The organism is Streptomyces sp. NBC_00878 (assembly GCF_026341515.1).
Taxonomy (GTDB): domain Bacteria; phylum Actinomycetota; class Actinomycetes; order Streptomycetales; family Streptomycetaceae; genus Streptomyces.
Genome location: NZ_JAPEOK010000001.1, coordinates 1147187 through 1203773 on the forward strand (window position 1 = coordinate 1147187; position 56587 = coordinate 1203773).

Consider the following 56587-nt stretch of genomic DNA (forward strand, 5'->3'; position numbering starts at 1 on the left):
GATCGCGGCGAACACGTACTTCGGCTGGAAGTGGATGTCCGCGATCACCGGGATCTGCGACTTGCGCGCGATGGTCGCCAGAGCGTCCGCGTCGTCCTGCGTGGGGCAGGCGACGCGCACGATCTGGCAGCCGGACGCGGTCAGTTCGGCGATCTGTTGCAGCGTGGCCCCGATGTCCGACGTACGGGTCGTCGTCATCGACTGCACCGACACGGGCGCCCCGCCGCCGACCGCCACCGGTCCGACCTGGATCTGCCGCGACGGGCGGCGCTCCGCGATCGGCCGGACCGGCACCTCGGGGAGGCCCAGGGAAACGGCGGTCACGACGTCACCCGCGGTTTCCGGCGACGGTGTCACGGGCGGCGCGCAGGGACTCCTTCAGGGAGCCCATGGTCGCCAGGACCGCCGTCGGCTCGTAGCCGCAGTGCGCCATGCAGTTGGCGCAGCGCGGGTCCTTGCCGCGGCCGTACGCGTCCCAGTCGGTGTCCTCGATGAGTTCCCGGTACGTCGTGACGTACCCGTCGCTCATCAGGTAGCAGGGCTTCTGCCAGCCGAAGAGCGAGTAGTTGGGGATCGCCCACGCCGTGCACGGGAAGTCGACCTTGCCCTCCAGGAAGTCCAGGAAGAGCGGGGAGTGGTTGAGCCGCCAGCGCCGCCGGTTGCCGCCCGCGAAGGCCTTCTTGAACAGTTCGCGGGTCTGCTCGACACCCAGGAAGTGCTCCTGGTCGGGCGCCTTCTCGTAGGCGTACGCGGGCGAGATCATCATCTCGTCCACCTTCAGGTCGTCATTGAGGAAGTTGAGAACCTCGATGATCGTCTGCGGGGTGTCGGTGTTGAAGAAGGTCGAGTTGGTGGTGACCCTGAAGCCCCGCTTCTTGGCCTCCTTGATGGCCTCCACGGCCTCGTCGAACACACCCTCCTTCGCCACGGACTCGTCGTGCCGCTCCCGCAGGCCGTCGATGTGCACGGCGAACGCGAAGTACGGCGAGGGCGTGAACTTGTCCATCTTCTTGCGCATCAGCATGGCGTTGGTGCACAGGAAGACGTACTTCTTCCGGGCCACCAGCTGCCGCACGATCTCGTCGATCTTCGGGTGCATCAGGGGCTCGCCGCCGGCGATGGACACCATCGGCGCGCCGGACTCCAGCACCGCGCCCACGGCCTGGGCCACCGGCATGCGCTGCTTGAGCACTCCGGCCGGGTGCTGGATCTTGCCGCAGCCCTCGCACGCCAGATTGCAGGCGAAGAGGGGTTCAAGCTCGACGATCAGCGGAAACTTGTCCCGCTTGCGCAGTTTCTGTTCAAAGAGATACGTCGCGACCTTGATGGACTGGCGGAGCGGCATGGCCATCTGGCTCACCTCCTGGGGAGCAGCAAAGAACGGTGCCATTCGAAGAAAGCTGGAAGAACGGCACGAAGAACGCGGAAGGCTGATATTCCACCGCGCACCGTGCCGATCCGGACGAGTTCATGTTCTGGAGCGTCCACGACCACCCGGACGGCCGCAACCGGGCGCGCGCCCGCGCGGACGGCGCTGTGGAGCGTGGCCGCCGATTCCATATCGACCGCGATCGCGCCGGTTGCGAGCAGTTCCGACCGTTCCTGACCGCGTACGACGTGATCGGAGCCGGTGAGCGGCCCCTGGTGGACGGTGCGCCCGGGCAGGGCACGCACCAGTTCCTTCACGAGCAGATCGGTGCCCACGCAGGGCGTGGTGCCGCGCGGGTCCCGGGTCTCGTCGGCGACGACCAGGTCCCCCGGGTGCATGCCGGGGGCGAGCCCGGCACAGAAGCCCGTGGCCAGGACGGCCGCCCCGCTCAGCGCGGGGCCGGCCAGGGCCCGGGTGACCGCCCGTTCGGCGGCACCCGGCCCCATGCCCGTACGGAGCACCGTGACCGGGCCGCTCGCGCCGCCCCGGTCGCCGCCGGTGCGCAGGGCGAACCGCTCGATGCCGAGCGCGCAGGCGATCAGCAGCGGAGCGGCGGCCGGCCTGGTGGTCATCAGCTCGCCCTGCCGAAGGCGGACTGCCGGTCGGCGAACGGTTCGCCGTTGACGTACCGGCCGAGCGCGGTGAGCGGAAAGACCTGACGGTAGAGGTGGTAGTTGATCGAGAAGTCCCACGGGAACCCCGTACCGGTGAAGTACGGCTCGTCCCAGGAGCCGTCCGCCAGCTGGGTCTCCGCGAGCCAGGCGACGGCGCGCTCCACCACCTTGGACTCCCGTTCGCCGGCCGCCAGCAGCGCGAGCAGCGCCCAGGCTGTCTGGGATGCGGTGGAGGCGCCGCGTCCGCTCCATTCGGCGACGTCGTGGTAGGAGCGCAGGTCCTCGCCCCAGCCGCCGTCGTCGTTCTGCACGGTCTCCAGCCAGGCCACGGCCCGGCGGATCGCCGGATGCGATCCAGGCAGTCCGGCGGCGACCAGCGCGGGCACCACCGACCCTGTTCCGTATACGTAGTTGACGCCCCAGCGGCCGAACCAGGAGCCGTTCGCCTCCTGTTCGGCGAGCAGCCACTCGATGCCGCGGCGGGTGCGCGGATCGTGGGACAGGCCCTCGATCGCGAGCATCTCCACGACATGCGCGGTGACATCGGCGGACGGCGGGTCGATGACCTCGCCGAAGTCGCAGAACGGCAGCTTGTTGGGGAACATGCTGGTGTTGTCGACGTCGAAGGCGCCCCAGGCACCGTTCTTCGACTGCATGCCGAGGTTCCAGCGCACCGCGCGGCCGATGGCCTTCTCGGCGCGCTCCGGGTCGTGGTGCTTGACGCGGCGCAGCGCGAGGACGACCTCGGCGGTGTCGTCGATGTCGGGGTAGTTGTCGTTGTGGAACTCGAACGCCCAGCCACCGGGCTGAAGTCGGGGCCGCTTGACCGCCCAGTCACCGGGGCGGACGATCTCCTCTCCGAGCATCCAGTCCGCGGCCTTCACCAGCTGCGGATGATCGGCGGGCACGCCCGCGTCGGCGAGCGCGATGGTCGCGAGGCAGGTGTCCCAGACCGGCGACTGGCAGGCCTCGATCATCCGGGCCCCGTCCTCCCGCCAGACGGTGAACCGGTCGAGGGACGCCAACCCCTCGCGCATCACCGGGTGTTCGAGGTCGTAGCCCAGCAGGTGCAGAGCGATGATCGAGTACACGGCGGGCGGCTGGATGCCTCCCCAACAGCCGTCGTTCTCCTGCCGCTCGATGATCCAGCGGGCGGCGGTGTTCATCGCGGCTCGTCGGAGACCGCGCGGCGCGACCTTGCGGTAGGTGTGCAGGGCCTTGTCGAGGCGCTGGAAGACCCCGTCCCAACTGGCCACCGGAGCAAGGGGCTTGACCGGATTCGGGTTGCTCGCGTCGGTGTGCAGCTCGTCGAGCGGGAAGGGCGCGGGCCGTACCGGACGCTTCGCCGAGACGACGGTGAGCGGCACGATGGTCTGCCGTGCCCAGCATCCGAAGTCGTAGATGTTGAGCGGCACCCACTTCGGGAAGAACATGAGCTCCGGCGGGAGTTCGGGCAGGTCGTCCCACTTCCACCAGCCGAACAGTGCGAGCCAGATCCGGGTGAAGACGCGGGCCGCCGCGATACCGCCCTGCTCACGGATCCACGCGGACGCCCGCGCCATGTGCGGCTCGTCCGGCGCGTCACCGGCCAGCCGCAGGGCGACGTATCCCTCGATGGTGGTGGAGAGTTCGCCCGGTCCGCCGTAGAAGGTGGCCCAGGTACCGTCCTCGCGCTGCTCGCCGCGGATGAAGAGTGCGGCCGCGTGCGTGGTCTTCTCGTCGCGGATGCCCAGGAACTGACGGAGCAGCAGATCTTCGGCGTCCATCGTGACGTTGGTCTCGAGGTCGCCCTTCCACCAGCCCTGGGCGTCCTGCGTGGAGAGCAGGAAGTCGGTGGCGCGGTGTATGGCGCGCTCGGCGGCGTCTCGGGTATCGGCACTCCCGGCCGCCGCGGGAGTCGTCGTGCGGGTTTCGCTGGCCGAGGCTGCGCGGGGCGGCAGGGCCCCGGTGCTTCCGTCGGTCGTCGCTGTCATGGCTTCCCCTTCGTGCAGTGGCGTGTCTCTGCTGTGGGTCCGCCGTCGGCCGGTGCGCGTTCTCCCGCGGCACCGGCCGGCGACTACGCGAGGCTTATTCGACCGATAGTGATCATCTCTTTCGTACGACGACGAAGTCGGCGAGCTCCGCGAACTGGGCCCGCACCTGGTCCGGCATGTGGATCGTGTCGAGCGCCTCGACCGCCACCGTGTGCTGGCGGCGCGCCTCCTGGGCGGTCCATTCGCGGCCGCCCGCCTGCTCGATGAGTGCGGCGCGCGCGGCGAACTCCGCCTCGGAGAAGTCCTCGAAGTCGCTGCGCTTGGCGTCCTCGGCGAGGAGTTCGCCGAGTTGCTCGGAGGCCGGGCCGCCCGCCGCAAGCGCGGCCACGACCGGCAGGGACTTCTTGCGCTGGCGCAGGTCGCTCCAGGCCTGCTTGCCGGTGGCGACCGGGTCGCCCCAGATACCGAGGAGGTCGTCCACGGCCTGGAAGGCCAGGCCGAGGTGGTGGCCGTACCTCTCCAGCGTGTCGGCGGTGCGATCGTCCGCGCCGCCGAGCACCGCGCCGACGGAGGAGGCGCAGGCGAGCAGGGCGCCGGTCTTGTTGCCCTCCATCTCCTGGCACTCCTCGACACTGACGCGGTCGCGGTGCTCGAAGGAGATGTCCTGCGCCTGACCGTCGATCAGGGCGCGGGTGGCGGTGGTGAGACGGCGCGTGGCGCGGCCCGCCTCGACCGTGCCGAGTTCCAGCAGGATCTCGTTGGCCAGTGCGAACAGGGCGTCGCCGACCAGGATCGCCTGGGCGGGACCGTGTACCTTCCACACGGTGTCACGGTGGCGGCGCTGCTCATCGCCGTCCATCAGGTCGTCGTGCAGCAGTGAGAAGTTGTGCACCAGTTCAACGGCGACCGCTCCCGGCACGCCCACCTCGGGGGCAGCACCGGCGGCCTGGGCGGACAGAACGGCGAGCGCGGGGCGTACGGCTTTGCCGCCGTCGCCCGCGGCGGGGTTGCCCTCGGCATCGATCCAGCCGAAGTGGTAGGCGGCGACAGTGTCCATGGGAGGGGCAAGGCGGTCGATGGCCGCCCTCAGTACCGGAGTGGCCAGGGTCCGGCCGCGCTCCAGGAGCGCGGTCACGTCCACCGCGTCGGCAGCCGTCGATGCCGGGGGCACAGTGGGCACAGTCTCTCCTCTTGTGGTGATACGAGAGGTGCGGGAGCCCGCCGCGCTCTGTTCGAGCGTCACGCCGCCTCCTCGAAGAGCTCGAAGAGGTGATCGCGGGGCCGGCCCAGTGCGCTCAGTGCGGCGTCCGCCGCACTCACGCCACTACGGACCGCACTCTCCATGGTCGCGGGCCACCCTGTGGCGGTCCACGCGCCGGCCAGGTAGAGGCCGGGTGCCTTGGTACGGGCGCCGGGCCGCAGCCGTCCGACGCCGGGTGTCGGAGCGAACGTCGCCGTACGCTCCCTGGTCACGAAGAAGTCGCGCACCTCGGCGCCGCGGGTGCGGGGCAACAGCCGCTCCAGCTCCGGCAGATACCGCTCGCGCAGCGCGGAGACGGGTTCGTCGATCTCGTCCTGGGCGGCCGACTGCGACAGCGCGAGGTACTGGCCCGTCGAGAGCCCGGACGCCTCGGTGCGGTCGAAGACCCACTGCACCGGAGAGCCGAGCGCCGCGAAGAACGGCCTGCTGAGCACCTTCCGGTCGTACACGACATGGATGTTGAGGATCGGCGCCGTACCGATGGCGAGCAGCCGCTCGGGGGCGTCGAGCGCGCCCTCGGGCAGCAGATCGTGGGCCTCGCGCTGCGGTACGGCGAGCACGACCGCGTCGACGTCGAGCGTCTCGCCGGGAACCTGAACCCTCCAAACACCGTTCTTGTTAGGTGAGATGGAGGTGACCCGTGTCCGGAGTTCGGTACGGACGCCCGCGGAGTCGAGCGCCTTGCGGGCCAGCCGGTCGTGCAGTTCCCCCAGCGGGACGTGTGCCCAGCCGATGTCGGCCGCGCCCGGGTCGGACAGCAGACCGGTCTTGAACACCATCGCGGCAAGCCCGAGCGACGCGTCGCCGGCCACCGCGTTGAGGGTGGCGACCCCGACCAGGTCCCACAGTGCCTCGACGGCACGCTCCGACTGACCGTGCGCGGTCAGCCAGCTGCCGAAGTTCTGCGCGTCGAGCGCCGGATCCGCGAGGTCGAGCCCCTTGAGCGCCAAGGCGGCACGTCCGACTTTGGCGCGCTCCGCGAGGGACAGATGGGGATACGTGGCGAGGCTGCGCGCCAGATGCAGAGGTACGGGCAGGGCCGTGCGCCCGATCCTGCCGAGTCTGCGTCCGGGTTTGCCGTCCGCGTCGAGAACGGGCACGTCGAGACGATCCTGCAGGGGCGCGAGCTCCGTTGCGTCGACGCGGTCGAGGAACCACCGGTAGGCGGTGCAGCAGCGCAGGTACACGTGCTGGCCGTTGTCCACGGTGAGCCCGTCGCGCTGGAAGGAGAAGGCGAGCCCGCCGAGGCGCGGCCTGCCTTCGAGCAGCGTCACGCGCACTCCGGCGTCGGCGAGCGCGAGCGCGGTGGTGATTCCGGCGAGCCCTCCGCCGACCACCACGGCCGTCGCGGGGCGGTTCCACGGATCCGCGTCGAGCCCCTCGTCCTGCGTCGTGTCGTTCATCGTGCACCTTCCCCCGAGGCCTTGCCGTGCTGATCGAGCTGTGCACGGTCGGCCGTTGAAGTCAGGGACGCGGTCCCCGACCGGAGGGTTGCGCGCCGTTTCCCTGGACCTGCGTCATCTTGGCCCAAAGTGTCCATCAAGTGCGCCTCCTGATGGTTCGACGCGAGACGTTCCGGGCGTCGAGACCGGAAAGTCCCCGCACGGCGACGTACGCCTTCTCCCGGCCGGGCAGTGAGACACGGCCGCGCAGGACGGCCTCCGGGTCGCGCTCGATACGGTCGAGGAGACGGCGGTAGATGCCGGCCATGGCGGCGACGCAGGCGCCGCTGCGGCGGTCCAGCATGGGCAGCAGCCGGTAGCCCTCCGCGAAAAGCGCGCGGGCCCGTCGCACTTCGAAGTGGACGAGGCCCGCGAAGTCGGAGCCGGCCGGTGGAGACGCTCCGTCGAAGCCGGCCGAGCAGCCGAATTTCGCCAGGTCGTCCGCGGGCAGATAGGTCCGCCCGTTCTCGGCGTCCTCGCGCACATCTCTGAGGATGTTGGTGAGTTGGAGCGCGAGCCCGAGCGTGTCGGCGTACTCGGGCGCCCGCTCGACTCCGCGCGCCTTCGGTTCCGTACCGAACACGCCGAGCGAGAGCCGGCCGATGGCTCCCGCCACACAGCGGCAGTAGATCTTGAGGTCGTCCCAGGTCTCGTAGGTCTCGCCGCGGACGTCCATGAGGACGCCGTCGATCAGTTCGTCGAGGCCGTCGAGCGGGACCGGGTAGTGGTCCGCCGTGTGACTGAGGGCGACCGCGACCGGGTCGGTGTCGTCCTCGTCCACGGCGTGGTCGCGGATCCGGGCGAGCAGCGCCCGGGTGTCCTCCAGCCGCGCCGCCTTGACGTCGGGAGCGAGCGCGCCGTCCCCGATGTCGTCGACGCGCCGTGAGAACGCGTACAGCGCCGACATGGCGCGGCGCTTGGGCGTCGGCAGCAGTCTGATGCCGTACGCGAAATTGCGAGCCTGCTGCCCGGTGATCGCCTCGCAGTAGCTGTATGCGGCGAGCACCGGTGCGGTCGTGTGCGGCGGAGTCTCCACGGTCCGGATCACCCCTCTCCTCGCAGAGTCACTCCCACCTCGCGCAGCAACTGGATCTTGCCGGGCTTGGGCGGGCCGGGAAGTACGTCGTATTCGGCGGCGGCGATCGCCCGGATCGCCGCCTTTCCTCCCGCCACGAACCCCGCGAGCAGCAGCTTCAGCCTGCCGTGGACGCTACCCACGAGGGGGGTGCCTTCATTCAGGAGGTTCCGGGCGCGTTCTGCTTCGTATGCAACCAGTGCGCGCACTGATGCGCCTGCCGTGGTCGTGGCGAGATCCGCCTCCTGGACATGAAAACTCTTCATGTCGTCGGCGGGCAGATAGATGCGGTCGCGGCCGAGGTCCTCGGCGACGTCCTGGAGGTGCTCGACGATCTGCAGTGCGGTGCAGACGGCGTCGGAGCGGCGGATCCGCTCGGGGGTCGAGGTGCCGGTGACGGAGAGGACCAGACGGCCGACCGGGTTGGCGGACAGTTCGCAGTAGTCGAGGAGGTCGTCGTAGGTCTCGTACCGCTTGACCAGTTGGTCCTGGCGGTTCGCGGCGATCAGGCCGAGGAAGGGCTCGGGGGTGAGGCCGACCTGGCGGACCGTCGGCTGGAGGCGGCGCAGCAGTGGGTGGTTCGGGGTCGCGTCGAAGACCCTGCGGAGGTCGGCCTCGAAGGCGTCCAGGAGAATCAGCCGGTCCTCGGCCTCCTCGGGGGACACGCCCAGGAGGCGGGCGTCGGCACCGCCGGGGGCGAGGTCGCCGTCGCCGATGTCGTCGACCAGGCGGGCGAAGCCGTACACGGCCATGAGGTCGGCACGCCATGCCCGGGGCAGGAAGAACGGCGCCACGGGGAAGTTCTCGTCCGCGGCCTTGTCGAGGGTGCTGCGCTCCGGGCCACCGGCGCGCGCCGTCCCGGCTGGCGTCATCGCTCGCTGCCCGGGCCGGGAACGGCATACGCACAGACGGCACACGCGCAGCGGAGCTGGAGAGTTTCCGTAGCCATTGCCGTCACATCTCCCGTTCTACACTGCTGACCCAATACAGACTATTTCGGACACGCCGCCCGGCCGTCCGCGCAGCAGACCCTATGCCGGGTGTCGCGCATTATCGCCCTACTTGCCGCGAATCAGCACCGGTACAGCTTACGTTGTACAACCTGGCATGACCCGTCAGGGTGTCCTGCACATCACAAGAACACACCGATTGGCGCCAAGATTCCTAAGGGCGCCCAGAGTTGGCGTTTCCTTTGCAGACGCAGGGCCCCGTCGAACCGTTCCGACGGAGCCCCGAGTGGTCTTGGGCGATTAAGGGCTACCTGCCCGTGAACTTCTCGTACTCCTTGAGGACCTCGTCGGTCGGGCCGTCCAGGCGCAGCTCGCCGCGCTCCAGCCACAGGACGCGGTCGCACGTGTCACGGATCGACTTGTTGTTGTGACTGACGAGGAAGACCGTGCCCGCACTCTTGCGCAACTCGCGGATGCGGGCCTCGGAGCGCTTCTGGAAGGAGCGGTCGCCGGTCGCCAGGGCCTCGTCGATCATCAGGACGTCGTGGTCCTTGGCCGCCGCGATGGAGAAGCGCAGCCGGGCGGCCATGCCGGAGGAGTAGGTGCGCATCGGGAGCGTGATGAAGTCGCCCTTCTCGTTGATGCCCGAGAAGTCGACGATGTCCTGGTATCGCTCCCGGACCTGCTCGCGGGACATGCCCATGGCGAGCCCGCCGAGGATGACGTTCCGCTCGCCCGTGAGGTCGTTCATCAGGGCCGCGTTGACGCCGAGGAGCGAGGGCTGGCCGTCGGTGTACACGTGCCCCTTCTCGGCGGGGAGCAGTCCCGCGATGGCCCGCAGCAGGGTGGACTTGCCGGAGCCGTTGGAGCCGATCAGGCCGATGGCCTCACCGCGGTAGGACATGAAGGAGACGCCGCGGACGGCGTGCACCTTGCGGACGCCGCGCTCCTCGCCGCGCTTGAGTATGCGACTGAGGGCCGCGGTGGCACTGCCCTTGCCGGTCTTGGCGCCGTTGACCCGGTAGACGATGTGCAGTTCGTCCGCGATGACGGTGGGGATCCGGTCCCCGGTGTTCTGCTCAGCCACGGCCGTACCGCTCCTCAGCCTTCCAGAAGTACACGAATCCGCCGACGACGACGAGGAGGGCCCAGCCGGTCGCGACCGCCCACACGTGCGGGGGCAGGTTCTCGGAGCCGTAGCCGTCGATGAGCGCGAAGCGCATCAGGTCCATGTAGATGGCGGCCGGGTTCCACTGGAGGATGTCGGCGATCCAGGCGGGGTGCTTTTCCAGCATCACGGGGATGGAGAACATCACGCCGGACGCGTACATCCACGTACGCATCACGAACGGCATGAGTTGCGCCAGGTCCGGGGTCTTGGCGCCCATCCGGGCCATGATCATCGCGAGGCCGGTGTTGAAGAGGAACTGCAGGACGAGGACCGGGAGGATCAGCAGCCAGGACAGGCCCGGGTAGCTGCCGAAGCCGACCGCCACGACGAACAGCACGATCATCGAGAAGAGCAGTTGCTGGAGTTGCTGCAGCGAGAACGAGATCGGCAGCGCGGCGCGCGGGAAGTGCAGCGCCCTGACCAGGCCGAGGTTCCCCGAGATCGCTCGGACGCCCGCCATCACCGAGCTCTGGGTGAAGGTGAAGACGAAGACACCTGTCACCAGGAACGGGATGTAGACCTCCTGAGGCATACCGCGGTCGGCGCCCAGGATCAGGCCGAAGATCAGGAAGTACACGAATGCGTTCAGCAGCGGTGTGGCCACCTGCCAGAGCTGGCCGAGCTTGGCCTGGCTGTACTGGGCGGTCAGCTTCGCCTGTGAGAAGGCGAGGATGAAGTGACGCCGTCCCCAGAGCTGGCGGACGTACTCGACGAGTCCGGGCCGGGCGCCGCTCACGGCGAGCCCGTACTTGGCGGCGAGGCCCGCCGCGGAGAGCCCTTCATCGGGGGACGGAGGGACGCTCACCGCGACACCGCCGTCATGCGTTGTCTCACTCACAAGTGGAAACTTTCGTCCTCAAGATACGCAGCCTGGTCGGGCGTAGGCCAAAGCCAGGGACCGGGGTACGGCCCGAATGCTCTCAGATTTCGAGCTTGTCAGATGACGGGTGGCCGGCCCAGTCTCGTCAGGCGCCATACCGTACGCCACTTCATGGGGCGCCGTGGGCCGCACGGACTGGTCCAGCCCTCCTTGAATCCACCGAACCAGGCTCTCAGCGCGGGCCGGGAGGGGCGGCGGGCGAGGGTCAGCAGCAGCCACACGCCGAGGTATACGGGAACCAGCGGCGCGGGCAGATTGCGACGGGCCAGCCAGACACGGTTGCGGGCGACCATCCGGTGGTAGATCGCGTGCCGCGAGGGGGCGGTCGTGGGGTGGTAAAGCACCATGTCCGAGCGGTAGTCGATCATCCAGCCCGCGTCGAGGGCACGCCAGGCGAGGTCGGTCTCCTCATGGGCGTAGAAGAACTCGTCGGGCAGTCCGCCGACTTCCGCGAGCACCTTCGTACGGACGGCGTTGGCCCCGCCGAGGAAGGTGGTCACGCGCGAGTTGCGCATCGGGTCGGACGCGCGTAGCCGGGGCACGTGGCGGCGCTGGGTGATCCCGGTCTCGGGGTCGGCGATGCGGAAGCTGATGATGCCGAGCTCCGGGTCGGCCCCGAAGGACTGTCGGCAGAGCTCCGCGGTGTCGTGGTGCGCGAGGAGGCCGTCGTCGTCGAGGAAGAGGAGGACGTCCACCTCGGTGCCGCCGGGGCCGAACGCCTCGATGCCGACGTTGCGACCGCCGGGGATACCGAGGTTCTCGGCCAGTTCGACCGTCCGTACCCCCTCGGGGACGTCCGGGACGGGCGAGCCGTTGCCGACCACGACCACCTCGACCGGGTCGCCGTCCTGCTTGGCGACCGAGTCGAGGAGGGCACGGAGTTCCTCGGGGCGGTTGCCCATGGTGATGATCACCGCGCCGACCTTCATGGCGGTGCTCACTTCAGCCTGCTCGACGCGAGGATCGACACCAGGTGCAGCAGGGTCTGCAGCAGCGCGATGCCGGCCAGGACCGCGACGCCGAGCCGCGAGAAGAACAGATCGTCGCGGACCGTGTCCAGGATCGCCAGGACCAGGATCAGCAGGGACGCCTCGACGCCGAGGACGAGCCGGTGGAACTTCAGCGCGGCGGCGGCCCTGCGGGCCAGGGCCATGCCGGAGGAGCGCGGCTCGGAGGCGGACTCCTGGACCGGCGGCTTCCCGCTCTGGTGCCGGGCCACGCCGACGAGGTCGGTCTCGGCCTTGATCATGATCGCGCCGAGGGCGGCCAGGGTGCCGAGGAAGGCCCACAGCCAGTCGATCCGCCCGGTGCCCCACAGATCGGCGGCGCGCAGCCCGAAGCCGACGAGTACGGCGGCGTCGCACAGGTAGGCGCCGACGCGGTCCACGTATATCCCGGCGAGCGAGTACTGCTTGCGCCAGCGGGCGAGCTCGCCGTCGACGCAGTCGAACAGCAGGTAGAGCTGGACCATCAGTACGCCGAGTACGGCGCCCGGGATGCCCGGCACCAGCAGCGCCGGGGCGGCGAGGACGCCGAAGACGGTCATCAGGTAGGTCAGCTGGTTGGGCGTGACCCGGGTGTTCACCAGGTGCCGGTCGATGCGCAGCGAGAGCTCGCGCATGTAGAGCCGGCCGGCCCAGTGCTCGCCGCTCCGCCGGTCCTTCACACCCGGAGGGTGGACGACCGGGCGGAGCTCAGCTACCGATGGCTTTTGCATAGTCGGCGTATGCGTCCCTGATCTGGTCGGTGGACAGGTCGAGGTGTTCGAGGATCGTGTAGCGGCCCGGACGGGTCGACGGAGCGAACTCCACGACCTGGACGAACTCGTCCACGCTGAAGCCGATCTCGTCCGGTAGCACGGGGAGGCCGTGGCGGCCCAGGACCTCGGTCATGTGCCCGGCCGTCTCGTGGTCACCCCGCAGGAACGTGGCGAACGCTCCACCGAGGCCGCACTGCTCGCCGTGGAGGGCGCTGCGCTTGGGGAACTTCAGGTCGAACGCGTGGCTGATCTCGTGGCAGGCGCCGGAGGCGGGACGGCTGTCACCGGCCACCGACATCGAGATGCCGCACAGCACCAGCGCCTCGGAGAGCGTCGTCAGGAAGTTGTCGTCGCCGACGCCTCCCGGGTGGCGCAGCACGGCCTCCGCGGCCTGGCGGGCCATGGCGGCGGCCAGGCCGTCGACCTGCTCGCCGTTCTCCCGGTGCGACAGCTCCCAGTCGGCCACGGCGGAGATCTTGCAGATCACATCGCCGATGCCGGCCCGGACGAACCGCACCGGAGCCTCGCGGATGACATCGAGGTCGATGACGATCGCGATCGGGTTGGGCACACCGTACGAGCCGCGGCCCGCGTCGTTGTCGAGCGTGGCGACCGGGGAGCAGAGCCCGTCGTTCGCCAGGTTCGTGGCCACCGCGACGAGCGGCAGGCCCACGCGCGCGGCGGCGTACTTCGCGCAGTCGATGACCTTGCCGCCGCCGAGGCCGACGACGGCGTCGTAACGGCCGGCCTTCTTGATCGAGTCGGCGAGCCGGACCGCCCCGTCGATGGTGCCGTCGGCGTCGTCGAACCAGTCGGCCTCGGGAAACGCCGGGGCGAACCGCTCGCGAAGGAGCCGACCGGAGCCGCCGCTGACGGCGAAGGCCAACTGGCCGGAGGGCGCGATGCGCTGGTCGGACAGGATCGTCGCCAGATCGTCGAGTGCCCCCGGACGGATGTCGACGACGACCGGCGAGGGGATGAGCCGCGTCAGTACTGGCACGCGATGCCCCGTCCCTTGGCAAGGTCGTCGTGGTTGTCGATCTCGACCCAGTTGACGTCGCCGATGGGGGCCACGTCGATCTGGAAGCCGCGGTTCACGAGCTCCTGGTAGCCGTGCTCGTAGAACTGCTGCGGGTCCGTCTCGAAGACGGTCTTCAGCGCGTCGGCGAGCTCGTCGGCGGCCTCGCCCTCGATGAGGGTGACGCCGATGTACTCACCGGTCGCCTCGGCCGGGTCCATCAGCTTGGTGATCTTCGTCATGCCGCCCTCGGGGCCGACGACGACCTTCATCTCCTCGTCGGCGAGGGACTTCACCGTGTCGAGGGCGAGGATGATCTTCTTGCCGTCGCCGCGGGCGGCGAGCAGGGTCTCCTCGACGGAGACCGGGTGCACGGTGTCGCCGTTGGCGAGGATCACCGAGTGCTTGATGGCGTCGCGGCCGCACCACAGGGAGTAGGCGTTGTTCCACTCCTCGGCCTTGTCGTTGTCGATCAGGGTGATCTTGACGCCGTACTTCCGCTCCAGCGCCTCGCGGCGCTCGTAGACGGCCTCCTTGCGGTACCCGACGATGATGGCGACCTCGGTCAGGCCGATCTCGGCGAAGTTGCCGAGGGTGAGGTCGAGCACGGTGATGCTGTCCTCGTTGCCCTCGGGTCCCACCGGCACCAGTGCCTTGGGCAGGGTGTCGGTGTAGGGGCGCAGACGCCGTCCGGCGCCGGCAGCCAGCACGAGGCCGATCATGCGGGTTCTCCTTCATCGTGTACGGCGGGTGCGCCGAGTTTGTGGGCGGTCACCCAGAAGCGGATGCTCTCGACGAGCACCACGAGCGCCACGGCCACGGCGAGAGCCGTGAGCGCGACCGTGAAATCTGTGGCGGTGAGCAGCGCGGCCAGGACGGTGACCAGCAGCGTCCTGCCTTCGTGCCCGCCGATCGCCCGCACCAGCCAGTGCGGCGGCGCGCCGGCGTCGCCGCGGATGCGGTACACCGTGTCGTAGTGATGGTAGGCGACAGCGGCCACCAGCCCGAAAGCCGCAGGAAGTGCCCCGTTCACATCGGCTTTGGCCGCCAGTACCAGAACGGTCCCGTATTCGGCCGCCCGGTAGAACGGCGGAACCAGCCAGTCCAGGGCACCCTTCAGGGGCCGCTGGAGGGCCACGGGCGACAGCAGGACGTACCCGCCGGCGCCCAGGACGGGCCACCAACTGCCGTACGGGGAAAGCCAGGAGGCCCCCACGACGAGCGCACCGGCGACCAGGGCGACTGCGGCCGGGCCGCCGAGGCGCACACCGGGCGTCAGGCGGGCCAGGAACTCGGCGAGCGGACCGGAGTCGGTGAGGTCCGCCAGTGCCTGCGCGGCCCGGTCTGTGCGCTGCGCCTTGCGGGTCAGCGACCGGAGCACCCGGCCCGCCGTCGTGTACGTCGCCGCGAAGGCGCAGCCGATGAGCAGCGCGTAGAAGGTGATACGAGGAGTCGTGAACGCCGTGAGGACGGCGATCATCGCCCAGCGCTCGCCGATGGGCAGCACGATCATCCGGCGCAGCCAGACCGTCCAGCCGACGCTGTCGAGCCTGCCGGAAAGTGCCGCGGTGGGGCTGGTGTTGGCGGTGGCGTCGTGATTCGCCTCGTTGAAGGAGAAGTCGACGACGTGCCGGCAGGTCTGCAGGACCATCGCGCCGAGTGCGAGTGCCCATACGTCGTCACCGCCGCGGGCCGCGCCGAGGGCCAGGCCCGCGTAGTAGGCGTACTCCTTGGCGCGGTCGAAGGTCGCATCGAGCCAGGCGCCGAGCGTGGAGTACTGCAGGGAGTAGCGGGCGAGTTGGCCGTCCGTGCAGTCGAGGACGAAGGAGAAGAGGAGCAGCAGCCCGGCGGCGACGAAGCCGGCGCGGGTCCCGGTCGCCGCGCAACCCGCCGCGATCAGCGCGGTGACCAGCGAGGCCGTGGTGACCTGGTTCGGCGTGAAGCCGCGGCGGGCACACCAGCGGGCGAGGTAGCGGGAGTACGGACTGATGCAGTACGTCGTGAAGAAGCCGTCGCGGGACTTCACGGCCGTGCGCAGCCGGATCGCCTCGTCGTCGACCGAGGTGACGGCCTGCCGGGCCTCGTTGCGGGCCTGCGGATCCCTCGGGACCTCGGCGACGAGGTCGCCGAGCTCGGGGCGGTGCAGATCGGTGTCGAGCACCTCGGCGACGTGGTCGGCGACGATGCCGACCACCACCGAGCCGTTCGAGGCGTCACCCGAGGCCGTGCGCAGGGCCCGGGCCAGCGCCGGACGGGCCGTGGGCCGGGCGGTGACGGCGCCGGGAATCGCGGCGGCGTCGAAGCGCGGGTCGGTCAGGCCGAGCCGCAGCGCGTGCACGTGCCCCACGAAGCGGGCGTCGACGACGGCGACCCGCTGGTGTACGGGGACGGCGGCGAGGAGTGTCTCCGCGTCGGCCGCGTCAGCGGCGACCCGCACGTCGAAGCCGAGCGACCGCAGGTCGCTCTCCAGCGACGACCCGGGCACCGGCTGACCGGTGAGGATGGCGGTCGACAGACGAACTCACTCCTCTGTGATCCGGCGTACGCCGACGCCGGGCATGTGCGTGGTGGGGGGACGCCCCAGGCCATGGGCGGCCGGGCGGCATGTCGGCAGAGGCTATCGGATGATGGGAAGGGCCCGTTCACCGCCCGTTCACCACCCGATCAACACGGTCTGCTGCACCGCGTCTCCGCGATCATCATCGTGGATCCGGACCCCGGCCCACAAACCACGGCTCATTCCGCGGCAATCCATGACGTAGCTCGTGCGTCGACCTCGTGGCGGCGTGCCGCTCCTCATGACCCGCGCGCCGCTCCGGGGCGAGCCGACCGGCATAGGGTGAGCGTCCATGACATGGCTGATCACAGGCGGAGCTGGATACATCGGGGCACACGTGGCGCGCGCCATGGCCGAGGCCGGGGAACGCGTGGTCGCCCTGGACGACCTCTCGGCAGGCGTCCCCGCACGGCTGCCCGAGGGCATCCCCCTTGTCCAAGGCTCGTCGCTGGACGGCGAGTTGCTGAAGCGGGTCCTCGCCGAGCACGCGGTGACGGGTGTGGTGCACCTGGCCGCGCGCAAGCAGGTCGGCGAGTCCGTGGCGCAGCCCACGCGCTACTACCAGGAGAACGTCGGAGGGCTCGCCACCCTCCTGGAGGCGGTCGCCGGGGCGGGCGTCGAACGCTTCCTCTTCTCCTCCTCCGCCGCCGTCTACGGCAACCCGGATGTGGATCTCATCACGGAGGACACGCCCGGCGCCCCCATGAGCCCCTACGGCGAGACGAAGCTCGCCGGTGAATGGCTGGTGCGGGCCGCGGGCCGCGCGCACGGCATCGCGACCGTGTGCCTGCGCTACTTCAACGTGGCGGGCGCGGCAGCGCCCGAGCTGGCGGACACGGGGGTCTTCAACGTGGTCCCGATGGTCTTCGACCGGCTCACCCGCGACGAGGCCCCGCGGATCTTCGGCGACGACTATCCGACGCCGGACGGCACCTGCGTACGCGACTACATCCATGTCGCCGACCTCGCCGAGGCACATCTCGCGGCGGCCCGGCGACTGATCTCGGCGGGCGACTCCGGTGACTCTGGTGACTCGGGCGACTTGGGCGACTTGGGCGATCTGACCGTCAACATCGGCCGCGGCGAGGGGGTTTCGGTACGTGAACTCGTGACGCTCATCGGCGAGGTCACCGGCGACACCCGTCCCGCGCTCGTCGAGCCGCGTCGGCCGGGCGACGCCCCGCGCGCGGTCGCCTCGGCCGCGCTGGCCGCCGAGAAGCTGGGCTGGACCGCGCGCCGCGGGGTGCGCGAGATGGTCGAGTCGGCCTGGGAGGGCTGGCGGCTGCACCACTCCGGATGACCTTCCGGACAACGTCCCGGTGACCTCCGGACGATCCGGTCCGCGCTCTGACCTGCGAGGCGTTTCCGCAGGTCAGAGCATATGACAACGGTGTTCAGTACCGCGTTGCGTATACCCCCCACCCGTAGTTCACTGGAGATCGCCGACAGGGCGTCGGGGCGATTTCGGAGGGTGGGTTCTCATGGAGGCCGGTCACAGTCACGGGCATGCGCACCGCGCGGCCGACGGGGGCACGGCGGCGGGCGCGTACCGCGGGAGACTGCGCGTCGCGCTGTCGATCACGCTCACCGTCATGATGGTCGAGATAGTCGGCGGGATCGTCGCGGATTCGCTCGCGCTCGTCGCGGACGCGGCGCACATGGCGACGGACGCGCTCGGCCTCGCCATGGCGCTGCTCGCCATCCACTTCGCGAGTCACCCGCCGAGCGGGAGCCGTACGTTCGGCTACGCGCGCGCCGAGATCCTCGCCGCGCTCGCGAACTGTCTGCTGCTGCTCGGGGTGGGCGGGTACGTGCTGTACGAGGCGATCCAGCGCTTCGTGGCCCCGGCGGAGACCGAAGGCGGGCTGACGGCTCTGTTCGGCCTGATCGGCCTGGTCGCGAACGTGGTCTCGCTGTCGCTGCTGATGCGGGGGCAGAAGGACAGCCTGAACGTGCGCGGCGCGTTCCTGGAGGTCGCCGCGGACGCGCTGGGCTCGCTGGCGGTGCTGCTCTCCGCGCTCCTCGTCCTGACCACGGGTTGGCAGGCCGCCGACCCGGTCGCCTCGATCGTCATCGCCCTGATGATCGTTCCTCGTACGTGGAAGCTGCTGCGGGAGACGTTGAACGTGCTCCTGGAGGCGGCACCCGAGGACGTCGACATGGCGGAGCTGAGGTCCCACATCCGTGCGCTGCCAGGTGTCGAGGGCGTCCACGATCTGCACGCCTGGACGATCACTTCGGGGCTGCCGGTGCTCTCCGCGCACGTGGTCGTCGGGTCCGAGGCGCTCGACGCCATCGGTCACGAGAAGATGCTGCACGAGCTGCGGTCCTGCCTCGGCGACCACTTCGATGTGGAGCACTGCACCTTCCAGCTGGAGCCCGGCGGGCACGCGGCGCACGAGATGCGGTTGTGTCATTGAGCTTCCGGGAGGGGCGGGCGTACGCTCGGTGACGGAGTCGACACGCGCGCGTGAGGGGGGTCGGGGAACACGGGATACCGACTTCGGGTTACGGCATCCGGCCAGTTCTCCCGGTACCGGAGGCAGCGGTGACGGCCGCCGTCGGGAACGGTTCCGCCCTGGTGGGAGCGGGCACGATGAGGTGTCCGGCCGCTTTCGGCGTCCGACCGGTACCGGCCGTGATGTCCGGTTCGACCGAGGGACGGAACCGGACATGCGGGACCTCGCGTGATGCCGGGAGTCCCGGTTTCGTGCGGCAGACTTGGGGCTCGAAGACCGATGTGAAGGATGGGTATGCCGATCACACCTGCCACCGCGACGCACAGTTCGTCGAACGGCACCGCCGAAGCCATCTTGCTCGAACTGGTCGACGAGGACGGCACCACGATCGGCACGGCGGAGAAGCTCGCGGCCCATCAGCCGCCGGGGCAGCTGCACCGGGCGTTCTCCGTCTTCCTCTTCGATGAGCGGGGTCGGCTGCTGCTCCAGCAGCGGGCTCTCGGCAAGTACCACTCCCCCGGCGTCTGGTCCAACACGTGCTGCGGTCACCCGTATCCCGGCGAGGCGCCCTTCGCGGCGGCCGCGCGGCGGACGTACGAGGAGCTGGGGGTCTCGCCGTCGCTGCTCGCCGAAGCGGGGACGGTGCGGTACAACCACCCCGATCCCAAGTCGGGGCTGGTGGAGCAGGAGTTCAACCACTTCTTCGTCGGGATGGTGCAGGCCACTCTGCGGCCCGACCCGGCGGAGGTCGGTTCCACGGCCTTCGTGACCGCGGCCGAGCTGGCGGAGCGGCACGCGAAGGACTCGTTCTCGGCGTGGTTCATGACCGTGCTGGATTCGGCCCGGCCGGCGATCAGGGAGTTGACCGGAGACGCCGCGGGTTGGTGACCGCGGGTTCGTGACTTCGTGACCGGGGTCGGCGACTGCCTGTTCGTCGTCTGCGGGTCCCCGCGCCCCTTTGAGGGGCGCGGCACACCTCAGCGCGGCCCCTCAGATCACTCGCGCGGGTGTGAGAGGCAGCGCCGACCAGATCACCTTGCCCCCGGTCGTCGTGTGCTCCACGTCGCAGACTCCGCCCGCCTCCCTCGTGACCTCGCGGACCAGGAGGAGGCCGCGGCCGCCGGTCTGGCCGTGGTCGGCCTCCAGGGCGGTCGGGCGGTAGGGGTGGTTGTCCTCGACGGAGACCCGCACCCACTCGGCGCCGACAGCGATCTCCACGGCGAGCATCGGGGAGAGCAGTGCCGCGTGCCGCACCGCGTTGGTGACCAGCTCCGAGACGATCAGCAGGAGCCCCTGGATCAGATCGTCCGAGGCGGGTACGCCCTGGCGGACCAGCAGGTCACGGACGGCGTGCCGCGCCTGCGGTACGGAGGCGTCGACGGCCGGAGCGGTGAACCGCCAGACTCCCTCGTACGGCAGCGGGCCCGGCGGTCTCACTTCGGGAGGCATCTCCCCGCCGCCTTCAGGGCGTGGGCCGGACCCCCGCCCCTGGTCGTCCATCGTCCGGTCGCCACCCTTGCGCTCGATTGTCACCACACGTCGAGTGTTGGTAACACGCTGGTCCGTACCGGATGACTGAACAGAAGTCAGCGAGTATCGGCGATTCCTGATCGTCGACGCATGACACCGTCAGCCGCACGACTGATCCTGTCCATCTTGTGCCGAATTCGGAACTCTTCGGGTTGTACGGGTTTGATCCGGGACGAGTGTTCGAAGCCTGCGGATAGCATCCGGTTCATGGAGCCGCAACTGCTGCACAGTGTCGCCGACGGGGTCGCCACCGTCGTCATCCACCATCCGGCCAAGCGCAACGCCATGACGGCGGCGATGTGGCGGGCGCTGCCGCCGCTGCTCGACACGCTGGCCGCGGACCCCGTCGTACGAGTGCTCGTGCTCACCGGCGAAGGCGGGACGTTCTGTGCCGGGGCCGACATCTCCTCGCTGCGGAGTTCGTCGGGCGAGGCACAGGGGTTGGCGGTGCGGGCCGAGGAAGCGCTCGCCGCGTTTCCGAAGCCGACGCTCGCCGCCGTACGCGGCTACTGCGTGGGCGGCGGGTGTCAGCTCGCGGCGGCGTGCGATCTGCGGTTCGCGGACGAGGCGGCCTCGTTCGGGATCACTCCGGCGAAGCTGGGAATCGTCTACGCGGCCTCCTCCACCCGCCGGTTGGTGTCCCTGGTGGGGCCCGCCACCGCCAAGTACCTGTTGTTCTCGGGTGAGTTGATCGACGCGGAGCGTGCGCTGCGCACCGGTCTGGTGGACGAGGTGCTGCCCGGCGGCCAACTCGGCAAGCGAGTCGCGGAGTTCAGCCGGATCCTCGTCTCGCGTTCGCAGTTGACGCAGGCCGCGGCGAAGGAGTTCGCCGACGGACGTACGGACCGGGACGACTACTGGGCGCGGCAGGCGCGCGACGGCGGCGACACCGCGGAGGGGGTGGCCGCCTTCCTGGAGCGCCGGCAGCCCGACTTCACCTGGACCACGCCAACTTCCAGGTCCAACTCTCAATCTCCCTCGACGTCTACGTCACGTTGAAACGGCTGCTCGCGCGGAACCGCTCGACGAGGTGGGCCGGTGCCTTCTGCGGTGAGCCCGCGTCGTAGGGCGGTTGCGGGTCGTACTCCGTCAACAGTTGTACCGCCTGGGCCTGTTCGTCGCCCGCGATCCTGCCGAGCAGCGTGAGCCCCATGTCGATGCCGGACGAGACGCCGGCCGCCGTGACGTACTTGCCGTCGGTCACGACCCGCTCTCCGGTCGGCTCGACGCCGAAGTTCGTCAGGTGGTCGAGGGCCAGCCAGTGGGAGGTCGCGCGGCGGCCCTTCAGCAGCCCGGCCGCCGCGAGCAGCAGCGAACCGGTGCACACGGATGTCGTCCAGGTGCTCGTGGCGTCCGCCGCGCGCAGCCAGTCGAGGAGCGCCTCGTTCTCCATCTGCGGGGTCTGGCCGGGGCCGCCGGGGACCACGACGATGTCGGGGTTCGGGACCTCGGAGAGGGTCTTGTCGGCGATGAGGGCGAGATTGCCGGTGTCGGTGCGGACGGGTCCCCGGTGCTCGGCGACGAAGACCGTTTCGGAGTCCGGGAGGCGGCCCAGTGTCTCGTAGGGGCCTACCGCGTCCAGGGCTGTGAAGCGGTCGAAGAGGACGATGGCGATGTGCATGGGTGCCTTTCGGTCGAGGGCGGGCGCCAGTGGGTGATCTGCGGGTTGTCGTGGGCTGGTCGCGCAGCTCCCCGCGCCCCCAAGGGGCGCGCCTGGGACCGGCATCCACATCACCGAGCCGGTGACGGTCGAAAGCGGCGGCGGTATTCCGCCGGAGCTGAGCCCAGGGTCCTGACGAACGCTCGGCGCATTGCCTCCGTCGTGCCGTAGCCGCTGGCCCGGGCTATCTGTTCGACGCCTTCCGTCGTGTCCTCCAGGAGGCGGCGGGCGTGTTCGAGGCGGACCGCGTCGACGTAGCGGCCCGGGGTCATGCCCGTCTCGGCCTGGAAGGCGCGGGCGAATTGGCGGGGCGAGAGGCGGGCGCGGGCCGCGAGCGACTCGACGCACAGATCGTCACCGGGGTGCTCGGTGATCCAGTGCTGGACGTCGCGCAGTGGTGCGCGGCGGGCTGTCTGTGCGGAGAGCTGGGCGCTGAACTGGGCCTGGTTCCCCGGGCGCCGGAGGAAGACGACGAGGTAGCGGGCTACGGCGAGCGCGGCGTCCCGGCCGAGGTCCTCCTCGACGAGCGCGAGGGCGAGGTCGATGCCCGCGGTGACACCGGCGGAGGTCGCCACGTGGCCGTCGCGTACGTAGATGGGGTCCGGGTCGACCTCGATGGCCGGGTGGTCGCGGGCGAGCCGGTCGCAGTACGCCCAGTGGGTCGTCACGCGGCGGCCGTCCAGGAGGCCCGCCTCGGCGAGCAGGATCGCCCCGGTGCAGACGGACACCAGGCGGTCGGCGCGCGGGCCGTGCTCGCGCAGCCAGTCGATCACCCGCTGATCGGGACCACGCGTGCCCCTGCCTCCCGGGACGAGCAGGGTGTGCGGGGCCGGGGCCTCGGCCAGGGCGTGGTCCGGGACGAGGGTCAGACCGCTGGAGCTGCGTACGGGAGCGCCGTTCAAGGAGGCGGTGTGGAGGCGGTACGTCTCCCCAGGCTCGCCGGCGTAGGTGTCGGCGCCGGCGAAGACCTCCACGGGGCCCGTGACGTCGAGGCTCTGGACGCCGTCGAAGAGGACGACGAGGACGGTTCGGTACGCCATGGCCTCGATTCTTCGCGGGAGACGGTATGGCCGCAATGACGAATAACCCACCTTTCCTGCCATCGGCGTCAGGTGGCGGACCAGCTGGGCCGGGCGGCGGAGCCGGAAGGCCGGGTCGATCGTCGCCCCGCCATTCCATGCGTACCAACCAGTCGGTAACGTGCGCGGCATGACCACTGCCCTGCCGGAGCGCGCCGGACGCCGATGTCACAACGCCCTCAATCCCCTGCACTCGACGCACTACTTCTCGCCCGATCTCGCGGAGGAGCTGGCCGGGGTGGGTGTCACGGACCGCAACGCCGCGTACTTCGCGGTGCGTGCCGCTGCCATGGGGCCGGTGGGCGCGGGCACGGTGACGGCGACGTTCTACAACTTCCGCCATGAACTGGTGGCGCGGCATGTGCCCGAGGTGTGGCGGACCGCCTCTCCGGAGGCGGTGCTCGCGGCACGCGCGCGTGCCGTGGACGCGACACTGCGGCGGCTGCTCGGGGACGAGGTGATCGCGTCCAAGGAGGTCGCGGAGGCGGCGGAGCTCGCGCTGCGCGCGGCGGAGGCGTGCACGCGTACCGCCCGCCCGCTGTACGCCGCGCACGCGGATCTGCCGGTGCCCGACGAGCCGCACCTCGCGCTGTGGCATGCGGCCACGCTGCTGCGCGAGCACCGCGGCGACGGGCATCTCGCGGTGCTGCTCGACGCGGCACTCGACCCCCTGGAGGCGCTGGTGAGCCACACCGCGACCGGCAAGGGAATGGCGCCCAAGTGGGTTCTCGCCACGCGCGGCTGGACCCGCGCGGACTGGGACGCGGCGAGCGGGCGGCTCAGGGAGCGCGGACTGCTGAACACCGAAGGCGAGTTGACGGAGGCCGGGCTCTCCCTGCGCAAGGAGATCGAAGCGCGGACGGACCGCCTCGACGCTGCTCCGTACACGCACCTGGGCGCCCCGGGCGTCGAACGCCTCACCGAACTGGCCACGGGGGTGCTCATGGCGGCGATGGCCGCGGGGGCGTTCCCGGACGGCATGGTCGGCAAGGACTGAGCGTGGCGGGACCGCGGCGGACCGGCCGTGTCGTCCGCCACGCGCGCGTGGAACCGTGCCGGACCGACCTGCCGTCCGGCACGCGCGCGTAGGACCTCGGTGGACCGGCCGTAGGACCTCGGTGGACCCGCCGTGTTTCGTCCGGGCACGCGCGCGTAGGGCCGGGGCGGACGGGCCCGTCGTCCGGCACGTGCGCGTGGCTTGCGGATGATGCTTGCCCGGCGGGCCGGGATTCGGGACCCCGGTTCGAGGTACTCGTGCGTCTCCCGGCCGGGCCGGTCGGGAGACGAAAGGGGAAACACGTGTTCCGTGCCATCGCAGACGTGGTGCGCCAGATCGGCGGGGCCGTCGCCACGGTCGTGACGCTGCCGTTCCGGGCCCTGGCCCGGCTGTTCGGCGGCGCCGCCGGGTCGACGCGGCGCGGCGGACGGGCTCGCAGGGCCTGACCCGCGACCCACGCCCCGCGACCTGTCACCGGAGCCGGAGACGCCATGGGCGTGTCCGGCTCCCCGCGTGTTCCGCCGCTGATCCGGCGCTGATCCGGCGCCGTATCGATGACCTGTTCGCCGCCCTGATCCCCCGTTGTCGGTGCCACCTGCCACAATTGCCGCGCAACCTCAGTGAAGAAGGCGGTACGGGATCGTGACGACACCCCTCGTAGGGTCCATCGAAGGCAGGATCGCCGAGGAACTCGGCGTACGGGAGCGGCAGGTCAAGGCCGCCGTCGACTTGCTCGACGGCGGATCGACGGTGCCCTTCATCGCCCGCTACCGCAAGGAAGCGACCGAGATGCTCGACGACGCGCAGCTGCGCACGCTCGAGGAGCGGCTGCGCTATCTGCGGGAGCTGGAGGAGCGGCGCACGGCGATCCTCGACTCGGTGCGTGAGCAGGGCAAGCTCACCGACGAGTTGGCGGCGCAGATCCGTGGCGCCGAGACCAAAGCGCGGCTGGAGGACATCTACCTGCCGTTCAAACCGAAGCGGCGCACGAAGGCGCAGATCGCCCGCGAGGCGGGCCTGGAGCCGCTGGCCGAGGGGCTGCTCGGCGACCCGTCGGTCGACCCGATCGCCGCGGCCACGGCCTTCGTGGACGCCGACAAGGGCGTCGCCGATCCGCAGGCCGCTCTGGACGGCGCCCGCGCGATCCTCACCGAGCGCTTCTCGGAGGACGCCGACCTGATCGGCGAGCTGCGCGAGCGCATGTGGGTGCGGGGCCGGCTGGCCGCCAAGGTGAAGGACGGCAAGGAGGAGGCGGGCGCCAAGTTCGCCGACTACTTCGACTTCGCCGAGCCCTTCAAGGAGCTGCCCTCGCACCGCATCCTCGCGATGCTGCGCGGCGAGAAGGAGGACGTCCTCGACCTCGTACTGGAGCCCGAGGAGCCCTCCGAGCAGCCCGGCCCGTCGTCGTACGAGGGAATCGTCGCCCATCGCTTCGGGATCGCCGACCGTGGCCGTCCGGCCGACAAGTGGCTGACGGACACGGTCCGTTGGGCCTGGCGGACCCGCCTGCTCGTGCACCTCGGCATCGACCTGCGGCTGCGGCTGCGCACGGCCGCCGAGGACGAGGCGGTCAACGTCTTCGCGGCGAACCTGCGCGACCTGCTGCTCGCCGCCCCGGCGGGCACGCGCGCGACGCTGGGCCTCGACCCCGGCTTCCGTACGGGCGTGAAGGTGGCCGTGGTCGACGCGACCGGCAAGGTCGTCGCCACGGACGTCATCTACCCGCACGTCCCGGCGAACAAGTGGGACGAGGCTGTCGCCAAGCTCGCCCGCCTCGCCAAGGAGCACACGGTCGAGCTGATCTCCGTCGGCAACGGCACGGCGTCCCGCGAGACGGACAAGCTCGCCGGTGAACTCATCACCAAGCACCCGGAGTTGAAGCTCACAAAGGTGATGGTGTCCGAGGCGGGCGCGTCCGTGTACTCGGCGTCGGCGTTCGCCTCGGCTGAGCTGCCCGGCATGGACGTGTCGCTGCGCGGCGCCGTCTCGATCGCCCGTCGTCTCCAGGACCCGCTCGCCGAGCTGGTGAAGATCGACCCGAAGTCGATCGGCGTCGGCCAGTACCAGCACGACCTGTCCGAGGTGAAGCTCTCCCGCTCCCTCGACGCGGTCGTGGAGGACTGTGTGAACGGCGTGGGCGTGGACGTGAACACGGCCTCGGCCCCGCTGCTCTCCCGGGTCTCGGGCATCACCTCCGGACTCGCCGAGAACATCGTGGCGCACCGCGACGCGAACGGACCCTTCACGTCGCGTACGGCACTGAAGGACGTGGCCCGGCTCGGCCCCAAGGCGTACGAGCAGTGCGCGGGCTTCCTGCGGATCCGTGGCGGTGACGACCCGCTGGACGCGTCGAGCGTGCACCCCGAGGCGTATCCGGTGGTGCGGCGGATGGTGAAGACGGCGGGGAACGAGGTCGCCTCGCTGATCGGGAACACGGGCGTGCTGCGGTCGCTGAAGCCGAACGACTTCGTCGACGAGACGTTCGGTCTGCCGACCGTGACCGACATCCTGAAGGAGCTGGAGAAGCCGGGGCGCGACCCGCGGCCCGCCTTCAAGACGGCCACCTTCAAGGACGGCGTGGAGAAGATCTCCGACCTGGCCTCCGGGATGGTCCTCGAAGGGGTCGTCACGAATGTGGCCGCCTTCGGTGCCTTCGTGGACGTCGGCGTGCATCAGGACGGTCTGGTGCACGTCTCGGCGATGTCCAAGACGTTCGTCAAGGATCCGCGGGACGTGGTGAAGTCCGGTGACATCGTCAAGGTGAAGGTGCTGGACATCGACATTCCGCGCAAGCGGATCTCGCTGACGCTGCGGCTGGACGACGAGGCGGTGGCCTCCGGCGAGGGGCGGCCGGATCGGCCTCAGCGGGGTGGGCGGCCGCCTCAGCAGCGGGGGCAGCAACGGCAGGGACAGGGGCAGGGACGCTCGGGCGGGGGTTCTCGGCAGGCCCCACCGCCTGCCAACAGCGCGATGGCGGATGCTTTGCGGCGGGCCGGGCTTGGTGATTCCAAGAAGGGGAAGCGTTGAGTTCTGTCTGCGGGTGAGTGGGGGCTGGTCGCGCCCACGATGGGGGTCCCCCCGCTCATGGGGGTCCCCCCGCTCGAGCGAAGCCGAGAGTGGGGGAGAAGCCGAGAGTGGGGGAGGAGCCGCATATCGATACGGCCCGCGCCCCTAACGGGGCGCTCCAGCGCGGCCCCCGATTCTCTCGCTAGCGCTCCGTCACCTTGCCCGCCGCCACCTCCAGGCGACGGGTCGTCCGGACCGCGTTCAGCATTCTGCGGTCATGGGTCACCAGGAGCAGCGTGCCCTCGTACGAGTCGAGGGCCGACTCCAGTTGCTCGATGGCCGGCAGGTCGAGGTGGTTCGTCGGCTCGTCGAGGACGAGGAGGTTGACGCCTCGGCCCTGGAGGAGCGCCAGGGCCGAGCGGGTGCGCTCGCCCGGGGACAGCGTGGCGGCCGGGCGCAGGACGTGCTCCGCCTTGAGGCCGAACTTGGCCAGCAGGGTACGGAGTTCGGCGGGCTCGGTGTCGGGGACGGCCGCGGAGAACGCGTCGATCAGGGCCTCCGGGCCGTGGAACAGCTGGCGGGCCTGGTCGACCTCGCCGACGATCACGCCGGAGCCGAGGGTGGCGTGGCCGGAGTCCAGCGGCACCCGGCCGAGCAGCGCCCCGAGCAGGGTCGACTTGCCCGCGCCGTTCGCGCCGGTGACGGCGACCCGGTCCGCCCAGTCGATCTGGAGTGTGGCCGGGCCGAAGTTGAAGTCGCCCCGCCGGACCTCGGCGTCCCGCAGGGTGGCGACCACCGAGCCGGACCGCGGGGCGGCCGCGATCTCCATCCGCAGTTCCCATTCCTTGCGCGGCTCGTCCACCACGTCGAGCCGCTCGATCATGCGCTGGGTCTGCCGGGCCTTCGCGGCCTGCTTCTCACTGGCCTCGCTGCGGAACTTGCGGCCGATCTTGTCGTTGTCGTTGTTCGCCTTGCGCCGGGCGTTCTTGACGCCCTTGTCCATCCAGGAGCGCTGCATCTGGGCCCGCCCTTCGAGCGCGGTCCGCTTGTCGGCGTACTCCTCGTAGTCCTCGCGGGCGTGCCGCCGCGCCACGTCCCGCTCCTCCAGATAGGCCTCGTAGCCGCCGCCGTACAGGGTGATCTGCTGCTGGACGAGGTCGAGTTCGAGGACCTTGGTGACCGTACGGGTGAGGAACTCGCGGTCGTGGCTGACGACGACCGTGCCCGCGCGCAGGCCGGAGACGAAGCGTTCGAGGCGCTCCAGGCCGTCCAGGTCGAGGTCGTTGGTCGGCTCGTCGAGCAGGAACACGTCGTAGCGGGAGAGGAGGAGCGAGGCGAGTCCGGCACGGGCGGCCTGGCCGCCGGAGAGGGAGGTCATCGGCTGGTCCAGGCCGACGGCGAGGCCGAGCGAGTCGGAGACCTCCTCGGCCCGCTCGTCGAGGTCGGCGCCGCCGAGGTCGAGCCAGCGCTCCAGGCTGGTCGCGTACGCGTCGTCCGAGCCGGGCGCCCCGTCGACGAGCGCCTGCGTGGCCTCGTCCATCAGGCGCTGGGCCTCGGCGACGCCCGTGCGGCGGGCCAAGAAGTCCCGTACGGTCTCGCCGGTCCTGCGCTCCGGCTCCTGCGGCAGATGGCCGACGGTCGCGGCCGGCGGGGAGAGCCGCAGCTCGCCCTCCTCGGGTGTGAGCAGCCCGGCGAGCATCCGCAGGAGGGTGGACTTGCCCGCGCCGTTGGCACCGACGAGACCGATCACGTCGCCGGGCGCGACGACGAGGTCGAGCCCGGAGAAGAGCGAGCGGTCGCCGTGGCCGGCGGCGAGGTTCTTGGCGACGAGGGTGGCAGTCATCAGGGAGCGATCCTAAATCGCCCGGCCAGGCGCGTCGAACCCGGTTTTCGCGCACGCGGACGCCCCCGGTTCCGGCCCGCCGTCGCAACGGCTCCCCACACGCCATGGCCGCGGTTCCTCGCCTGCTGGTGCCACAGCACCCCGCCTGCTGCTGCCACACCTCACCGCCCACTGTCGCCGCGACTCCCCGCGCCGGCGCCGCGGCTTCCGGTGCGGACCGAGGTCTCAGCGCGCCATCGCCTCCACCAGCACGCCCTCTGATGTCCGCGCGACGATGAACGACTCCCCCTTCGTGGCCTTCGCGTCCAGGGCGAGTTGGTGGCGGCCCGCTTCCAGGACGCCGTCGAACACCTCGTACATGTGCGTGCGGTAGAGGCGGTCGAGGCGGTACGCGGTCAGCTGGACCCGACAGGTGGAGGTGACCTCGACGCCCGCCTCGCCGCCGGCGGCGACCAGCCGGGCCAGGCGGCGCTGTTCCCGGGGGCTGCGGTCCAGGGCGTTCTCTATCTGGGCGACCAGGAGCGGGACGATCGGGGCGAGGCCGTCTACGTACGCGACGTCGATGTCGGCGCTTTCGAACGACTGCCGTACGGCGGCACGTTCCTGCTCGGTGACCGCGCGGCCGAAGGCGACGGCGCCGTACGTACGCAGCTCGTCGACGGAGACGTCGGTGGCGTCCCGGGCGATCTCCGCGCCGATGCCGATGATGCGCAGGGCGGCGGCGAGTTTGGCCAGGACGGCGGCCCTGGCGCCGATGAGCAGGACCCGGCGGCGCTCGCCCGCGGTGCCGGTGAGCAGCGAGCCCAGCGCGGCGCGGTACTCCTCGCCGTGGAAGAGGAACGGGCCGATGCCGTGATAGCCGTTCCGCTCCAGGTCCGCGTGTTCGTCGGTCTGCCAGGCGAAGTCGCGCCATACGTAGTCGTCACCCTGCCGTTCGATCACGGCGGTCACGGCACCGCACCCGAGGTCCTCGCACTCGGGACAGCCGTAGATGACGTACCGGCTGCCCTCCAGCGGGGCGCCGACTTCCAGGAGGAGACTGCGTACCTGTGCGGTGAAGATCGCGGGCGGTACGTCGGAGGCGAGAGGGGACACGGCGTCGAGGTCGGAGAGCTGGTACAGCAGCGGGCGTCCCTCGACGATGAAGTCGAGGAAATCCCGGTGCGCTTGGTAGTCACCGTTGGCAAGGACTCCACCGGCACGCATCGCCGGTGCCAGGCCGAAGGTCGCGTACTCGGCAGACATGCTGTGAGTATCCCCAGAGTCGGCGGGATCTGAGCACGGCATGACACATTTCGCTAACGTCCCCTCGTGACGAGTGCGCGAAACGGTGACGTGATCGTGGTCGGCAGCGGTGTCATCGGGCTGACGACGGCCGTCGTCCTGGCCGAGAACGGCGGGCGCGTACGGATCTGGACGCGGGAGCCCGCCGAGGGGACCACCTCGGCCGTAGCGGGCGCGCTGTGGTGGCCGTACAGCGTCGCGCCGCAGGAACTCGCCCGTGCGTGGGCCCTGCGGTCACTTTCCGTGTACGAGGAGTTGGCGGCGCGGTCCGACGAGACGGGCGTACGCATGGTCGAGGGCGTACTGGGTGAGGCGCGGCTGGACGAGCATGCCCCGTGGGCCGCGGCCCGGCTGCCGGGGCTTCGGGCGTCCACGCCCGAGGAGTACGCGGGTTCCGGGCTGTGGGCCCGGCTGCCGCTGATCGACATGCCGGTGCATCTGCGGTGGCTGCGCGAGCGGTTCCTGCGGGCGGGCGGGACCGTCGAGGTGCGTGCCGTGACGGACCTCGCCGAGGCGGAGGCCCATGCTCCGGTCGTCGTCAACTGCGCGGGGCTGGGCGCCCGCGAACTCGTACCGGATCCTGCGGTGCGGCCGGTACGGGGGCAGCTCGTGATCGTGGAGAACCCGGGTGTACGTACCTGGCTCGTCTCGACCGACGCGGGTGCCGGGACGACCACCTATCTCTTTCCGCAGCCGGACCGGCTGGTCCTGGGTGGGACGACCGACGAGGGCAAGTGGTCGTTGACGCCTGATCCGGAGGTGGCCGCGCGGATAGTGGAGCGGTGTGCGGTGTTGCGACCCGAGGTCGCGGGGGTGCGGGTGCTGCAGCACCGGGTCGGGTTGCGGCCCGCCCGGCCGGTGGTGCGGCTGGAGCGGGAAGTCCGGGCCGGGGGTGGGGTGTTGGTGCACAACTATGGGCATGGTGGGGCGGGGGTGACGGTGGCTTGGGGGTGTGCGCTTGCCGTGGCCGGGCTTGCCTCCGGCTGAACGCCCGGCGGGGCGCCCTCGTAGGGCGCCCCGCCGAAAGGGTCGTATGTTGACTGCGGGTTCGCCGTGGCTGGTCGCGCAGTTCCCCGCGCCCCTAAAAACCTGCCCGCTCAGCTGTGGTCGTGGCCCAGTGGGTCGCCCTCCGTTTCTGTGCCCGCGCCCGGGCCGACCCTGATCTCGAATTCGCCGTCGTACTTCTTGTGGCCCTCGATCACGGCCAGTTCGACGGCCTCGGAGCCCATTTCGCCGCGCACGATGACCGGGTCTCTGCGCAGGTCGCGCATGAGGGCGATACACATGCCGATCATCACGAGGACGAAGGGCGCGGCGGCCAGGATCGTGAGGTTCTGCAGGCCTTGGAGCGCGTCGCCCTCGGTGCCGACGAGCAGCATGATGGCGGCGACGGCGCCGGTCACCACGCCCCAGAACACCACGACGAAGCGGCCGGGTTCGAGGGCGCCCTTCTGGGAGAGCGTGCCCATCACGATGGACGCGGCGTCGGCTCCGGAGACGAAGAAGATGCCGACGAGGATCATCACGAGCAGGCTGGTCACGGTCGCGATGGGGAACTCCTGCAGGACGCCGAAGAGTTGGCCCTCTGGGGTCGACTCGCCACCGAGCGCGCCGCCCTCCTTCAGCTTCATCGCCGTACCGCCGAAGATCGCGAACCAGACGAGGCTGACCGTGCTGGGCACGAGGATGACGCCGCCGACGAACTGCCGGATGGTGCGACCGCGGCTGATGCGGGCGATGAACATGCCGACGAAGGGCGTCCAGGAGATCCACCACGCCCAGTAGAAGACGGTCCAGCTGCCCAGCCAGTCCGCGACGCCCTCGCCGCCGCTGGCCTCGGTGCGGCCGGCGAGCTGGGGCAGGTCACCCAGGTAGGAGAAGATCGAGGTGGGCAGCAGGTCGAGGACGATGATCGTGGGGCCCGCGATGAACACGAACACGGCCAGCACCAGCGCGAGCACCATGTTGATGTTGGACAGCCACTGGATGCCCTTCTCGATGCCGGAGACGGCCGAGGCGACGAAGGCCACCGTCAGGACGGCGATGATCGCGACGAGCAGACCGTCGCTCACCTTGTCCAGCCAGTCCAGCTCGGTGAATCCGGAGCCGATCTGGAGGGCGCCGAGGCCCAGTGATGCCGCCGAGCCGAAGACGGTGGCGATGATCGCGAGGATGTCGATCGCCCGGCCGATGTTGCCGTTCGCGTGCTTCTCCCCGATGAGCGGGGTGAAGACCGCGCTGATCGTCTGGCGGCGGCGCTTGCGGAAGGTGCTGTAGGCGATGGCGAGGCCGACCACCGCGTAGATCGCCCACGGGTGCAGCGTCCAGTGGAAGAGGGTGGTGGCCATCGCCGTCTCCATGCGCTCGGCGGAGTCGGCGGGGCTGGTGCCCGGTGGTGGGGTCGTGTAGTGCGAGAGGGGCTCGCTCACGCCGTAGAACATCAGGCCGATGCCCATGCCGGCGCTGAACATCATCGCGATCCAGGACACCGTGCGGAACTCGGGCTCCTCGCCCTCGGCGCCGAGGTGGATCCTGCCGTAGCGGCTGATCGCCAGCCACAGCGCGAAAACCACGAAGCACGAGGCGGCCAGCATGAACGCCCAGCCGCCGTTGTGGATCAGGCCTTTGAGCATCTTGCTGGAGGCGCTCTGCAAGGAGTCGGTGCCGGCCGACCCCCAGATCACGAAGGCGACGGTGATGGCGGCGGTGACGCCGAACACCACCCGGTCGGTGTCGCGTGCGGGGGTTCCGGGAATGCCGGGAATGCCCGAAGGGTCTTCCCGGCCTCCCCTTTTCTTCAGGTCTTCAGTCATCCGCGGCACCTTCCCCTGGAAGCCATGGGTACGCCTCTTCCTCGCATGCCCTACGGCCTACCACAGGTGCCGCCGGTCTTAACCGCCTCAGCAGTCGGTATCGGGCTCCCCGACTGTGAGGTGGTAGGGCGCGTGTTCGTCGAGGAGCAGCGGGACCAGGGCACGCAGGGGCTGGCGCAGCGGGACCTGGACACCCTCGGCGTCCTGCCGCGCCCTGACCCCGTGGAGGGCCAGTTCGTCCTTGAGGTCCGCGTACTGACCGGCCGTCAGCCGGTAGGCGCAGGGCGGGTCCTGGAGGATCTCGGACGGCTCGGCCGGATCGTTGTCGGCGCCGCCGACGTAGACCGGTCCGCTGTCCCGGTAACCGGCCAGCCGGGCCGCCGAAGTGGCCGTCCCGATCCGGGCGCGCCGCTCGTCCGTGAAGGTGAACAACCCGTCCAGGGCAGCGAGTTGGGAGTGGACGCGGCGGCGGTTGTTGAGTGCGTCGTCGGCCTTCTCGGCGTCCGTGAGGGGGTCGACGCGGCTCTCGATGAGCAGCCCGACACCGTGTTTGACGCCGGTCATGTTCCGCAGGATCCGCTCCTGTCCGTCGCCCGCGACCTGCTGGATCGGGTCACCGGTCACGGGGTCGGTCCAGATGCCGTACGTACCGGTCGAGTACCCCTCCGCCTGGGCCGCGGGCCGTACGTACGCCTGTGACAGGGTCTGTGCCTCGTCGTGCACGGCGGCGTCGGTGTTGAGGTTGCGCGGCCAGAGGTCGAAGAGGTCCTTGTCGTAGTACGGGGGTGTGGCTCCGTATTCGTGCAGGTCGTAGGCCACGTCGGGCTCGCGGTCGCGGACGACGGCGGCCATGGCGCGGGCCTCGGCCGTCTGCAGCGCGAGGTGGTCGCGGTTGATGTCGAAGCCGTCGCTGTTGCCGCGGGTGTCGGCGGCCCGGCCGTCCGGGTTGGCGGTGGGCACGACGAGCACCGTGGTGCGGTCGAGGAACCTCCGCGTGGCGGCGTCCTGCGCGTACGCGAGGTCGCGGACCGTGGTGAGACAGGCCTCGCGCCCGGACGGTTCGTCGCCGTGCTGGCTGCACACGAGAAGTACCGTGTTGGCCGCGTGCCCGCTGTCGGCGTCATCGGCGCTGCCTGCACTGCCTGCGGCGCCGCCTGCGCCGCCGATGCGTACGAGCTGGAGCGGGCGGTCCTGTTTCGTCGTGCCGATCCGGGTGATCGACACGCGGTCGCTCGCCCCGTCGACGGCGGCGAGGAAGTCCTGCTCCTCCGGCTGGGTGGTCCAGCGTGCGCCGTCGGTCCGCTCGAATCCGGTACGGGGCGGAGTCTCGGCCGCGTGGGCCGGCACGGTCAGCAGGGGCGCGGTGAGTAACGCCGCCGTCAGCGCGACGGCGGCGGTCCGGCGGGGCGTCATCAGTGGGTGCCTCCGGGTACGCGGTGTGTGGCGCGCGGCTCGCCGACGCCTTCGAGGGTGGCGTCGGGGGTGACGTACGTCGATCCCTCGGTGGCACGGGTGAAGGCGGCGGCCCCGCCGACGAGCGGCACACTGGCCTTCGTGCGCGCGAGGTCGAGAGCGAGGGTCGGCGTGCTCGACTGGGGGTCCCCCCAGCTCGAGCGAAGCCGAGAGCCTGGGGGAGGGTCGATGAGGCCCTGGTCGGTACCGGCGACGATCAGCGCGAGGCGGTGACCGGCCGGGACGACGTGGTCGCTCGCGTGCAGGTCGAGGGTGATGGTGTAGCGCTTGCCCGGGGTGAGCGGTTCGCCCTTGGCGTCGGAGGCGTGGTTGCCGAGGTCGGCCCAACCGCGGCTGAACACCGTGTAGTCGACGTCCGCGGTCTTGGCCCGCGTCTCCTTGAAGCAGGAGCTGTCGCCGGTGGTGCTCGGGCCCCAGCAGGTGCGGTCGGTGAGGGTGGTGATGCCCTCGCCCGTGGTGGCGTAGTCGCGGATCGTGTCCGGGCCGAGGTCGACCAGGACCGCGGTGAGATGGGCGGTCGACGTGCTCGGGGTGGCGGTGACGGTCACCTTGGAGGAACCGGACAGACGGACGTCGCGCGTCAGCGGCTTGGTGGTGAATCCGGCCTTGGCGGACGTGGACTGGTCGATCTGGGCGGCCCAGGCGGTCTCGTCCTGCCGCGGGTCGTCGGTGAAGGTCTCGGTGCCCGAGCCGGTACGCAGTCCGAGGGTGCCGACGCCCGCCTGCTCGCCCTTGCCCGGGCGCAGGTTCACGGTGCCGGTGGCGCCCGGCGGCCAGACGTTCGAGGTGACCCACTGGTCGGGGGCGCGCTCGATGTCGGCCATCGGTTCGTCGTCGATGCCGTTGTCGTAGCCGAGGAGTTCGTGGTCGAACCAGCGGTGCAGGGTGTCGGCCCAGGCGGCGCGGCGGAAGTCGAAGGGGTCGACGTGACCGGTCTGGGACAACCAGATCTTTCGGTCGACACCGTTCTCGGCGAGGCCGTCCCACCACTGGCCGAAGTGCTTCGGGCGGACGTTGAGGTCCTGCATGCCGTGGATGACGAAGACGCTGGCGTCGACCTTGCGGACGTCCTTCACGTAGTCGCGCTCGGTCCACAGCTTCGTCCAGTCGCCGGTGCGCGGGGCCCCGTCGACGAGTTTCTGCTGGACGGCGGCGCACCTGGCGCGGGCGTCGGGGCTCTCGACGTAGTCGGACAGCCACTCGGGGCCCGAGTCGTAGAGGGGGGCGCCCTTGGCGAAGTAGTAGTCGTACCAGGAGGAGATGGCGGCTATGGGGACGATCGTCTCCAGGCCCTCGACTCCGGTGGCGGCCACGCCGTTGGCGATCGTGCCGTCGTAGCTCTTGCCGATCATGCCGGTCTTGCCGTTGGTCCAGCCGGCCTTGGCCTTCGCGGTCCCCGTACGGGAGGTGTAGCCCTTGGCACGGCCGTTCAGCCAGTCGACGACGGCCTTCGCGGACTGGACGTCGGAGCGTCCGCCTACGTCCACACAGCCGTCGGAGCGGTTGGTCCCGGCGAGGTCGACGGCGACGAAGGCGTAGCCGCGCGGCACGAAGTAGTTGTCGTAGTAGAGCGGCATCTGGACGACGTTGCCGTTCGCGTCGTACGTCTTCTTCTGGCTCTCGTTGCCGCGCCCGCAGCAGGAGTAGTACGGGCTGGCATCCATGATCACGGGGATCTCGCGGCCCTGCTGGGCGGGTTCGCGCGGGCGGACGATGTCGACGGCGACCCGGTCGGACTTCCCGTCGCTGTCGCCGTCCAGCCCGGTGTCCACCCAGACGGACTCGCGGATCGCGTTCTCGTACGAGTAGACGGGGGCACTCGCCCGCGGGGCGCTGTCGGCGGTCGCAGTGTGGGCGGTGACCGGAGTGAGGAGCGTGGCCATCAGGGCGGCGGTGGCCGCCGTGGCGAGCGATCTCCAGATGGTGAAGCGCTTGTAGCGCGCAGGTGTCCGCATGCGCGGAAGGTACTCCGGTCAACTCCTGTGCAAAAGAGGGCCGATTGGGGTGCGGGGACGTTCGGCCGCGGGGTGGCTTGAAACGTGCGTGGGGCGAGGTCTCTCATGTCGGCCGAATGGCGATCGTGTGACACGAGCGGCCATGGACAGGGGTGGGAGCACAGGGAATGAATAGGCTCCGAACAGACTTCGTGCCCCAACGACTTGGAGCTTGACGTGCACCGCAGACTCATCGCCCCGGGCGCGCTCGCGGCCTCCCTGCTGCTGGCGATCCCGGCATCGGCGGCTGACTTCTCGCCCGGGGCACCGGGCATCGGCGACCCGTACTACCCGGCCTACGGCAACGGCGGATACGACGTCTCCCACTACGATCTCCGGCTCACGTACCAGCCGACGACGGACCGGCTGGAGGGCACGGCGACCCTTCTGGCCAAAACCACGCAGGACCTCTCGCGCTTCAATCTGGACTTTCTGCTCGACGTGAGCGAGGTGCGGGTGAACGGCACGAAGGCGTCGTTCACCGCCTCGGGCGAGCACGAGTTGGAGATCACGCCTAAGAACCCGCTGCCCAAGGGCACGGCCGTCACGGTCGTGGTGCGCTACAGCGGGGTGCCGTCCACGAAGAAGGCGTACGGGTTCACCAGCTGGCACCGCACGCCGGACGGCGGGGTCGGGGCGAACGAGCCCGAGGCGGCCTGGTGGTGGTTTCCCAGCAACGACCATCCGCTGGACAAGGCCACGTATGACGTCTCGGTCGCCGTGCCCGACGGCTCGCAGGCGATCTCCAACGGCACGCTGCAGTCGGTGAGTTCGCGGGCGGGCTGGACGCGTTACAGCTGGCGGTCCAACAAGCCGCAGGCCACGTATCTCGCCACGCTGGCGGTCGGGAAGTTCGACCTCACGACCGGGACGTCGGAGAGCGGCATCCCGATCGTCAACGCGTACAGCAAGGATCTGGGCGACAACTACGGGGCGGCGCGAGCGAGCCTGGAGCGGACCGGGGAGGTCGCGGACTGGCTCTCCGAGTACTTCGGGCCTTATCCGTTCAATGCGCTGGGTGGGTACGTGCCGAACACGAACACCGGGTACGCGCTGGAGACGCAGACCCGGCCGTTCTACAGCCCGCGGCAGTTCGCGAGCGGTACGAACGTGTCTGTGGTTGTGCACGAACTGGCCCACCAGTGGTACGGCGACTACGTGTCCGTCACCGGGTGGAAGGACATCTGGATCAACGAGGGCTTCGCCCGGTACGCGCAGTGGCTGTGGTCGGAGCACGAGGGTGAGGGGACGGCGCAGGAGATCGCGGACTATGTGTACGCGTCGCGGGCTGCCGACGATCCCTTCTGGACCGTCAAGCCGGGCGATCCCGGGCCGGAGAACCAGTTCCACATCGCCGTGTACGACCGTGGGGCGCTGGCGTTGCAGGCGCTGCGGAACGAGATCGGGGACGAGGCGTTCTTCGCCACCCTGAAGGGGTGGCCGCAGCGGTACGGGCATGGGAACGCGACGGTGGGTGACTTCGTGAAGTACGCGGAGGAGGTGTCGGGGCAGCCGCTCGCGTCGTTGTTCGACACGTGGCTGTACCAGGCGTCGAAGCCGGGGGCGCCGGCCGCGCGGGCTGTGTCGATCGCGCCTGGGTCGAAGGGGGTTCCTGTGCGGCCGAAGTCGTGGAAGAAGATCGCGGCGACGAACTCCGTTCACGAGGGGTAGCGCTCCGCGGGGGGCGGGGAATGGCGCGAGTGGGCTTGTGCGGGTGCGGGTGGGCTTGTGCCGGTGGGCTGGTGCGGGTTGATTTGGGCTGGTCGCGCAGTTCCCCGCGCCCCTTTAGCGGCGCGTTTGTTGGGGCCCGCCACCCTGCAGGGGCGGTCACCCTGCGGGGGCAGCCGCCTTGCAGGGGCGGCCCCGACAAAGGCCTAAGCGCGACCTGGTCTCGGCTCCACCGGGGTGGTGATGCGTTCTCCCACCACTCGGCTTGCCAGGTTCGAGGCCAGCTCCGAGACGGACATGCGGAGTTCGGTCTCGGCCGCGGCGAAGTCGGCCTCGATGCGGGCGCGGCCCTCGGCCACGAGGGCGTCGCGTTCGCGTTGGGCTTCGGCGCGCGTGGCCGTTATGACGGCGGTGCCCTGCTCGAAGGCCTGCTGCCGGATCCTGGCCGCGTCATGCCGGGCAGCGGCCAGCTCTGCCTCCGCCTCGGCTCTTTTCTCCGCGGCACGGGCTCGAATCGCCTCGGCCCGTTCGGTAACACCTCTGGTGGCCTCGTCCCGCGCGTCGAGTGCCCGTTGCATCCGGGGCAGCACGCGGACGAAGAAGAGGAAGACGGATGCGAACACCAGCAACGCGTAGCAGAGGTCCTGGACCTTCGGATTGAGGGGGCCAATGGGGTAAGGAATGAGATCCATGGCCATGACTTACCCGCTCATGCGTGCGCATCAACGCACATCTGCGCCAGTGTTGACCGAAAGTCACCGGTTGGGCGAAAGCCATTGTCGGTGCGACAGGCGCCGGTTGAACGAACTCCGCTCAGTCCCCGTGGTCGTACACCGTCACCGCGATCCCCCTCCCGATGAGCCGCTCGGTTATCAGCGGCTCCACGCGTGACCATTTCCCGCCCGCGAGCCCGCATCCGATGCGCGGCATGTGCACGGACGCGCCGAGCTCGACCGCCCGGTCCGCCAGGGGGACGAGCGCCGCGTCGATCGCCTCGTACCGGACGGGCACACCCTTGCTCCCGGTCTTCGTTCCCCGCTGGCCGATCATGTTGGCCACCCATACGTACCGGTCGACCTTCACGAACTGGGTCGCGCCCAGGCCGAAGTCATTGCCCGCGCGCTCGCGGTGCCAGCGGCGGTAGGCCGTCTCCGGCTCGGGCCACCGGTTCGACAGAGCGAGCACGAAGCCCTTGCCCCAGCCCCCGATGTCGTTGCAGACATGGGCGATCACCTTGACGCCCTTGCCCAGCGGGACCGTGGCGTCGCCCCGGACGTACGTGATCTCCGACATGACGCCACCGTACGGACCGCCACTGACAATCGGGGGTGGCAGTCGGCCTCGCGGGCTCCCCAGGGGGCGCTCAGGGGGTCCGGTTTCCGGACTGCTTCTACCGTGCAGGTGAGACAGCAATACTGTTGCACCGCAGTGGTGTGGCAGATGCGGTAACCGAAGGAGCGGTCATGGCGACGGACATCGAGGAGCCGACGCTCACGGTTGACGAGCTGGCCGCGCGGGCGGGGGTCACGGTACGGACCGTGCGGTTCTACGGCACCAAGGGGTTGCTGCCCCCACCCGTGATCGGGCCTCGGCGGGTGGGGCACTACAGCCAGGAACATCTGTCGCGGCTCGCCCTCATCGAGGAGTTGCAGCACCAGGGGATGACGCTGGCCGCGATCGAGCGCTATGTGCAGCAGCTGCCGGAGGGGCTCAGCGCCCATGACCTGGCCATCCACCGGGCCGTGGTCGCCTCCTGGGCGCCGGACTCGGCGGAGGACATGAACCGGGCGGAGCTCGAACGACGGGCGGGGCGGCCGCTGAGCGAGGGGGACGTGGACCGGCTCGTGGCGATGAGCGTCGTCAGGGTGGCCCGGGCGGACAGGGCGTACAGGGCGGACGGGGGCGTCAAGGAGGCGGGCGTCCCGGACTCGTACCGCGTCGATCTGGGGTTGCTGCGGCTCGGCGTCCAGCTCCTCGACGTACCGATCGCGCACGAGACGATCCTCGCCGCGCGCACGGTCCTGCTGGAGCACACGCGCGCCGCGGCCCACGAGCTGTCCCTGCTGTTCCGGGACGAGGTGTCCGAGCGTACGTCCGTCGCTGCGGTGAAGGACCTGTCCGCGGACATGCAACCGCTCGTGGTGCAGGCGCTGTTGACGACCTTTCAGCGGTCCCTGAAGGAGGAGCTGCGGGAGTGGCTCACCGAGGAGTCCTGAGTCACCGGGCTTCCATACCCCTTCTGTCCCTGCCACTTGCGCCGCTGGCCCTCACAAGTACGCCGACCCGCCTGCCACGTTGAGCGTCTGGCCCGTCAGGAAAGCACTGCCCTCGTCCACGACGTACAGCAGCGTGGAGACGAGGTCGGACGGCTCCTGGGTGCGGGGCACGGCCTGTTGGGCACGGACGTGCTCGAAGCCGCCGTCCGAGCCGACCGTGCGCTCGGCGGTCGCGGTGCGGACCATGCTCGGCGCGATCGCGTTGACCGTGATGTCGTACGGGCCGAGCGCCGAGGCGAGCGCCCGGGTGAAGCCGATCAGGCCTGCCTTCGAGGCGGTGTACGCCACCATCGTGGGCGGCGCGGTGAGGACGGCGGCCGAGGCGATGTTCACGATGCGCCCCCAGCCCGCCGCCTTCAGGTACGGCAGAACCGCTCGGGTCATCAGGAACGGCGCCTCCAGATTGACGCGCATGACACGCCGCCACTCCTCGGGCGTGGTGTCCTCGAAGGGCGACTCCGGGTATACGCCCGCGTTGTTGACCAGGACGTGCAGTGTGCCGAACTGTGCCAGCGCCCGTTCCAGGGCCCCTTGGACCTGTGCCTCGTCGGTGACGTCGGCGACCAACTCCACGTAGTCCAGGATGCGTTCGGCCGTCCGGGTCTGCGGGACGAGGTCGAGTCCGGCGACCCGGTAACCGCGTCCGGCGAGCGCGATGGCGAACTCCTGACCGAGGCCCTGTGCCGCGCCGGTCACCAGGGCGGTACGCGTCTCCATGGGGCGAGTGTGATGACCCGTCAGGCGCCGGGGCAAGGGGGCGTATCCGGTCTTCGGCCCTGTTTCCTTCGCTGGAACGGCCGTGTTGCCGCGCGCCCTGCGGGCCGACGCTGCGGGGCGACCCCCAGCCGCCGGCGCCCGGGAGCCGTGTCCGATGACCGAGACCGACCGTGCCGTGGACGACGCCGAGCGCGCCCGCGAACAGGGCGGCGGCGGACGGTGGTTCAGGCTGTCGCCCGGTCGGCTGCCGGCAGGCCGCCTCGGGAACCGGCGGCGGCTGCTGCCCGACGAACTCGGCGTACTGGTCGTCCTCGCACTGCTCGTCGCCGGCATCGGCATCCCGTACCCGGACTTCCTCGACAGCGACAATCTGCTCTCCACCGCGCACAACTCCGTCTGCATCTCGCTGATGGCGTGCGGCCGTCGGCCATGGAGACGACCGCGCCCTCGTGGACACCGAGGACGGGAATGGGTTGGGGCGGCGGGGGCGATAGAACCCCCGCCGCCGACCCCTCACACGTCCGCGAACCGCTCCCCCTTCTCCGCCTTCTCCACAAGCAGCGCGGGCGGCGTGAACCGCTCTCCGTAACGCTCGGCGAGTTCACGCGCGCGTGCCACGAATCCCGGGAGGCCGGCACCTGCCCCGGCGCCGCCCTCGTACCCGTTGATGTACTGCAGAACGCCACCCGTCCAGCCAGGGAAGCCGATCCCAAAAATGGAACCGATGTTGGCGTCCGCGACGGACGTCAGGACGCCCTCCTCCAGGAGCCGGACCGTGTCCAACGCCTCCGAGAACAGCATCCGTTCCTGCATGTCCCGGAACGGAATCTCGGCGCCCGCGCGCGTGAAGTGCTCCCGCAGCCCGGGCCACAGCCCGGCCCGCTTACCGTCCTCCCCGTACTCGTAGAAGCCCGCGCCGCCACCCCGCCCGGTTCGGCCGAACTCGTCGACCATGCGGTCGATGACCGCGTCCGCGGGGTGCGCCGTCCAGGTGCCGCCCGCCTCCTCGACGGCCCGCTTCGACTCGGCGCGGATCTTGCGCGGCAGGGTGAGCGTCAGCTCGTCCATCAGGGAGAGGACCTTGGCGGGGTAGCCCGCCTGGGCGGCGGCCTGCTCGACGGAGGCGGGCTCGATGCCCTCGCCGACCATCGCCACGCCCTCGTTGATGAAGTGCCCGATGACGCGGGAGGTGAAGAAGCCGCGCGAGTCGTTGACGACGATCGGGGTCTTCCTGATCTGCCGTACGAGGTCGAAGGCGCGGGCGAGTGCCTCGTCACCGGTGCGCTCGCCCTTGATGATCTCGACGAGCGGCATCTTGTCGACGGGCGAGAAGAAGTGCAGCCCGATGAAGTCGGTCTGCCGCTCGACACCTTCGGCGAGGACCGTGATGGGCAGGGTCGAGGTGTTGGAGCACAGCAGCGCGTCCGGCTCGACGATGTGCTCGATCTCCTGGAACACCTTGTGCTTGAGCGCGGAGTCCTCGAAGACGGCCTCGATGACGGCGTCGCAGCCCGCCACGTCCTGCGGGTCGGCGGTCGGAGTGATGCGGGCGAGCAGCGCGTCCGCCTTCTCCTGGGTCGTACGGCCCCGGGAGACGGCCTTGGCGCAGAGCTTCTCGGAGTAGCCCTTGCCCTTCGCCGCGGCCTCGGCCGACACGTCCTTGAGGACGACGTCGATGCCCGCGCGGGCGCAGGAGTACGCGATGCCCGCGCCCATCATCCCGGCACCCAGGACGGCGACCTTGCGGACCGGGCGCGGTTCGATGCCCTTGGGCCGGTTGGCTCCCGAGTTGACGGCCTGGAGGTCGAAGAAGAAGGCCTGGATCATGTTCTTGGAGGTCTGGCCCGCGGCCAGCTCCACGAAGTAGCGCGCCTCGATGACCTGCGCGGTCTCGAAGTCGACCTGCGAGCCCTCGACGGCGGCGGCCAGGATGTTGCGCGGCGCCGGGTAGGGCGCGCCGTTCGTCTGCTTGCGCAGGTTGGCCGGGAAGGCGGGCAGGTTCGCCGCGAACTTCGGGTGGGACGGGGTGCCGCCCGGGATGCGGTAGCCGGGCTTGTCCCAGGGCTGGCTCGACTCGGGGTTGGCGTCGATGAAGACGCGGGCCTTGGCGAGCATCTCCTCGCGGGTGGCCGCCACTTCGTGGACGAGGCCGTTCTCCAGCGCGCGCTGCGGGCTGTACTGGGTGCCCTGGAGGAGCACCTTCAGGAGCGCGTCGGCGATGCCCAGGAGGCGTACGGTCCTGACGACGCCGCCGCCTCCGGGCAGCAGGCCGAGTGTGACCTCGGGGCAGCCGATCTTGGAGCCGGGCGCGTCGAGGGCGACGCGGTGGTGGCAGGCGAGTGCGATCTCGAAGCCGCCGCCCAGGGCCGCGCCGTTCATGGCGGCGACGACGGGCTTGCCGAGCGTCTCGATGCGGCGCAGGTCGCGCTTGATGGCGAGGCCGCCGTCGAGGAGCTGCTGGGCGGTCTCGGGGGTGACGCGGATGAGGTCGCGCAGGTCGCCGCCCGCGAAGAAGGTCTTCTTGGCGGAGGTGAAGACGATGCCGCGGATGGAGGCGGGGTCGGCCTGGACCTCCGCCTCCAGGCGTTCGGTGATCGCGGCGAGCGAGTCGCGGAACGCCTGGTTCATGGTGTTCGCGGACTGGTCGGGGTCGTCGAGGACCAGGGTGACGATGCCGGTCTCGTCCTGTTCCCAGCGGATGGTGGTGCTCTCGGTCATGAGGGGGTTCTCCGTAGAAGTCCGTTGGTCCACTGGGGAGTCAGACGCGCTCGACGATGGTGGCGATGCCCATCCCGCCGCCCACGCACAGGGTGGCGAGGCCGAACCGCTTGTCCTGGCGCTCCAGTTCGTCGACGAGCGTGCCGAGGATCATCGCGCCGGTGGCGCCCAGCGGGTGGCCGAGGGCGATCGCGCCGCCGTTGACGTTGACCTTGTCCAGGGACAGGTCCATGTCCTTGGCGAAGCGCAGGACGACCGCGGCGAAGGCCTCGTTGATCTCGACGAGGTCGATGTCGTCGATGGTCAGCCCGGCCTTGGCGAGTGCCTTGCGGGTGGCGGGCGCGGGCCCGGTCAGCATGATGGTGGGCTCGGAGCCGGAGACGGCCGCGGAGACGATCCGCGCGCGCGGGGTGATCCCGTACCGCTCGCCGACCTCCTTCGAGCCGACGGCGACGAGCGAGGCGCCGTCCACGATGCCGGACGAGTTGCCCGCGTGGTGGACGTGGTCGATCTTCTCCACCCAGTGGTACTTCTGCAGCGCCACGGCGTCGAAGCCGCCCAGGTCTCCGATGTCCGCGAACGACGCCTTGAGCTTGGCGAGCGAGTCGGCGGTGGTGCCGGGGCGCAGGTGCTCGTCGTGGTCGAGGACGACGAGTCCGTTGCGGTCCTTCACGGGGACGACGGACCGCTCGAAGCGACCGTCCTTCCAGGCCGCGGCGGCGCGCTCCTGGGACAGCGCGGCGTACTCGTCGACGTCCCGGCGCGAGAAGCCCTCGATGGTCGCGATGAGGTCGGCGCTGATGCCCTGCGGTACGAAGTTGGTGGCGATGTTGGTCATCGGGTCGGCGAACCAGGCGCCGCCGTCGGAAGCCATCGGCACCCGGGACATCGACTCGACGCCGCCCGCGAGGACGAGGTCCTCCCAGCCCGAACGGACCTTCATCGCGGCGAGGTTGACGGCTTCCAGGCCCGACGCACAGAAGCGGTTCTCCTGGACTCCGGCCACCGTGTCGGGCAGTCCGGCGGCGATGGCCGAGATCCGGGCGATGTCGGAGCCCTGGTCGCCGACGGGTCCGACGACACCGAGCACGATGTCGTCGATGGCGGCCGGGTCGAGCCCCGGGAAGCGGGCCCGGATCTCGTGGATGAGCCCGACGACCAGGTCGACGGGCTTGGTACCGTGCAGGGCGCCGTTCGCCTTGCCGCGGCCGCGCGGGGTGCGGATCGCGTCGTACACATACGCTTCGGTGCTCACTGGTAAGCCTTTCGAAGAGGGTCGGCCGAGCGAGGGATCAGCCGAGGAGAGAGCGGCCGATGATCTCCTTCATGATCTCGGTCGTCCCGCCGTAGATGGTCTGGATGCGGCCGTCGGTGAAGGCCCTGGCGACGCGGTACTCCGTCATGTAGCCGTAGCCGCCGTGCAGTTGGAGACAGCGGTCGGCCACACGCTTCTGCAGTTCGGTGGCCCACCACTTGGCCATCGAGGCGTGCACCGCGTCGAGTCCGCCGTTCGTGTGGTCCACGACGCACCGGTCGACGAACGCCCTGGTGACGGCACACTCGGTGGCCACCTCGGCTATCTCGAAGCGGATGTGCTGGAGTCGGGACAGCGGCCGCCCGAAGGCCTCGCGCTCCTTGACGTACTCCGTGGTGATCTCCAGCAGGTACTCGGCGGCGGCGATCCCGACGACGGCGATGTGCAGCCGCTCCTGAGCGAGGTTCGTCATCAGGTGCGCGAAGGCGCCGTTGAGTTGACCGAGGAGGTCCTCTTGGGCACACGGACGTTGTTGCGCCGCCCGCGCGCGAGCCCCTGGGCCCCCGCGCGGGTGAACGCCTCGGCGAGTACGGCGCTTTGACGCCCTCGCCTGCGTGACACAGGCGACTTCGGTCCGCGCCGCCATGCGGCGCCACCCTGGGTTCCTGCTTCGCAGGCCCTTGCCCTCTCCCTTACGGGAGCCGGTCTTACATGGGCCTCCACAAGCGTTACTTCCCGCCCGTCCGGCGGTAGGTCCGACAACTTCGTTGTCAGACAAGGCGACTATAGCGGCGGCACCCCGCCCCCCTGAGGCAGCACGGCAAGAACGTCCCTCACTTGCATCCCGATGAGTGGAGCATCGAACAAGCGCCTGATAGCAGTCGGCGTTGCCCCCACCCCCGTACTCCTCCGGGACGGCGAGTCCGAGCAGCCCCTGCTGTCCGGCGGCCTGCCAGGCGGCCCGCGACACGATGCCGTCCTTCTCCCACTGCTCGTAGTGCGGCAGTGCCTCCTTGGCCAGGAAGGTCCGGACGGTCTCGCGGAACGCGTCGTGCTCGGGAGCGAAGATCTGCCGCTTCATTCGGTGGTGCCCTTCGGTTCGCTGTGGCCCTTCGGTTCGCTGTGGCCGTTCGCTTCGCTGGCGCCCTCACGCTCGGTGCCGCCCTCCGGCTCGGCGCTGCCTTTCAGGAGGTCCGGTACGTCCCAGTCGCGGGCCACGTCCGCGGTGTCGGCGCCCGGCCGTGCGGGCCCGCTACGGACGGCGGTGGGGGTGGCGGAGAAGCGGGGCGCGGGCGCCGGCTGGGTGATGCCGCCGTGGTCGGTGAAGGTGCCGCGGGCGGCGAGATGCGGATGCCGCGGAGCCTCGCGCAGCGACAGCACCGGTGCCACGCAGGCGTCGGAGCCATCGAAGACCGCGGTCCACTCGTCCCTCGTACGGGTCTTGAAGCGGGCGGCCACCGCCTCGCGGAGTTCGGCCCAGCGGGACACGTCCTTGCGGGCCGAGACGTACTCCCCCAGGCCGAGCAGCCGCACGAACTCCTCGTAGAACTGCCCCTCCAGCGCGCCCACCGCCATGTACTGGCCGTCGGCCGTCTCGTACGTCCCGTAGTACGGACAGCCGCCGTCGAGGAGATTGGCGCCCCGCCGGTCCTGCCAGCCGCCGGCGGCCAGCATGCCGTGGATCATCGAGGTGAGGTGGGCCGTGCCGTCCACGATCGCCGCGTCCACGACCTGTCCCGCGCCGGTCGCGCGCGCGTGCTGGAGGGCGGCGAGGACGCCGACGACGAGGTAGAGCGAGCCGCCCGCGTAGTCCCCGACGAGGTTCGCCGGGACAGCCGGCGCCTCGTCCGGAGCGCCGATCATGCCGAGGGTGCCGGTCAGCGCGATGTACGCGATGTCGTGCCCCGCGCGCGGGGCGAGCGGGCCCTCCTGGCCCCAGCCGGTCATCCGTCCGTAGACGAGCTTCGGGTTGCGGGCGTGGCAGGTCCCGGGGCCGACGCCGAGGCGCTCGGCGACGCCGGGACGGTAGCCCTCGATGAGGATGTCGGCGCGGTCGACCAGGTCGAGGACGCGGTCGGCGCCGTCGGGTGCCTTCAGGTCGACGATCACCGAGCGCTTGTTGCGGTTGGTGATGTCGTAGTCGGGGTTGATCGCGAGTCCCACGCCGTTCGGCCTGTCCACGCGGACGACGTCCGCGCCCAGGTCGGCGAGGAGCATCGCGGCGAACGGGCCGGGCCCGATGCCCGCCAGCTCGACCACGCGCACCCCGGCGAGCGGGCCGCGCCCTGCCGTTCCTGCCGCTGCCATCAAGCCCCCAGCACTGTGACACAACTGATGTAACATCAGCGATGTTAAGAACGCGTTCCACTCCGCACAAGCCCTGGCGAGCAAGCGCTTAGTCGATGCTGGAAGCCAACCAGGAGGTTCAGCGGGCGTCCAGCTCCGCTATGGACCTCTTCGGCGCGATGGTGCGGTAGCTCTCCTCGACCCAGTCGCACAGCAGCTCCTCGGCCGGGGCGTCCTTCTTCTCCAGCGGGACGCTCACCCAGCCCGCCTTGCCCAGGCCGTATCCCGCGGGCTCCGCACCGGGTGAGGACAGCGCGTGGGCGTGCGCCACCTCGTCCTTCAACTTCACGGTGACACCCAGCGGATAGCTGCCGTCGCCGACGCCGAGGAAGACGAACACCTTCTTGTTGACCTTCGCCACACTCTCGCTCCAGGGGAACTCCTCGGTGGCGCCCGGCAGCCCGAGGGCGAACTCTCGTACTTTCTCCCACTTCTTCAGGGCGGTCTTCGTCGGGGCCACGGCTGCCTCCGGTCGTTTTTCGGCCCCTCGCACGGGGTCCTGGTTCGGCTCCTCGTACCTCACGCTAGCCTCAGCCACCGACAACGGCGCGTGCTGGACGGCTGAGAGGTGCCATGAGCAGGCAGGACAAGACGGAGCGCGCGTACGACATCGTGCTCTTCGGGGCCACGGGGTTCGTCGGGGTGCTCACGGCGGAGTACCTCGCCGCGCACGCCCCGGAAGGGCTGCGCTGGGCGATCGCGGCCCGCGACACCGCGAAGCTGGAACGGCTGCGGGAGCGGCTGACGTCGATCGACCCCGCGTGCGCGAAGCTGCCCCTGCTCCGGGCCGATGTCGCCGATCCGGCCTCCGTACGAGAACTCGCGGAGCACGCGCGCGTGGTGGTCACGACCGTCGGGCCCTACCTCACCTACGGCGAAGACCTGGTCGCCGCCTGCGCGGAGGCCGGCACCGACTACGTGGACCTGTGCGGGGAGGCCGAGTTCGTGGACCTCATGTACGTACGGCACGACGCACGCGCGCGTGAGACCGGCGCACGGCTGGTGCACGCCGCCGGTTTCGACTCGATCCCCCACGACCTGGGCGCCTACTTCACCGTGTGTCAGCTCCCCGAGGGGGTGCCGCTGACCGTGGACGGGTTCGTACGGGCCGGGGGCATGTTCTCCGGCGGTACGTTCGCCGCCGTCCTGAACCAGCTCGCGCGCGGGCCGCAGATGATCACCGCGGCACGGGACCGGAAGCGGTACGAGCCGCGGACAGTGGGGCGGCGGGCTTACGCGCCGCCGGGCGCTCCTAGGTACGCCAAGGAGGTCGGGGCGTGGGCGCTGCCCCTGCCCACGATCGACGCGCAGATCGTGCAGCGGTCCGCGCGGGCACTGGAGCGGTACGGGCCCGACTTCCGCTACCGGCACTTCGCGGCGGTGGAGACGCTGCCGTTCGCGGTGGGCGGGGTGGCCGGGGCCGGAGCGCTCTTCGCGGCGGCGCAGGTGCCGCCCGTACGGCGCTGGATGTCGACCCGGCTCAAGCCCGGCGAGGGGCCCAGCGCGGAGAAGCGGGCGAGGAGTTGGTTCTCGGTGCGGTTCGTCGGTGAGGGGGGTGGGCGGCGGGTCTTCACGGAGGTCTCGGGTGGTGACCCCGGGTACGGGGACACGGCGAAGATGCTGGCCGAGTCCGCGCTGTGCCTTGCCTTCGACGAGCTTCCCCCGACGTCCGGGCAGGTGACGACCGCGGTCGCCATGGGCGATTCGCTCATCGAGCGGCTACGTGGGGCGGGAATCAGTTTCCGGGTCGCCGCCGCGCGGTAGCGCTTCGCAGAAAACGGCGGAGGAACCACTCAGAGCGGCCAGCCCATGACCGTGTAGATCATCCCGGCTATCCAGGCGACCCCGGCGATGACCGCGAGCAGCAGTCCGGCCATCACGGCACGCTCGACGGGCTGGCTGGGGCTGGCGGCGGGCTTCGGGGCACGGTGTGTCGTCATGCGGTACAGCCTGCCGATCATGACGGGGTCCCGACATCCGTACAGATACTCAGAACGGGTACTCAGAACGCGTACTCACAGGCCTGTGTCAGGAACGCGTACTCACGGGGCCGTCGCCTTCAACTCCCGTCGGCACAGGGCGTCCGCGTGCCTGGTCGTCTCCGGGAGGCGGAAGCGCGGCGCGAGGTGGAGGGTGTGGGCGCAGGCGGTGTCCAGGGTCACCCGGTGGCCGACGGAGACGAACACCGGTTTGACGCCCGCCTGGGTGCGCAGCGCACGGCCGACCTCCTCCTCGCCCGCGAGCAGCGGGGAGGCGGAGCCGCGCGGGGCGCCCGGCTCCTCGTACGCGAAGGTGAACGGGTTCTTGGCGACCCCGATCGTCGGCAGGCCGGTGAGGACGCCGAGGTGGCTGGCCAGGCCGAAGCGGCGGGGGTGGGCGCGGCCGTAGCCGTCGCAGACGACCAGGCCCGGTGCGCAGGGGAGCGCTTCGAGGGCGGCCAGGACGGCCGGGATCTCCCGGAAGGCCAGCAGCCCGGGGACGTACGGGAACGGCACCTGCCCCACCGCCGTGGACTCGGCGACCACGTCGAGGGTCACCGCGTCGAGCACGACGGCCGCGGCCACGACGACATCGCGCTCGTCGTCGTACGCCACGTCGACCCCGGTCACGCGGCCGATGCCCGGCGGCGGACCGGACTCGTCGAGAACCACCCGCCCCCGCAACTCGTCCTGCACGGCCCGGGCCTGACCTTCGGTGGCGGGCCAGCCCGCGGGGATGCGTACGGTCGTCATGGTGCTGTCGAGCGTAGGCGCTCCGCGGAGGTGCGGGGCTTCGTCTGCGGGTCCGTCCGGAAGGCCGGCGCCTCGTCCGCGGGTGCGTCGTGGCCGGCTGGTCGCGCCCGGGCGGCGGAGCCGCACGATGGCGCGGCCCCGCACCCCTTCGGGCGTCGGCGAAGCACCGGACTTCGCCGAACCGCACCGGACCTCGTCGAACCCGCATGGTCCTTGCCGAGAAGCCCCGCGCGTCAGCGCTCCAGTCGTGCCACCCGGCCCTTCTCTCCGGAGGCCCAGCAGGCCTGGTCGGAGGTGCAGTCCACGGTGTCGTACGAGCCGGTGTCCACGGTGTGCCAGGTGCGACCGCCGTTCGTGGTGAGGTCGGTGCCGGTGGGGCCGACCGCGAGGGCGGACGTGCGGCTGTGCGGGAGCCAGGTGACGCCCGAGCGGTAGGCGGGCGGCGGTGTGGCGGCCGTCGTCCAGGTGCGGCCGCCGTCGCGGCTGGTCGCGGCCGCCTGCGGTGAGGCCTGGTCGGCGCGGTAGTCGCCGCCGACCGCGATACCGTGCGTCCGGTCGCGGAAGGCGAGGGCGAAGACGCCGCGCGCCGGGTCGCCCGCCGGGATCGGTGTGTCGGTGACCGTCCAGGTCAGGCCCCGGTCGGAGGAGTGCAGCACGCGCGCGCGTGCCGCCCCGCCGGTGGCCAGCCACACGTCCCGCGGTCCCGAGGCGACCAGGCACTGCCCACTGGCCGCGAAGCCCGCCTCGCCCTCCTGGGCCGCGGGCATGCCGACGCTCGGCAGCACCTCCCAGGAACGGCCGCCGTCGCTGGTCGACAGGATGCGGAACTTGCCGTCCACGGGATCACTCATCGCCAGGCCGTGACGGCGGTCGAAGAAGGTGAGGCAGTCGTAGAAGGCCTTGGCGTCGGTGTTGCGGAAGGACTCGGTCCAGGTCGCCCCGCCGTCCTCGGTGCGGAAGACGCGGGACGCCTCGCCCTCTCCGATGGCCAGCACCACCGCGCGCCGGCTGTCGAAGGCCTCGATGTCGCGGAACTCCAACTCGGCCGCCCCGGGCGGCGATACGTTCCGCCAGGTCCTGCCGCCGTCGGCGGTGCGCAGCACGGTGCCCTTGGACCCGGCCAGCCAGGCGGTGTTCCGGCTGACGGCGGCGAGCCCGCGGAAGCGGACGTCCGTGCCACTGTCCTTCAACTCCCAGTGCGGCGGCTTCCCACCGCTCGGTCCCTGACTCGATTCCCGAGCCGATTCCAGAGCCGCCTCCTGGTCCGGTCCCTGTGCCTGCGCGGGTGCCGTGAGCGCGGCGGCGAGTGCGACTCCGCACACCCCCACGGTCACCAGGCGCCTCGTGGATCCCGTACGTCTCGTCCGTCGCGTCTTCCCCAAGCCCCTCATGGCGGGCGAAGCTAGCCCACTCCCCCGGTGGCGTCCAGATGCCCCGGACGGCATCGGCGATCGCTCAGGACTCTCTGATCACTTCCGTGATTGAAAGGCGGTGACGGAGGTCACTCGAAGTTCATGCGCTTTGGCGCGCACGGATTGGCCGATTCCGGCGTCTCTACAAGTGTCCCGGCTCAGCTGTCCACCGTTCGTCCATCCGTCACAAGGGAGCAAGGCGTTGTCCACAGTCATCGAGCAACCCGTAGAGGCACGCCTCGTCGCCGCCGCGCCGCGGATGCCGAGCATTCCCTCGACGCTCCGCTACGACCCCCGCGACCCCTTCGCCGTCCGCATGACCTTCCCGGCCCCGGCCACGCTCGAAGGCGTGGACGTGATCTGGACCTTCGCCCGCGAGCTCCTCGCCTCGGGCCTGGAGGAGCCGGTGGGCCACGGGGACGTCCGGGTGCGGCCGTACGGATACGACCGCATCGTCCTGGAGTTCCACGCCCCGGAGGGCACCGCGGTGGTCCACGTCCGCACGGGCGAGCTGCGGCGCTTCCTGCAGCGCACGACGGAGGCGGTACCCGTCGGCCTCGAACACCTGCACCAGGACCTGGACCACGGGCTCGCCGAACTGATGCGGGACGCCTGCTGACCCGTTCCGGAGGGACCGACCCCTTCCAGAGGGACTGACGCCGCCTTCCCCCGCCAACCGGGCGACGCCGAGCAAGGACAACACCGCGGATACGGGCCGAGGGAGCTACGGCATTGCCAGGTCCCTGACGCCTCAGCTCCCGGGATCCCGAGCGCTCCTGACGTCAGCTCCCGGGCACCCCTGACGTCGCAATCGTCACGGCCACCGCCGTACGCACTTCCTGTAGCGCCTTCTTCAGGGCCGGGGTAGCCGCCCCACTGCGCTCGGCCAGGTCCTCGACGCGCTGCTTGTACTGCCGCTGCTCCCTGCCCGACAGCAGCGTGCACAGCTCCGCCCCCGCGGCGAGAGCGACCAGTGCCGCGTCCCGCTCGGGCACCTCCTCGACGGGCGTCGGCCCCACCAGCACCTGCCGTGCCTCCTCGCGCAGTTCCTCCACGACACCGACACGGTCGATCTCGTACTCCACGGACGGGAACAGCCCGAGCACCCGCGTCTTCTCCGCGCGCAGGTAGCCGTCGGCGGCGAGCTGCGCCCGTACGGCCTCCAGCGTGACGCGAACCCGCAGGCCGACCCAGGTCTTCCAGCTGTGCGGCCGGGACTCCTCGACGAGTTCCAGGAGTCCGTCGAGGGCGGGGTCCCCGGTCAGGCCGTCGGGGTCCGTGGGCGTGGCCACGCCGTCCGCGTCGGCGAGCAGCCCGCGCTGCGCCAGCTCGGTGAGGGCACCGGCCCTGACCAGGTGCGGAAGGTAGGTGGCGCCGGTGACCTTCAGCTTCGTGGTGTCCCAGGCCAGCAGGTAGAGCCGGGCGGGCAATGAGAGGGAGGCGTTCGGCACGGGGTCTCCTTCGCGCGGTCGAGGTGGGGGCTCGCGAGCGCTCGTTCAGGTGGGGCTCGTCCAGGTGGGGGAGGCTCACGTTAATTCGTTGACAGCCACCAGGGCCCCTCGTACGGTGTATAGCGGTTCTGTTGTCGCCGATTGGAGAAGGACGTTGCTCGTCTGAGGTCCTGAGACACCTCGTCACACACGCGTATGCCGTGTGTGCGCAGCGTGCGGCCTCGGCATTCGAGCCGTCCTCCGGAGCAGGGCTTCCTCCCTTTGGCAGCCCTCCAAGGACGATCTGAGGGCTTCTGCCCCCTCCTCTCGGCCGTAGTCGCCACGCCCGGTGTCTCGATACGCGTTGCCCTGACCGCATCAAGCACCGCGAGGCCCGTATGTCTACTTCCCCCACCTCCATCACCTGCACCTCCCTGTCCTTCGCCTGGCCGGACGGCACCCCCGTCTTCGACGATCTGCAGGTGGCTGTCGGCCCCGGCAGGACCGGGCTCGTCGGCGTCAACGGATCGGGGAAATCAACCCTGTTGAAGCTGATCGCCGGTCAACTCACCCCGGCCGACGGCACCGTGCGCGTCGCGGGCGAGGTCGGCTACCTGCCGCAGAACGTCACCCTCGACACCGGCCTGCGGGTCGACGAGGCGCTGGACATCGCCGCCAAGCGCGCCGCGCTGCACGCCATCGAGTCGGGCGACGTGTCGGAGGAGCACTTCGACGTCGTGGGCGACGACTGGGACGTGGAGGAGCGCGCCGTCGCGACCCTCGGCGAACTCGGTCTCGGTCACATCGAGTTGGACCGCACCATCGGTGAGGTCTCGGGCGGCGAGTCGGTCCTGCTGCGGCTGGCCGCGCTGCTGCTGCGGCGGCCCGACATCCTCCTGCTGGACGAGCCCACCAACAACCTCGACCTGTACGCGCGTCGGCGGCTGTACGCGGCCGTCGAGGCCTGGTCCGGCGTCATGGTCGTGGTCAGCCACGACCGTGAACTCCTGGACCTGGTCGACCAGATCGCCGATCTCCGTTCCGGCGAGGTGACATGGTACGGCGGCACGTACTCGGCGTACGAGGAGGCGCTCGCCACCGAGCAGGAGGCGGCCGAGCGCATGGTGCGCGTGGCCGAGTCCGACCTGAAGAAGCAGAAGCGTGAACTGGCCGACGCGCAGGTCAAGTTGGCCCGTCGCAAGCGGTACGGCCAGAAGATGTTCGACATCAAGCGCGAGCCCCGCGCCGTGATGAAGATGCGCAAACGTACGGCTCAGGAGTCCGCGGGCAAGCACCGCATCATGCACGAGGAGAAACTCACCGAGGCCAGGGAACGCCTCGACGACGCCGTGGACGCCGTGCGGGACGACGACGAGATCCGCGTCGACCTGCCGTACACGGCCGTGCCGCCCGGCCGGACCGTACTCACCCTCCTGGACCTGGAGTTGGCATACGGCGCGAGCCTGGCGGGCTCCTTCGACCTGCGCGGTCCCGAGCGGGTCGCGCTGGTCGGGCGCAACGGGGCGGGCAAGACGACCCTGCTGCGGACGATCGCCGGGGAGCTGGAACCGGTCTCCGGGGAGGCGCGGGCCCATGTGCCGCTGCGTTTCCTGCCGCAGCGACTCGACGTGCTCGACGACGAGTTGTCGGTCGCCGAGAACGTGGCCCGGTTCTCGCCCGGCGCGACCAACAACCGGGTCCGGGCACGCCTGGCCCGCTTCCTGTTCCGGGGCGCACGGGCCGACCAGCGCGCGGCGACGCTCTCCGGCGGTGAGCGGTTCCGGGCGGCCCTGGCCGCGCTGATGCTCGCCGAGCCCGCACCGCAGATCCTGATGCTCGACGAGCCGACCAACAACCTCGACATGGCGAGCGTGCGGCAGCTCACCTCGGCCCTGGAGTCGTACGAGGGGGCGTTGATCGTGGCCAGCCACGACGTGCCGTTCCTGGAGTCGATCGGAATCACGCGCTGGCTGCTGATGGAAGGAGAACTCAAGGAAGTCGCACCGGAAACCGTCGGGTATCCCGAATAACTTCGGCTCGCTTCGACCAGCTTCGGTTGGCTTCGACGGAATGAGAACGGCCTTCGGGATGTGCCCCCGCGCGTCCCGAAGGGCGGGCTCAGGAAGGGCCGTTCGGGAGGCGCGCCTGCGCGAGCCGCACCAAATCGGGCAGGACGCCTCCTATCCCCACACACATTCTCCTCCCCAGGCCCACACTCGGGGGGACTGTTGCGACCTCGGCATGGGCTGCATGATGTGCGGGGACGCACCCGGCCGAGACGGAGAATCGCACGTGCCCAGCCAGAAAGCCCTCATCCGCCGCCCGAGCCCCCGCCTGGCCGAGGGTCTGGTCACGCACATCGAACGCACGAAGGTCGACGTCGAGCTGGCGGTCGAGCAGTGGGAGACGTACGCGGAGACGCTGCGTACGCACGGCTGGGAGACCATCGAGGCGGAGCCCGCCGACGACTGCCCGGATTCGGTGTTCGTGGAGGACACGGTGGTCGTCTTCCGTAACGTGGCGCTGATCGGCCGCTCCGGCGCGGAGCAGCGGCGCGGCGAGACCGCCGGGGTCGAGGAGGCCGTGGCACGGCTCGGCTGCTCGGTGAACTGGGTGTGGGAGCCGGGCACACTCGACGGCGGCGACGTCCTGAAGATCGGCGACACGATCTACGTCGGCCGTGGCGGACGTACCAACGCGGCCGGCATCCAGCAGCTGCGGGCCGTCTTCGAGCCGCTCGGCGCACACGTCGTCGGCGTACCGGTGAGCAAGGTGCTGCATCTGAAGTCGGCCGTCACCGCGCTCCCCGACGGCACGGTCGTCGGGCACGAGCCGCTCGTGGACACGCCGTCGCTGTTCCCGCGCTTCCTGTCGGTACCGGAGGAGTCGGGCGCCCACGTGGTGCTCCTGGGCGGCGGAAAGCTGCTGATGGCCCAGAGCGCGCCCAAGACCGCCGAGCTGTTCGCCGAGCTCGGCCACCAGCCGGTCCTCGTCGACATCAGCGAGTTCGAGAAGCTCGAGGGCTGTGTGACATGCCTCTCGGTCCGGCTGCGGGACCTGTACGCCTGAACGACCGGCGTGGGCACTCGTTCGGCCCCGGGACCTGCGTATCCGCCATTTGGGTGAGCCGGGGAGCGAGTCCCTTGAATCTCCGAAGAGATCGTTGCTGATCAGGGCTCTTTACGTCGGGCTTAACCTACGGCATCGTAACCTACGGATACGTAGCCTACGATGCCGTAGGTTGTGTGAACGCTCAGTATTTACGTCCCCCCTGGAGCCCCCGTGACGATCACTTCTCCCCACCTCGGCAGCCCGTCCTCCGCCTGGACCGACGCACGACTGCTGTACGCGTTGGAAGAAGTGGTGGAGACAGAACTCAACCGTCACCTGAAGGTCGCCAAGGACTGGATGCCGCACGAGTACGTGCCGTGGTCCGACGCCCGTAACTTCCCCGGTTTCTGGGAGGACGGCGAGGCCTGGGACAAGGAGCAGTCCAAGGTCACGGAGCTCGGCCGGATCGCCCTGGTCGTCAATCTCCTCACCGAGGACAACCTGCCCAGCTACCACCACGAGATCGCCTCCCTCTTCGGCCGCGACGGCGCCTGGGGCACCTGGGTGCACCGCTGGACCGCGGAGGAGGGCCGCCACGGCATCGTGATGCGCGACTACCTGCTCGCGTCGCGCGCGGTGGACCCGGACCAGCTGGAAGCCTTCCGTATGCAGCACATGAGCGAGGGCTTCGAGTCGGACAACCGCCACTCGATGC

General features: G+C 70.3%; 51 protein-coding genes and 2 pseudogenes (2 of these 53 cut by a window edge). 16 read left to right on the plus strand and 37 right to left on the minus strand.

Annotation, left to right across the window (positions count from 1 at the left end; translation table 11 throughout):
* The 16 genes from ispG to OHA11_RS04670 all read right to left on the minus strand — a co-directional run.
* On the minus strand, nt 1-324 hold the start of the coding sequence (gene ispG / locus OHA11_RS04600) for a flavodoxin-dependent (E)-4-hydroxy-3-methylbut-2-enyl-diphosphate synthase (RefSeq protein ID WP_266492195.1). It extends 852 nt beyond the left edge of the window; 324 of the gene's 1176 nt are visible here — the first part of the coding sequence; the start codon lies at nt 322-324; its stop codon lies beyond the left edge, outside the window.
* 4 nt (nt 325-328) lie between these two features.
* The gene (gene hpnH, locus OHA11_RS04605) at nt 329-1351 is read right to left on the minus strand and encodes an adenosyl-hopene transferase HpnH (RefSeq protein WP_266492197.1); all 1023 of its coding nucleotides are present in this window, start codon (nt 1349-1351) and stop codon (nt 329-331) included.
* Between the two features lie 5 nt (nt 1352-1356).
* Nucleotides 1357-2001, minus strand: coding sequence for a 1-hydroxy-2-methyl-2-butenyl 4-diphosphate reductase (locus OHA11_RS04610; RefSeq protein WP_266492199.1), 645 nt, complete (start codon nt 1999-2001; stop codon nt 1357-1359).
* A complete protein-coding gene (shc, locus tag OHA11_RS04615) occupies nt 2001-4016 on the minus strand; it encodes a squalene--hopene cyclase (RefSeq protein ID WP_266492200.1) in 2016 nt (671 codons plus the stop codon). Before shc ends, OHA11_RS04610 begins: the two co-directional genes overlap by 1 nt.
* A 112-nt stretch (nt 4017-4128) precedes the next feature.
* Nucleotides 4129-5196 carry a polyprenyl synthetase family protein gene (locus tag OHA11_RS04620; protein ID WP_266492205.1) on the minus strand — a complete coding sequence of 356 codons (1068 nt, stop codon included), beginning with the start codon at nt 5194-5196 and terminating at the stop codon, nt 4129-4131.
* 59 nt (nt 5197-5255) lie between these two features.
* Nucleotides 5256-6680, minus strand: a complete 1425-nt coding sequence (gene hpnE, locus OHA11_RS04625) for a hydroxysqualene dehydroxylase HpnE (protein WP_266492208.1) — start codon at nt 6678-6680, stop codon at nt 5256-5258.
* The gene (locus OHA11_RS48480; RefSeq protein WP_353962945.1) at nt 6677-6817 is read right to left on the minus strand and encodes a DUF6380 family protein; all 141 of its coding nucleotides are present in this window, start codon (nt 6815-6817) and stop codon (nt 6677-6679) included. Before OHA11_RS48480 ends, hpnE begins: the two co-directional genes overlap by 4 nt.
* On the minus strand, nt 6817-7767 hold the full coding sequence (hpnD, locus tag OHA11_RS04630; RefSeq protein WP_266492210.1) for a presqualene diphosphate synthase HpnD: 951 nt from the start codon (nt 7765-7767) through the stop codon (nt 6817-6819). The genes OHA11_RS48480 and hpnD overlap by 1 nt, the downstream gene beginning before the upstream one ends.
* Nucleotides 7764-8666, minus strand: coding sequence for a squalene synthase HpnC (gene hpnC / locus OHA11_RS04635; RefSeq protein WP_266492212.1), 903 nt, complete (start codon nt 8664-8666; stop codon nt 7764-7766). Before hpnC ends, hpnD begins: the two co-directional genes overlap by 4 nt.
* A gap of 385 nt (nt 8667-9051) precedes the next feature.
* The gene (locus tag OHA11_RS04640) at nt 9052-9831 is read right to left on the minus strand and encodes an ABC transporter ATP-binding protein (protein ID WP_266492214.1); all 780 of its coding nucleotides are present in this window, start codon (nt 9829-9831) and stop codon (nt 9052-9054) included.
* On the minus strand, nt 9824-10753 hold the full coding sequence (locus tag OHA11_RS04645) for an ABC transporter permease (RefSeq protein ID WP_266492216.1): 930 nt from the start codon (nt 10751-10753) through the stop codon (nt 9824-9826). The genes OHA11_RS04640 and OHA11_RS04645 overlap by 8 nt, the downstream gene beginning before the upstream one ends.
* A 98-nt stretch (nt 10754-10851) precedes the next feature.
* Nucleotides 10852-11736 (minus strand): glycosyltransferase family 2 protein, encoded by an 885-nt coding sequence (locus tag OHA11_RS04650; protein ID WP_266492218.1) that lies wholly within the window; start codon nt 11734-11736, stop codon nt 10852-10854.
* Nucleotides 11733-12512 carry a CDP-alcohol phosphatidyltransferase family protein gene (locus OHA11_RS04655; protein ID WP_266492220.1) on the minus strand — a complete coding sequence of 260 codons (780 nt, stop codon included), beginning with the start codon at nt 12510-12512 and terminating at the stop codon, nt 11733-11735. Before OHA11_RS04655 ends, OHA11_RS04650 begins: the two co-directional genes overlap by 4 nt.
* Nucleotides 12490-13554 carry an iron-containing alcohol dehydrogenase family protein gene (locus tag OHA11_RS04660; RefSeq protein ID WP_266492222.1) on the minus strand — a complete coding sequence of 355 codons (1065 nt, stop codon included), beginning with the start codon at nt 13552-13554 and terminating at the stop codon, nt 12490-12492. The genes OHA11_RS04655 and OHA11_RS04660 overlap by 23 nt, the downstream gene beginning before the upstream one ends.
* Nucleotides 13542-14294 carry a phosphocholine cytidylyltransferase family protein gene (locus tag OHA11_RS04665; protein ID WP_266492224.1) on the minus strand — a complete coding sequence of 251 codons (753 nt, stop codon included), beginning with the start codon at nt 14292-14294 and terminating at the stop codon, nt 13542-13544. The genes OHA11_RS04660 and OHA11_RS04665 overlap by 13 nt, the downstream gene beginning before the upstream one ends.
* Nucleotides 14291-16087 (minus strand): DUF5941 domain-containing protein, encoded by a 1797-nt coding sequence (locus OHA11_RS04670; protein ID WP_266506944.1) that lies wholly within the window; start codon nt 16085-16087, stop codon nt 14291-14293. Before OHA11_RS04670 ends, OHA11_RS04665 begins: the two co-directional genes overlap by 4 nt.
* A 334-nt stretch (nt 16088-16421) precedes the next feature.
* Here OHA11_RS04670 and galE point away from each other — a divergent pair, with 334 nt between their 5' ends.
* From galE to idi, 3 genes are all read left to right on the plus strand, one after another.
* Nucleotides 16422-17429 carry a UDP-glucose 4-epimerase GalE gene (galE, locus tag OHA11_RS04675; protein ID WP_266492227.1) on the plus strand — a complete coding sequence of 336 codons (1008 nt, stop codon included), beginning with the start codon at nt 16422-16424 and terminating at the stop codon, nt 17427-17429.
* A gap of 181 nt (nt 17430-17610) precedes the next feature.
* Nucleotides 17611-18549 carry a cation diffusion facilitator family transporter gene (locus tag OHA11_RS04680; protein ID WP_266492229.1) on the plus strand — a complete coding sequence of 313 codons (939 nt, stop codon included), beginning with the start codon at nt 17611-17613 and terminating at the stop codon, nt 18547-18549.
* A gap of 333 nt (nt 18550-18882) precedes the next feature.
* Complete coding sequence (gene idi / locus OHA11_RS04685) at nt 18883-19476, plus strand: isopentenyl-diphosphate Delta-isomerase (protein ID WP_266492230.1); 594 nt, start codon at nt 18883-18885, stop codon at nt 19474-19476.
* Between the two features lie 102 nt (nt 19477-19578).
* On the opposite strand, the gene OHA11_RS04690 is transcribed toward idi, so the two are convergent.
* Nucleotides 19579-20088 (minus strand): ATP-binding protein, encoded by a 510-nt coding sequence (locus tag OHA11_RS04690; RefSeq protein ID WP_266506946.1) that lies wholly within the window; start codon nt 20086-20088, stop codon nt 19579-19581.
* A gap of 237 nt (nt 20089-20325) precedes the next feature.
* Here OHA11_RS04690 and OHA11_RS04695 point away from each other — a divergent pair, with 237 nt between their 5' ends.
* The gene (locus tag OHA11_RS04695; protein WP_266492232.1) at nt 20326-21117 is read left to right on the plus strand and encodes an enoyl-CoA hydratase/isomerase family protein; all 792 of its coding nucleotides are present in this window, start codon (nt 20326-20328) and stop codon (nt 21115-21117) included.
* Here the strand turns inward: OHA11_RS04695 and OHA11_RS04700 are convergent.
* On the minus strand, nt 21104-21739 hold the full coding sequence (locus OHA11_RS04700) for a DJ-1/PfpI family protein (protein ID WP_266492235.1): 636 nt from the start codon (nt 21737-21739) through the stop codon (nt 21104-21106). The genes OHA11_RS04695 and OHA11_RS04700 overlap by 14 nt on opposite strands.
* Nucleotides 21740-21849: 110 nt before the next feature.
* Entirely contained in the window at nt 21850-22818 is a 969-nt protein-coding gene (locus tag OHA11_RS04705) for a GlxA family transcriptional regulator (protein WP_266492238.1), read from the minus strand.
* A gap of 169 nt (nt 22819-22987) precedes the next feature.
* Here OHA11_RS04705 and OHA11_RS04710 point away from each other — a divergent pair, with 169 nt between their 5' ends.
* From OHA11_RS04710 to OHA11_RS04720, 3 genes are all read left to right on the plus strand, one after another.
* Nucleotides 22988-23854 (plus strand): hypothetical protein, encoded by an 867-nt coding sequence (locus OHA11_RS04710; RefSeq protein ID WP_266492240.1) that lies wholly within the window; start codon nt 22988-22990, stop codon nt 23852-23854.
* A gap of 302 nt (nt 23855-24156) precedes the next feature.
* Nucleotides 24157-24300 carry an LPFR motif small protein gene (locus OHA11_RS04715; RefSeq protein WP_266492242.1) on the plus strand — a complete coding sequence of 48 codons (144 nt, stop codon included), beginning with the start codon at nt 24157-24159 and terminating at the stop codon, nt 24298-24300.
* 196 nt (nt 24301-24496) lie between these two features.
* The gene (locus OHA11_RS04720) at nt 24497-26881 is read left to right on the plus strand and encodes a Tex family protein (protein WP_266492245.1); all 2385 of its coding nucleotides are present in this window, start codon (nt 24497-24499) and stop codon (nt 26879-26881) included.
* 181 nt (nt 26882-27062) lie between these two features.
* On the opposite strand, the gene OHA11_RS04725 is transcribed toward OHA11_RS04720, so the two are convergent.
* The gene (locus tag OHA11_RS04725; protein ID WP_266492247.1) at nt 27063-28703 is read right to left on the minus strand and encodes an ABC-F family ATP-binding cassette domain-containing protein; all 1641 of its coding nucleotides are present in this window, start codon (nt 28701-28703) and stop codon (nt 27063-27065) included.
* A 225-nt stretch (nt 28704-28928) separates the two neighbouring features.
* On the minus strand, nt 28929-29948 hold the full coding sequence (locus OHA11_RS04730) for an oxidoreductase (protein WP_266492248.1): 1020 nt from the start codon (nt 29946-29948) through the stop codon (nt 28929-28931).
* A gap of 66 nt (nt 29949-30014) precedes the next feature.
* Here OHA11_RS04730 and OHA11_RS04735 point away from each other — a divergent pair, with 66 nt between their 5' ends.
* Nucleotides 30015-30974 carry an FAD-dependent oxidoreductase gene (locus OHA11_RS04735; protein ID WP_266492249.1) on the plus strand — a complete coding sequence of 320 codons (960 nt, stop codon included), beginning with the start codon at nt 30015-30017 and terminating at the stop codon, nt 30972-30974.
* Between the two features lie 110 nt (nt 30975-31084).
* Here OHA11_RS04735 and OHA11_RS04740 read toward each other — a convergent pair whose 3' ends face one another.
* The 3 genes from OHA11_RS04740 to OHA11_RS04750 all read right to left on the minus strand — a co-directional run bounded on the left by OHA11_RS04740 (nt 31085) and on the right by OHA11_RS04750 (nt 36228).
* On the minus strand, nt 31085-32800 hold the full coding sequence (locus OHA11_RS04740; protein WP_266492250.1) for a BCCT family transporter: 1716 nt from the start codon (nt 32798-32800) through the stop codon (nt 31085-31087).
* Nucleotides 32801-32887: 87 nt separating this feature from the next.
* Nucleotides 32888-34213, minus strand: coding sequence for a M14 family metallocarboxypeptidase (locus tag OHA11_RS04745; protein ID WP_266492252.1), 1326 nt, complete (start codon nt 34211-34213; stop codon nt 32888-32890).
* Nucleotides 34213-36228, minus strand: a complete 2016-nt coding sequence (locus OHA11_RS04750) for a Xaa-Pro dipeptidyl-peptidase (protein ID WP_266492254.1) — start codon at nt 36226-36228, stop codon at nt 34213-34215. The genes OHA11_RS04745 and OHA11_RS04750 overlap by 1 nt, the downstream gene beginning before the upstream one ends.
* A 216-nt stretch (nt 36229-36444) precedes the next feature.
* Between OHA11_RS04750 and OHA11_RS04755 the strand changes: the two genes are divergently transcribed.
* The gene (locus OHA11_RS04755; RefSeq protein ID WP_266492256.1) at nt 36445-37938 is read left to right on the plus strand and encodes a M1 family metallopeptidase; all 1494 of its coding nucleotides are present in this window, start codon (nt 36445-36447) and stop codon (nt 37936-37938) included.
* A gap of 203 nt (nt 37939-38141) precedes the next feature.
* Here the strand turns inward: OHA11_RS04755 and OHA11_RS04760 are convergent, their stop codons facing one another.
* Complete coding sequence (locus tag OHA11_RS04760) at nt 38142-38627, minus strand: hypothetical protein (protein WP_266492258.1); 486 nt, start codon at nt 38625-38627, stop codon at nt 38142-38144.
* 121 nt (nt 38628-38748) lie between these two features.
* Nucleotides 38749-39228, minus strand: a complete 480-nt coding sequence (locus tag OHA11_RS04765; protein WP_266492260.1) for a macro domain-containing protein — start codon at nt 39226-39228, stop codon at nt 38749-38751.
* A 170-nt stretch (nt 39229-39398) separates the two neighbouring features.
* Between OHA11_RS04765 and OHA11_RS04770 the strand changes: the two genes are divergently transcribed.
* The gene (locus OHA11_RS04770) at nt 39399-40151 is read left to right on the plus strand and encodes a MerR family transcriptional regulator (RefSeq protein WP_266492262.1); all 753 of its coding nucleotides are present in this window, start codon (nt 39399-39401) and stop codon (nt 40149-40151) included.
* A 51-nt stretch (nt 40152-40202) separates the two neighbouring features.
* Here OHA11_RS04770 and OHA11_RS04775 read toward each other — a convergent pair whose 3' ends face one another.
* Entirely contained in the window at nt 40203-40928 is a 726-nt protein-coding gene (locus OHA11_RS04775) for an SDR family NAD(P)-dependent oxidoreductase (RefSeq protein WP_266492265.1), read from the minus strand.
* 154 nt (nt 40929-41082) lie between these two features.
* On the opposite strand from OHA11_RS04775, the gene OHA11_RS04780 reads away from it, so the two are divergent.
* Complete coding sequence (locus OHA11_RS04780; RefSeq protein WP_266492267.1) at nt 41083-41517, plus strand: hypothetical protein; 435 nt, start codon at nt 41083-41085, stop codon at nt 41515-41517.
* Here the strand turns inward: OHA11_RS04780 and OHA11_RS04785 are convergent.
* From OHA11_RS04785 to OHA11_RS04810, 6 genes and pseudogenes are all read right to left on the minus strand, one after another.
* Entirely contained in the window at nt 41442-43646 is a 2205-nt protein-coding gene (locus OHA11_RS04785) for a 3-hydroxyacyl-CoA dehydrogenase NAD-binding domain-containing protein (RefSeq protein ID WP_266492269.1), read from the minus strand. The two genes, OHA11_RS04780 and OHA11_RS04785, sit on opposite strands and share 76 nt — an antisense overlap.
* 40 nt (nt 43647-43686) lie before the next feature.
* Complete coding sequence (locus tag OHA11_RS04790) at nt 43687-44901, minus strand: acetyl-CoA C-acetyltransferase (RefSeq protein ID WP_266492273.1); 1215 nt, start codon at nt 44899-44901, stop codon at nt 43687-43689.
* Between the two features lie 37 nt (nt 44902-44938).
* A pseudogene (locus OHA11_RS04795) lies at nt 44939-45435 on the minus strand (acyl-CoA dehydrogenase family protein); the annotation flags it as partial.
* A 328-nt stretch (nt 45436-45763) separates the two neighbouring features.
* A pseudogene (locus OHA11_RS04800) lies at nt 45764-45982 on the minus strand (acyl-CoA dehydrogenase family protein); the annotation flags it as partial.
* Nucleotides 45979-47208, minus strand: a complete 1230-nt coding sequence (locus OHA11_RS04805) for a CaiB/BaiF CoA-transferase family protein (protein ID WP_266492276.1) — start codon at nt 47206-47208, stop codon at nt 45979-45981. The gene OHA11_RS04805 and the pseudogene OHA11_RS04800, both read right to left, overlap by 4 nt.
* Nucleotides 47209-47326: 118 nt before the next feature.
* On the minus strand, nt 47327-47707 hold the full coding sequence (locus tag OHA11_RS04810; protein ID WP_266492278.1) for an MmcQ/YjbR family DNA-binding protein: 381 nt from the start codon (nt 47705-47707) through the stop codon (nt 47327-47329).
* 113 nt (nt 47708-47820) lie between these two features.
* On the opposite strand from OHA11_RS04810, the gene OHA11_RS04815 reads away from it, so the two are divergent.
* Complete coding sequence (locus tag OHA11_RS04815; RefSeq protein WP_266492280.1) at nt 47821-49011, plus strand: trans-acting enoyl reductase family protein; 1191 nt, start codon at nt 47821-47823, stop codon at nt 49009-49011.
* A 29-nt stretch (nt 49012-49040) separates the two neighbouring features.
* Here OHA11_RS04815 and mmpA read toward each other — a convergent pair whose 3' ends face one another.
* From mmpA to OHA11_RS04830, 3 genes are all read right to left on the minus strand, one after another.
* Nucleotides 49041-49187, minus strand: coding sequence for a morphogenic membrane protein MmpA (gene mmpA, locus OHA11_RS04820; RefSeq protein ID WP_266507872.1), 147 nt, complete (start codon nt 49185-49187; stop codon nt 49041-49043).
* 102 nt (nt 49188-49289) lie between these two features.
* The gene (locus OHA11_RS04825) at nt 49290-49979 is read right to left on the minus strand and encodes an endonuclease V (RefSeq protein WP_266492282.1); all 690 of its coding nucleotides are present in this window, start codon (nt 49977-49979) and stop codon (nt 49290-49292) included.
* A gap of 233 nt (nt 49980-50212) precedes the next feature.
* On the minus strand, nt 50213-51313 hold the full coding sequence (locus OHA11_RS04830) for an oxidoreductase (protein WP_266492283.1): 1101 nt from the start codon (nt 51311-51313) through the stop codon (nt 50213-50215).
* Between the two features lie 280 nt (nt 51314-51593).
* Here OHA11_RS04830 and OHA11_RS04835 point away from each other — a divergent pair, with 280 nt between their 5' ends.
* Nucleotides 51594-52010, plus strand: a complete 417-nt coding sequence (locus OHA11_RS04835; protein WP_266492285.1) for an SsgA family sporulation/cell division regulator — start codon at nt 51594-51596, stop codon at nt 52008-52010.
* A 163-nt stretch (nt 52011-52173) separates the two neighbouring features.
* Here the strand turns inward: OHA11_RS04835 and OHA11_RS04840 are convergent, their stop codons facing one another.
* Entirely contained in the window at nt 52174-52842 is a 669-nt protein-coding gene (locus tag OHA11_RS04840; RefSeq protein WP_266492287.1) for a GPP34 family phosphoprotein, read from the minus strand.
* 377 nt (nt 52843-53219) lie between these two features.
* Between OHA11_RS04840 and OHA11_RS04845 the strand changes: the two genes are divergently transcribed.
* From OHA11_RS04845 to OHA11_RS04855, 3 genes are all read left to right on the plus strand, one after another.
* A complete protein-coding gene (locus OHA11_RS04845) occupies nt 53220-54851 on the plus strand; it encodes an ABC-F family ATP-binding cassette domain-containing protein (RefSeq protein WP_266492288.1) in 1632 nt (543 codons plus the stop codon).
* Between the two features lie 262 nt (nt 54852-55113).
* Nucleotides 55114-55890: a dimethylargininase gene (ddaH, locus tag OHA11_RS04850; protein WP_266492289.1), complete on the plus strand. Its 777-nt coding sequence runs from the start codon at nt 55114-55116 to the stop codon at nt 55888-55890.
* Between the two features lie 213 nt (nt 55891-56103).
* A protein-coding gene (locus OHA11_RS04855; protein WP_266492290.1) for an acyl-ACP desaturase crosses the window boundary here: on the plus strand, nt 56104-56587 show its beginning. Its footprint extends 497 nt past the window's final position; the window shows 484 of its 981 coding nt (coding positions 1-484); the start codon lies at nt 56104-56106; its stop codon lies beyond the right edge, outside the window.

Coding starts and splice junctions, on each gene's coding strand:
- hpnH (WP_266492197.1), bottom strand. CDS start 1,351: ATGGCCATGCCGCTCCGCCAGTCCATCAAGGTCGCGACGTATCTCTTT.
- OHA11_RS04610 (WP_266492199.1), bottom strand. CDS start 2,001: ATGACCACCAGGCCGGCCGCCGCTCCGCTGCTGATCGCCTGCGCGCTC.
- shc (WP_266492200.1), bottom strand. CDS start 4,016: ATGACAGCGACGACCGACGGAAGCACCGGGGCCCTGCCGCCCCGCGCA.
- hpnE (WP_266492208.1), bottom strand. CDS start 6,680: ATGAACGACACGACGCAGGACGAGGGGCTCGACGCGGATCCGTGGAAC.
- OHA11_RS48480 (WP_353962945.1), bottom strand. CDS start 6,817: ATGGACACTTTGGGCCAAGATGACGCAGGTCCAGGGAAACGGCGCGCA.
- hpnC (WP_266492212.1), bottom strand. CDS start 8,666: ATGACGCCAGCCGGGACGGCGCGCGCCGGTGGCCCGGAGCGCAGCACC.
- OHA11_RS04655 (WP_266492220.1), bottom strand. CDS start 12,512: ATGCAAAAGCCATCGGTAGCTGAGCTCCGCCCGGTCGTCCACCCTCCG.
- OHA11_RS04665 (WP_266492224.1), bottom strand. CDS start 14,294: ATGATCGGCCTCGTGCTGGCTGCCGGCGCCGGACGGCGTCTGCGCCCC.
- galE (WP_266492227.1), top strand. CDS start 16,422: ATGACATGGCTGATCACAGGCGGAGCTGGATACATCGGGGCACACGTG.
- OHA11_RS04680 (WP_266492229.1), top strand. CDS start 17,611: ATGGAGGCCGGTCACAGTCACGGGCATGCGCACCGCGCGGCCGACGGG.
- idi (WP_266492230.1), top strand. CDS start 18,883: ATGCCGATCACACCTGCCACCGCGACGCACAGTTCGTCGAACGGCACC.
- OHA11_RS04690 (WP_266506946.1), bottom strand. CDS start 20,088: ATGGACGACCAGGGGCGGGGGTCCGGCCCACGCCCTGAAGGCGGCGGG.
- OHA11_RS04695 (WP_266492232.1), top strand. CDS start 20,326: ATGGAGCCGCAACTGCTGCACAGTGTCGCCGACGGGGTCGCCACCGTC.
- OHA11_RS04700 (WP_266492235.1), bottom strand. CDS start 21,739: ATGCACATCGCCATCGTCCTCTTCGACCGCTTCACAGCCCTGGACGCG.
- OHA11_RS04705 (WP_266492238.1), bottom strand. CDS start 22,818: ATGGCGTACCGAACCGTCCTCGTCGTCCTCTTCGACGGCGTCCAGAGC.
- OHA11_RS04710 (WP_266492240.1), top strand. CDS start 22,988: ATGACCACTGCCCTGCCGGAGCGCGCCGGACGCCGATGTCACAACGCC.
- OHA11_RS04725 (WP_266492247.1), bottom strand. CDS start 28,703: ATGACTGCCACCCTCGTCGCCAAGAACCTCGCCGCCGGCCACGGCGAC.
- OHA11_RS04730 (WP_266492248.1), bottom strand. CDS start 29,948: ATGTCTGCCGAGTACGCGACCTTCGGCCTGGCACCGGCGATGCGTGCC.
- OHA11_RS04740 (WP_266492250.1), bottom strand. CDS start 32,800: ATGACTGAAGACCTGAAGAAAAGGGGAGGCCGGGAAGACCCTTCGGGC.
- OHA11_RS04745 (WP_266492252.1), bottom strand. CDS start 34,213: ATGACGCCCCGCCGGACCGCCGCCGTCGCGCTGACGGCGGCGTTACTC.
- OHA11_RS04750 (WP_266492254.1), bottom strand. CDS start 36,228: ATGCGGACACCTGCGCGCTACAAGCGCTTCACCATCTGGAGATCGCTC.
- OHA11_RS04760 (WP_266492258.1), bottom strand. CDS start 38,627: ATGGATCTCATTCCTTACCCCATTGGCCCCCTCAATCCGAAGGTCCAG.
- OHA11_RS04765 (WP_266492260.1), bottom strand. CDS start 39,228: ATGTCGGAGATCACGTACGTCCGGGGCGACGCCACGGTCCCGCTGGGC.
- OHA11_RS04770 (WP_266492262.1), top strand. CDS start 39,399: ATGGCGACGGACATCGAGGAGCCGACGCTCACGGTTGACGAGCTGGCC.
- OHA11_RS04775 (WP_266492265.1), bottom strand. CDS start 40,928: ATGGAGACGCGTACCGCCCTGGTGACCGGCGCGGCACAGGGCCTCGGT.
- OHA11_RS04780 (WP_266492267.1), top strand. CDS start 41,083: ATGACCGAGACCGACCGTGCCGTGGACGACGCCGAGCGCGCCCGCGAA.
- OHA11_RS04785 (WP_266492269.1), bottom strand. CDS start 43,646: ATGACCGAGAGCACCACCATCCGCTGGGAACAGGACGAGACCGGCATC.
- OHA11_RS04805 (WP_266492276.1), bottom strand. CDS start 47,208: ATGGCAGCGGCAGGAACGGCAGGGCGCGGCCCGCTCGCCGGGGTGCGC.
- OHA11_RS04815 (WP_266492280.1), top strand. CDS start 47,821: ATGAGCAGGCAGGACAAGACGGAGCGCGCGTACGACATCGTGCTCTTC.
- mmpA (WP_266507872.1), bottom strand. CDS start 49,187: ATGACGACACACCGTGCCCCGAAGCCCGCCGCCAGCCCCAGCCAGCCC.
- OHA11_RS04825 (WP_266492282.1), bottom strand. CDS start 49,979: ATGACGACCGTACGCATCCCCGCGGGCTGGCCCGCCACCGAAGGTCAG.
- OHA11_RS04845 (WP_266492288.1), top strand. CDS start 53,220: ATGTCTACTTCCCCCACCTCCATCACCTGCACCTCCCTGTCCTTCGCC.